At 31.6% G+C, this 57,671-nt stretch carries 44 protein-coding genes (2 of these 44 running past the window's edge); 16 read left to right on the forward strand and 28 right to left on the reverse strand.

All coding sequences use genetic code 11. The features are described 5' to 3' along the window. The 3 genes from Q4512_RS01745 to sufD form a co-directional block, all read left to right on the forward strand. Positions 1-204: the 3' end of a hypothetical protein gene (locus Q4512_RS01745; RefSeq protein ID WP_303420971.1), read on the forward strand. 216 nt of this gene lie to the left of the window's left edge; 204 of the gene's 420 nt are visible here — the last part of the coding sequence; its start codon lies off the left edge, out of view; it ends in the stop codon at positions 202-204. Positions 205-206: 2 nt separating this feature from the next. Further along, entirely contained in the window at positions 207-959 is a 753-nt protein-coding gene (sufC, locus tag Q4512_RS01750) for a Fe-S cluster assembly ATPase SufC (RefSeq protein ID WP_303420973.1), read from the forward strand. 124 nt (positions 960-1,083) lie between these two features. Beyond that, positions 1,084-2,397, forward strand: coding sequence for a Fe-S cluster assembly protein SufD (sufD, locus tag Q4512_RS01755; RefSeq protein WP_303420975.1), 1,314 nt, complete (start codon positions 1,084-1,086; stop codon positions 2,395-2,397). A gap of 328 nt (positions 2,398-2,725) precedes the next feature. Here sufD and Q4512_RS01760 read toward each other — a convergent pair whose 3' ends face one another. Further along, positions 2,726-3,154: a hypothetical protein gene (locus tag Q4512_RS01760; protein WP_303420977.1), complete on the reverse strand. Its 429-nt coding sequence runs from the start codon at positions 3,152-3,154 to the stop codon at positions 2,726-2,728. Beyond that, the gene (locus Q4512_RS01765; RefSeq protein ID WP_303421820.1) at positions 3,154-3,489 is read right to left on the reverse strand and encodes a PadR family transcriptional regulator; all 336 of its coding nucleotides are present in this window, start codon (positions 3,487-3,489) and stop codon (positions 3,154-3,156) included. Before Q4512_RS01765 ends, Q4512_RS01760 begins: the two co-directional genes overlap by 1 nt. Positions 3,490-3,597: 108 nt before the next feature. Between Q4512_RS01765 and Q4512_RS01770 the strand changes: the two genes are divergently transcribed. The 7 genes from Q4512_RS01770 to Q4512_RS01800 all read left to right on the forward strand — a co-directional run bounded on the left by Q4512_RS01770 (position 3,598) and on the right by Q4512_RS01800 (position 10,028). Further along, on the forward strand, positions 3,598-4,812 hold the full coding sequence (locus Q4512_RS01770; RefSeq protein ID WP_303420979.1) for an aminotransferase class V-fold PLP-dependent enzyme: 1,215 nt from the start codon (positions 3,598-3,600) through the stop codon (positions 4,810-4,812). A 42-nt stretch (positions 4,813-4,854) separates the two neighbouring features. Next, positions 4,855-5,664 carry an META domain-containing protein gene (locus Q4512_RS01775; RefSeq protein WP_303420981.1) on the forward strand — a complete coding sequence of 270 codons (810 nt, stop codon included), beginning with the start codon at positions 4,855-4,857 and terminating at the stop codon, positions 5,662-5,664. Between the two features lie 52 nt (positions 5,665-5,716). Continuing rightward, the gene (locus Q4512_RS01780) at positions 5,717-6,139 is read left to right on the forward strand and encodes a SufE family protein (RefSeq protein WP_303420983.1); all 423 of its coding nucleotides are present in this window, start codon (positions 5,717-5,719) and stop codon (positions 6,137-6,139) included. A 73-nt stretch (positions 6,140-6,212) separates the two neighbouring features. Continuing rightward, positions 6,213-6,536, forward strand: a complete 324-nt coding sequence (locus Q4512_RS01785) for a DUF59 domain-containing protein (protein WP_303420985.1) — start codon at positions 6,213-6,215, stop codon at positions 6,534-6,536. Positions 6,537-6,549: 13 nt separating this feature from the next. Further along, positions 6,550-8,385 (forward strand): ABC transporter ATP-binding protein, encoded by a 1,836-nt coding sequence (locus tag Q4512_RS01790; RefSeq protein WP_303420987.1) that lies wholly within the window; start codon positions 6,550-6,552, stop codon positions 8,383-8,385. A gap of 77 nt (positions 8,386-8,462) precedes the next feature. Then, entirely contained in the window at positions 8,463-8,981 is a 519-nt protein-coding gene (locus Q4512_RS01795; RefSeq protein ID WP_303420989.1) for a DUF2480 family protein, read from the forward strand. A gap of 93 nt (positions 8,982-9,074) precedes the next feature. After that, on the forward strand, positions 9,075-10,028 hold the full coding sequence (locus Q4512_RS01800) for a DUF3078 domain-containing protein (protein ID WP_303420991.1): 954 nt from the start codon (positions 9,075-9,077) through the stop codon (positions 10,026-10,028). Positions 10,029-10,417: 389 nt separating this feature from the next. Here Q4512_RS01800 and hflX read toward each other — a convergent pair whose 3' ends face one another. Beyond that, positions 10,418-11,632 carry a GTPase HflX gene (gene hflX / locus Q4512_RS01805; RefSeq protein ID WP_303420993.1) on the reverse strand — a complete coding sequence of 405 codons (1,215 nt, stop codon included), beginning with the start codon at positions 11,630-11,632 and terminating at the stop codon, positions 10,418-10,420. A gap of 134 nt (positions 11,633-11,766) precedes the next feature. On the opposite strand from hflX, the gene Q4512_RS01810 reads away from it, so the two are divergent. Continuing rightward, positions 11,767-12,738, forward strand: a complete 972-nt coding sequence (locus Q4512_RS01810) for an endonuclease (protein ID WP_303420995.1) — start codon at positions 11,767-11,769, stop codon at positions 12,736-12,738. A 77-nt stretch (positions 12,739-12,815) separates the two neighbouring features. On the opposite strand, the gene Q4512_RS01815 is transcribed toward Q4512_RS01810, so the two are convergent. The 3 genes from Q4512_RS01815 to Q4512_RS01825 all read right to left on the reverse strand — a co-directional run bounded on the left by Q4512_RS01815 (position 12,816) and on the right by Q4512_RS01825 (position 17,529). Further along, on the reverse strand, positions 12,816-13,193 hold the full coding sequence (locus Q4512_RS01815) for a hypothetical protein (RefSeq protein ID WP_303420997.1): 378 nt from the start codon (positions 13,191-13,193) through the stop codon (positions 12,816-12,818). A 77-nt stretch (positions 13,194-13,270) separates the two neighbouring features. After that, a complete protein-coding gene (locus Q4512_RS01820) occupies positions 13,271-14,719 on the reverse strand; it encodes a DUF5689 domain-containing protein (RefSeq protein WP_303421002.1) in 1,449 nt (482 codons plus the stop codon). A gap of 35 nt (positions 14,720-14,754) precedes the next feature. Then, a complete protein-coding gene (locus Q4512_RS01825) occupies positions 14,755-17,529 on the reverse strand; it encodes a TonB-dependent receptor (protein WP_303421004.1) in 2,775 nt (924 codons plus the stop codon). Between the two features lie 139 nt (positions 17,530-17,668). Between Q4512_RS01825 and Q4512_RS01830 the strand changes: the two genes are divergently transcribed. Beyond that, a complete protein-coding gene (locus tag Q4512_RS01830) occupies positions 17,669-18,727 on the forward strand; it encodes an endonuclease/exonuclease/phosphatase family protein (RefSeq protein ID WP_303421005.1) in 1,059 nt (352 codons plus the stop codon). Positions 18,728-18,886: 159 nt separating this feature from the next. Here Q4512_RS01830 and Q4512_RS01835 read toward each other — a convergent pair whose 3' ends face one another. From Q4512_RS01835 to uvrC, 10 genes are all read right to left on the reverse strand, one after another. After that, on the reverse strand, positions 18,887-19,324 hold the full coding sequence (locus tag Q4512_RS01835) for a hypothetical protein (protein ID WP_303421007.1): 438 nt from the start codon (positions 19,322-19,324) through the stop codon (positions 18,887-18,889). 107 nt (positions 19,325-19,431) lie between these two features. Next, positions 19,432-22,023: a TonB-dependent receptor gene (locus tag Q4512_RS01840; RefSeq protein WP_303421009.1), complete on the reverse strand. Its 2,592-nt coding sequence runs from the start codon at positions 22,021-22,023 to the stop codon at positions 19,432-19,434. A 156-nt stretch (positions 22,024-22,179) separates the two neighbouring features. Beyond that, positions 22,180-23,802, reverse strand: coding sequence for a glucose-6-phosphate isomerase (pgi, locus tag Q4512_RS01845; RefSeq protein WP_303421011.1), 1,623 nt, complete (start codon positions 23,800-23,802; stop codon positions 22,180-22,182). Positions 23,803-23,805: 3 nt separating this feature from the next. Next, the gene (locus Q4512_RS01850) at positions 23,806-25,137 is read right to left on the reverse strand and encodes a peptidoglycan DD-metalloendopeptidase family protein (RefSeq protein ID WP_303421013.1); all 1,332 of its coding nucleotides are present in this window, start codon (positions 25,135-25,137) and stop codon (positions 23,806-23,808) included. Further along, positions 25,095-26,012: a tryptophan 2,3-dioxygenase family protein gene (locus Q4512_RS01855; RefSeq protein WP_303421015.1), complete on the reverse strand. Its 918-nt coding sequence runs from the start codon at positions 26,010-26,012 to the stop codon at positions 25,095-25,097. Before Q4512_RS01855 ends, Q4512_RS01850 begins: the two co-directional genes overlap by 43 nt. After that, a complete protein-coding gene (locus Q4512_RS01860; protein ID WP_303421017.1) occupies positions 26,012-26,794 on the reverse strand; it encodes a DUF3108 domain-containing protein in 783 nt (260 codons plus the stop codon). Before Q4512_RS01860 ends, Q4512_RS01855 begins: the two co-directional genes overlap by 1 nt. A gap of 147 nt (positions 26,795-26,941) precedes the next feature. Next, positions 26,942-28,102, reverse strand: a complete 1,161-nt coding sequence (gene hppD, locus Q4512_RS01865; RefSeq protein WP_303421019.1) for a 4-hydroxyphenylpyruvate dioxygenase — start codon at positions 28,100-28,102, stop codon at positions 26,942-26,944. Positions 28,103-28,232: 130 nt separating this feature from the next. Next, complete coding sequence (locus Q4512_RS01870) at positions 28,233-29,393, reverse strand: homogentisate 1,2-dioxygenase (protein WP_303421021.1); 1,161 nt, start codon at positions 29,391-29,393, stop codon at positions 28,233-28,235. Between the two features lie 241 nt (positions 29,394-29,634). Then, positions 29,635-31,866 (reverse strand): patatin-like phospholipase family protein, encoded by a 2,232-nt coding sequence (locus Q4512_RS01875; protein WP_303421024.1) that lies wholly within the window; start codon positions 31,864-31,866, stop codon positions 29,635-29,637. Further along, positions 31,863-33,656: an excinuclease ABC subunit UvrC gene (gene uvrC, locus Q4512_RS01880; protein WP_303421026.1), complete on the reverse strand. Its 1,794-nt coding sequence runs from the start codon at positions 33,654-33,656 to the stop codon at positions 31,863-31,865. The genes Q4512_RS01875 and uvrC overlap by 4 nt, the downstream gene beginning before the upstream one ends. A 132-nt stretch (positions 33,657-33,788) precedes the next feature. Between uvrC and Q4512_RS01885 the strand changes: the two genes are divergently transcribed. From Q4512_RS01885 to Q4512_RS01900, 4 genes are read left to right on the forward strand one after another with little or no spacing between them, the layout of a single operon-like run. Beyond that, complete coding sequence (locus Q4512_RS01885; RefSeq protein ID WP_303421028.1) at positions 33,789-34,214, forward strand: RimK/LysX family protein; 426 nt, start codon at positions 33,789-33,791, stop codon at positions 34,212-34,214. Next, the gene (gene rimK / locus Q4512_RS01890; RefSeq protein ID WP_303421031.1) at positions 34,211-35,083 is read left to right on the forward strand and encodes a 30S ribosomal protein S6--L-glutamate ligase; all 873 of its coding nucleotides are present in this window, start codon (positions 34,211-34,213) and stop codon (positions 35,081-35,083) included. Before Q4512_RS01885 ends, rimK begins: the two co-directional genes overlap by 4 nt. Positions 35,084-35,090: 7 nt before the next feature. Continuing rightward, a complete protein-coding gene (locus Q4512_RS01895) occupies positions 35,091-36,059 on the forward strand; it encodes a succinylglutamate desuccinylase/aspartoacylase family protein (protein WP_303421033.1) in 969 nt (322 codons plus the stop codon). Then, complete coding sequence (locus Q4512_RS01900) at positions 36,056-36,619, forward strand: 5-formyltetrahydrofolate cyclo-ligase (protein ID WP_303421035.1); 564 nt, start codon at positions 36,056-36,058, stop codon at positions 36,617-36,619. Before Q4512_RS01895 ends, Q4512_RS01900 begins: the two co-directional genes overlap by 4 nt. Before the next feature lie 371 nt (positions 36,620-36,990). On the opposite strand, the gene Q4512_RS01905 is transcribed toward Q4512_RS01900, so the two are convergent. From Q4512_RS01905 to Q4512_RS01960, 12 genes are all read right to left on the reverse strand, one after another. Continuing rightward, positions 36,991-37,434, reverse strand: a complete 444-nt coding sequence (locus Q4512_RS01905) for a hypothetical protein (RefSeq protein ID WP_303421037.1) — start codon at positions 37,432-37,434, stop codon at positions 36,991-36,993. Position 37,435: 1 nt separating this feature from the next. Beyond that, the gene (locus tag Q4512_RS01910; protein ID WP_303421039.1) at positions 37,436-39,055 is read right to left on the reverse strand and encodes a hypothetical protein; all 1,620 of its coding nucleotides are present in this window, start codon (positions 39,053-39,055) and stop codon (positions 37,436-37,438) included. A gap of 75 nt (positions 39,056-39,130) precedes the next feature. Continuing rightward, positions 39,131-40,270: an AraC family transcriptional regulator gene (locus tag Q4512_RS01915; protein WP_303421041.1), complete on the reverse strand. Its 1,140-nt coding sequence runs from the start codon at positions 40,268-40,270 to the stop codon at positions 39,131-39,133. Positions 40,271-40,353: 83 nt separating this feature from the next. Further along, positions 40,354-40,974 (reverse strand): lipoprotein signal peptidase, encoded by a 621-nt coding sequence (locus Q4512_RS01920; RefSeq protein WP_303421043.1) that lies wholly within the window; start codon positions 40,972-40,974, stop codon positions 40,354-40,356. Between the two features lie 90 nt (positions 40,975-41,064). Further along, positions 41,065-41,685: a hypothetical protein gene (locus tag Q4512_RS01925; RefSeq protein WP_303421045.1), complete on the reverse strand. Its 621-nt coding sequence runs from the start codon at positions 41,683-41,685 to the stop codon at positions 41,065-41,067. Between the two features lie 127 nt (positions 41,686-41,812). Then, positions 41,813-42,193, reverse strand: a complete 381-nt coding sequence (locus Q4512_RS01930; RefSeq protein ID WP_303421047.1) for a TraR/DksA C4-type zinc finger protein — start codon at positions 42,191-42,193, stop codon at positions 41,813-41,815. 4 nt (positions 42,194-42,197) lie between these two features. Beyond that, positions 42,198-45,602, reverse strand: a complete 3,405-nt coding sequence (gene ileS / locus Q4512_RS01935) for an isoleucine--tRNA ligase (RefSeq protein ID WP_303421050.1) — start codon at positions 45,600-45,602, stop codon at positions 42,198-42,200. Between the two features lie 117 nt (positions 45,603-45,719). Next, entirely contained in the window at positions 45,720-46,115 is a 396-nt protein-coding gene (locus Q4512_RS01940; RefSeq protein ID WP_303421052.1) for a T9SS type A sorting domain-containing protein, read from the reverse strand. Between the two features lie 161 nt (positions 46,116-46,276). Continuing rightward, positions 46,277-50,281, reverse strand: a complete 4,005-nt coding sequence (locus tag Q4512_RS01945) for a LamG-like jellyroll fold domain-containing protein (protein ID WP_303421054.1) — start codon at positions 50,279-50,281, stop codon at positions 46,277-46,279. Between the two features lie 378 nt (positions 50,282-50,659). Further along, positions 50,660-55,000: a LamG-like jellyroll fold domain-containing protein gene (locus Q4512_RS01950; protein ID WP_303421056.1), complete on the reverse strand. Its 4,341-nt coding sequence runs from the start codon at positions 54,998-55,000 to the stop codon at positions 50,660-50,662. A gap of 177 nt (positions 55,001-55,177) precedes the next feature. Beyond that, positions 55,178-56,536 carry a DNA repair protein RadA gene (gene radA / locus Q4512_RS01955; RefSeq protein WP_303421058.1) on the reverse strand — a complete coding sequence of 453 codons (1,359 nt, stop codon included), beginning with the start codon at positions 56,534-56,536 and terminating at the stop codon, positions 55,178-55,180. A 72-nt stretch (positions 56,537-56,608) separates the two neighbouring features. Beyond that, positions 56,609-57,671 carry the 3' portion of an alpha/beta hydrolase gene (locus Q4512_RS01960; RefSeq protein WP_303421060.1) on the reverse strand. 86 nt of this gene lie beyond the right edge of the window, so 1,063 of the gene's 1,149 nt are visible here — the last part of the coding sequence; its start codon lies beyond the right edge, outside the window; the stop codon is at positions 56,609-56,611.

Below are 57,671 nucleotides of genomic sequence, written 5' to 3' on the forward strand. Positions count from 1 at the left end.
GATAAGGTTACCGAATTAAACAAACAGGCAAAACCATTTAAAAAGGAAGACACCGATTTTGTAATGGTAGAAGTACGAGCAAAAATCCAACAGAAACCCGAAGGAGAAGAAGGCTGGGATAATCAAATTGAAATTAAAGAAATATTAAATATATCTGCTATTAAATCAGAAGCAGAAAATGTTGTAAAATTAGGCACAAAATAATTATGTTAAAAATAAACAACTTGCACGCAAGTGTAGAAGAAAAGTCTATTTTAAAAGGAATTAATCTAGAAGTAAAAGCAGGCGAAGTACATGCAATCATGGGACCTAATGGTTCTGGTAAAAGTACTTTAGCGTCTGTAATTGCAGGAAAAGAAGAATATGAAGTTACAGCTGGAAACATTTTATTAGAAAATGAAGATATCGAAGAACTTGCTGCAGAAGAACGCGCACACAAAGGTGTGTTTTTATCGTTTCAATATCCTGTAGAAATTCCTGGAGTTTCTGTTACTAACTTTATAAAAACTGCTATTAACGCAAACCGTAAAGCAAAAGGATTAGAAGATATGCCTGCCAACGAAATGTTGAAGCTTATTCGTTCTAAATCGGAAATGTTAGAAATAGATAGAAAGTTTTTATCTCGTTCTTTAAACCAAGGTTTTTCTGGTGGAGAAAAGAAACGTAATGAAATCTTTCAAATGGCAATGCTGGAACCAAAATTAGCGATTCTTGACGAAACAGATTCTGGTTTAGATATCGATGCTCTTCGTATTGTAGCAAATGGTGTTAACAAATTAAAAAGCAAAGACAATGCAGTCATTTTAATTACACACTACCAACGTTTACTAGACTATATCAAACCCGATTTTGTTCACGTTTTATACAATGGAAAAATTGTAAAATCTGGAACTGCTGCTCTAGCACATGAGTTAGAGGAAAAAGGATACGACTGGATTAAAGAAGAAGTAAACGCATAAATAGTAATTAGTTGCTAGTTGTATAAAAACTAGTTAAATAATTACTTAAGTTAAATTAGTTTATAGCTTGATGTCGATAGTGAGAGCTAGCGATCATTAACTAATAACTAACAACGAAACAAAAATGGATTTAAAAGAAAAATTAGTTTCCTCATTTTTAGCTTTCGAAAATCATGTAGACATCGACTGTCAAATACATGATATTCGTACAGAAGCGATAAAAACTTTTGAAACAGAAGGTTTTCCTTCTAAAAAAGATGAAGCTTGGAAATACACATCATTAAACAGTATTTTAAAACAAGACTATAGTGTTTTTCCTAAACAAGAAAACGCCATAGAATATAGCGACGTTAAAAAGTATTTCATTCATGATATAGACACCTATAATATTGTGTTTATTGATGGTAAATTTGCTTCGCATTTATCTCAAACTACGCATGATGGTATCGATGTTTGCTTAATGTCTTCGGCTTTAAATAAACCAAAATATCGTTTAATTATTGAAAACTATTTTAATAAAGTAGCTACAAAAGACAGCTTAACTTCATTAAATACTGCGTTTGCTCAAGAAGGTGCTTACATACATATTCCAAAAAACAAATTGGTAAATAAACCAATTCAAATTTTACATTTTTCTACAGGAAGCGAAGTTGCATTAATGCAACAACCACGGAACTTAATTGTTGTAGACGAAAACTCGCATGTACAAATTATTGAACGCCACCAAAGTTTATCTAACAACCCTGTTTTAACCAATAGTGTTACAGAAATATTTGGAAACAAACGTGCTATAATTGATTACTATAAAATTCAAAACGATAATGTAAATGCATCGTTAATTGATAACACCTTTGTAAATCAAAAACGCGAAAGTCATGTATCTGTACATACCTTTAGTTTTGGAGGAAAGTTAACACGTAACAACCTTAACTTTTACCAAAATGGTGAGCACATGGACTCTACATTAAATGGTGTAACCATTATTGGCGACAAACAACATGTAGACCACAACACTTTAGTACACCATATAGAACCTAATTGCGAAAGCCACCAAGATTATAAAGGTATCTTTAACGACAGTGCTACAGGGGTTTTTAATGGTAAAGTAATTGTAAATAAAGAAGCGCAAAAAACCAATGCGTTTCAATCTAACAATAATATTTTACTAAGTGATAAAGCAACCATAAACTCGAAACCGCAACTAGAAATTTTTGCAGACGATGTAAAATGTTCGCATGGTTGTACGATTGGTCAGTTAGATGATAGTGCCATGTTTTACTTACGCTCTAGAGGTATTCCAGAAAAAGAAGCAAAAGCTTTATTAATGTATGCTTTTGCGAATAATGTACTAGAATCTGTGAAAATTCCAGAACTAAAAAAGCGTATTAACGGACTTATAGCAAACAAGTTAGGTGTGAATATTGGTTTCGATTTATAATTTTTTTTTAAGCTATTTCCAGCTTTTGGCAGTCGCTCTCTTTGAGGAGCTCCAACAATGCCGCAATCTGGGCTAAAAAACAAAAAACGGCAAACATTCATATGTTTGCCGTTTTTTGTTTCAAGTCATAGATAAGACTCAACTTTTGACCTGCTGATACTTCTGATAAAAATACATGGGTATCAATCCAAAGTTTAAAAGTAAGAATCCTATAAACACAACTATTCCTCGATAAGGCCAAGTTAAAAATTCAAACATCGCTCCAATTCCAAGCGCAAAAAAGGTAAAGAAGCCCACTACGTAAAATGATTTTTTCATAATTATTATTTTAAGAAAATTTATAGTTTAATCTTTTATATCTAGCATAAAATAGCACCGGAAGTACTCCTAGAATAAAAGTAATAATTGCTCCTAAAAGCATAGAACTTGCATAAGGCCAGTGCATAATTTTAAACAACATTCCCAACACCAGTAATGCTAGCATAGTAAAACCTAAACCTATTTTTAGTTTATTAAGTAGCACGCTCTCTTTATGAAACTTCTGTAAATTGGTTTCTAATTGTAAATTTTGAAAACTAGCATAGCCTCCAAATTTTTGTAATGCTTCTTGATATAAAGCATCAAAATCTTCACCGTCTCTACTTTCAATATACGTGCAAATATGGTCTATTAAATCCTCCCTTAAGCGATCTTCTTTAACTCCATAAAACTTCAAACTATTTTCTATAAAATCAATATGTTTTTCTTCTATTCGCATTATATAATAGGTTTTGGGTTAAAAATTAAATGCAACGTTTCCATAAAATTATTTATTTCCTGCGTCACTTCTTCTACTGCTTTTGTTCCTTCACTGGTAACTTTGTAATATTTCCTTACTCGTTTACCAATGTATACTTTCTCTGTCTCTAAGATACCTTTAGCTTCCAACTTATGAAGTATAGGATACAAAGCTCCTTCTGATATATCAATCTTACCAAGCGTAAGTTTCTTTACTTCTTGCGTTATCTCATAACCATACATTTTTTCCCTTTGACTAATAAGCTTTAAAATGATAGGTTGTAACGTTCCTTTTGTTAATTCTTTGCTATACATAGTACAAATATACATTTTATTTAAATGCATTTGTATAAAATTTAAATAAAATGTATCATTTATCTTTTTCTTTACACTTCTTTTAGTAACAAACCGTAAATTTGTAGCATGTTAGATTTGAAGAAAATAAGAGCAGATTTCCCAATACTTAAAAGAGAAGTAAACGGAAAACCTTTGGTGTATTTTGATAATGCAGCAACATCACAAACACCACAACAAGTAATCGATGTTATAATAGATTATTACAGTAATTACAACGCAAATATTCATCGTGGTGTACATGCACTAAGTCAAGAGGCTACAGATAAATACGAAGCAGCAAGACATACCATTCAAAAACATTTTAATGCCAAACACGCACACGAAATAATATATACCTCTGGTACTACACATAGTATAAATTTAATTGCAAATGGTTTTGCTTCCTTACTAAAAAAAGGGGATGAAATCATTGTTTCGGCTTTAGAGCACCATAGTAATATTGTGCCTTGGCAAATGTTATGCGAAAAAACAGGCGCAATTTTAAAAGTCATACCAATGAACCAAGATGGGGAATTGGTAATGCATGAATATGACAATTTACTAAATGAAAACACAAAATTAGTATTTACTAATCATATTTCAAATGCCCTAGGAACCATTAACCCTATTGAAGAAATCATTAATAAAGCACATCAAGTTGGCGCGGCAGTATTAATTGATGGCGCACAAGCTTGTCCACATGTAAAACCTGATGTACAAGATTTAGATGTTGATTTTTATGTAGCATCTGCACATAAAATGTGTGGGCCAACAGGAGTAGGTATGTTGTACGGAAAAGAAGAATGGTTAAACAAACTCCCTCCTTATCAAGGTGGTGGAGAAATGATTGCCGAAGTAAGTTTTACAAAAACAACCTATGCAGGATTACCACATAAATTCGAAGCAGGAACACCCAATATTTGTGGTGGCATTGCATTTGGTGCAGCCATAGATTATATGAATACCATTGGTTTTGATGCTATTGCAAAATACGAACACGAACTTTTAGAGTATGCAACCAAAGCACTTATAGAAATTGAAGGTTTAAAAATTTACGGAACCGCTAATAATAAAACCTCGGTAGTATCTTTTAACCTAGAAGGGATTCATCCATACGATGTTGGAACTATTTTAGATAAATTAGGAATTGCTGTTAGAACAGGTCATCACTGCGCACAACCTATTATGGACTTTTTTAAAATTCCAGGTACGGTTCGTGCTTCTTTTGCTTTCTATAACACCAAAGAAGAAATTGATGCTTTAGTTTCTGGTGTAAAAAAAGCTAAAATGATGCTATCTTAAAGTTTGGCGTCTTTTTTGTATATTATATTTAAATTTTAACAAATGAAAATCATGAAATTTATTACCATACTTATAACTGTTTTTGCACTTAAGTCTTGTGGAAACGCTAAAGCAACTACAAATATGCAAGACAATACAGATGCTAAACAAACTATTATTCTATCTGGAAAATATCTTATATCTTCCTTTATGGATAATACAGACCTCCCAAAAGATATGCATATAAATTTTGATGAAGCAACAAACAGAGTTTCTGGATTTGCAGGTTGCAATAGATTTTCTGGTGAATATACTATTACCAATAATACCTTAAAAATAGGCCCATTAGTTTCTACAAAAATGCATTGTAAACGTTTTATGGATGTAGAGAACCAACTATTAAAAGCATTAGAAAAAACGACTTCTTATTCCATAGCTAACAACACACTAACATTAAAAAACGAAAAAGAAAATTTAATTTCGGCAACGAATAACAATATATCTAAAATAGCGCAAATTGATAATTACTCAATAGAATACAGCGCTATTACAAGAGGCAGTTACTTAAACATAAAAATTAAAAAGGATAGTATAATTTCTCAAAACCAAAGAGGTGTACAACCAAAAGCAAGAAAGTTTAGTCAAAAAGAAACGACAGATATATTTAAAAAAGTAGCGGTTTTAAACCTTGAAGAATTAGAAAATCTCGAACCACCATCTACTGCACATCAATATGATGGCGCTGCTGGAGCAACATTTACCATTACTAAAAATGGAAAAACTTATCGTTCTAAAACTTTTGATCATGGCAATCCTAATGCTAAAATTGCAGATTTAGTAAATACAATTTTAAATATTGAGGAAAAGCAATAAATATAATAATGAACATAATACTTAATTGTATTTTTGTAAAAAATAGAAAACCGTGAATATTCAAGAAATTCAAAACGAAATAATAGAAGAGTTTTCCATGTTTGAAGATTGGGAAGAACGCTATCAATACATGATAGATCTAGGAAAAACATTACCACTCATTGAAGCGCAATACAAAACTGAAGATAATATTATTAAAGGTTGCCAAAGTAAAGTTTGGGTGCATGCAGAACTAAAAGAAGACAAAATAGCTTTTACTGCTGATAGCGATGCCATAATTACAAAAGGAATTATTGCTATTTTAATTCGTGTTTTTTCTAACCAACATCCAGCAGCTATTTTAGAAGCAAATACTGATTTTATTGATCAAATTGGACTAAAAGAACATTTGTCTCCTACAAGAGCAAACGGCCTGGTAAGCATGATTAAGCAATTAAAATTATATGCTATTGCATACCAAACGCAACTTAATTAGCACATTTCTGCGTAGGCAGGAATCTTAAAAACAATAGATTACCTTTTTTAAGGAAACTAAAAATAAATTTTTCATGAGCGAAACAATAGACACTGCAGTATTAGGAGAAAAGATTGTAAAAGTTTTAAAAACTATTTTCGATCCAGAAATCCCTGTAGATATATATGAATTAGGATTAATCTACGACGTTTTTGTAAACGAAGATTATGATGTAAAAATCTTAATGACACTAACAACACCAAACTGTCCTGTGGCAGAAACGCTACCACTTGAAGTAGAGGAAAAAGTAAAATCTCTAAACGAGGTTAAAGATGCAGAAGTAGAAATTACATTCGATCCTCCTTGGTCTCAAGATTTAATGAGTGAAGAAGCGAAATTAGAACTTGGCATGCTTTAAATAGAAAACATTAATGCCAAGACAAGCACCTAAATCTCTTAAAGATGGCAAAAAAACTAGCTTAAAAGAATCTTTTAGTGCGCTAGTTTTTATTCCTAGATTTTTTAAAGAAATCTGGAAAACCAATAAAAAACTCTTTTTACTATCTGCTTTTTGTAGGCTTATTGGAGCCGTTTTACCAGTTGTAATTCTTTGGATTGGCAAAATAATAATTGATGAAATTATTCTTCAAACGAAAACAGAGGTTGCCGATTTATCGTTACTTTGGACCTATGTTGCCATAGAGTTTGGTCTTATTATTATTTCCGATTTAGTGAGTAGAGCCATTTCTTTAACAGACGGTTTGCTTGGTGATTCTTATTCTATCGATTCGTCCGTAAGAATCATAAAAAAAACAAATCAAATAAATATCAGCCTTCTTGAAGATTCTGAGTTTTATGACAAACTAGAACGCGCAAGAACCCAAACAACCAGCCGTGTAGGTCTTATGTCTAATGCATTAGGCGAAGTACAAAGTTTAATATCTATACTTACACTAATCGCTGGTTTAATTTATTTTGAACCTTACTTAATCATCCTTTTAGTATTAAGTATTATTCCTTCGTTTATAAACGAAATTTGGTTTAGCCAACAACAATACTCTTTAGCTAGAGGTTGGACTGCAGAACGCAGAGAACTAGACTACTTGCGTTTTATTGGTGCAAATGACAAAACAGCAAAAGAAATAAAACTCTTTGGATTAACAGATTTTGTTGTTGATCGATTTAAAAACCTCTCACAAGAATATTACGATTTAAATAAAAAACTAGCAGTAAAACGTTCTGCTTTAGGATTTGTATTTAATGTTTTAGGCACATTAAGTTATTACGGCGCTTATATATTTATAATTTATAGAGTAATTTCAGGAATGATTACTCTAGGAGAATTAACCTTTTTATCTGGAACATTTAATAGACTTACCAAAAATTTACAGGACTTCTTTTCTAAATTTACTCGTATTACAGAAAGTGCTTTATACTTAAAAGATTACTTTGATTTTTTAGATATCTCTATTGCACCATCGCACAAAGAAGACATGCCTCTTCCGGAAGTTATTAAGGAAGGATTTGAATTCAAAAATGTACATTTTGCATATCCAGGATCTGAAAACGAAATACTAAAAGGAATTAGTTTCACTATGAAAGCGGGTGAAAAATTAGCGTTTGTAGGTCAAAATGGAGCAGGAAAAACGACATTAACCAAATTGGTATTGCGCTTTTACGAACCTACTTCTGGTGAAATATTATTAGACGGAATTAACATAAACAGATTTAATAAAGCTGCATACCAAGCGTATTTTGGTGTTATTTTTCAAGACTTTTTTAAATATGAATTTACCGTAAGAGAAAATATAGCTATTGGAGATATTGATGAAATAGATAACCAATTAAAAATTGAAAATGCTGCAGCACTTAGTTTAGCTAATGAAGTAGTGCAAGATTTAAAATTTGGTTACGACCAACAGCTTGGTAAACGTTTTTCGAAAGGGCAAGAACTTTCTGGAGGACAATGGCAAAAAGTTGCATTAGCTAGAGCATATATGAAAGACGCCAAAGTAATGATTTTAGATGAACCAACTTCGGCATTAGACGCTAAAGCTGAAAGCGAAGTTTTCGATCGTTTTATAGGCTTAACAAAAGATAAAACAAGTGTTATTATTTCACATAGATTTAGCACTGTACGGCAAGCAGATAGAATTTTAGTTTTAGAAGAAGGACGCGTTTTAGAGATTGGCACACATGAAGAACTCATGAAAAACAAATCTCTTTATGCAGATTTATTTACACTACAAGCTGAGGGTTACCAATAGTTACTCTTGTAAATTCTGTTAAGAATTTCACTCGAATTCCCATTTAACAAATAATTTAAAACACCTATCTTCGTATTATGGCAGAAGAAATTATAAATCGCGTTGCAAATAGCAAATTAGAAGTCTTTGATCTTGAAGATTATTATCCACAAGGCAAGCGTATACTTTTTGACATTAAAGACTGGCTTTATGAAGGCTTTGTTTTACGCGAAAAAGACTTTAGAGCATTAGTAAAAGATCATGATTGGTCACAGTATCAAGATACTTTTGTTGCACTTACTTGTACAACAGATGCGATTGTACCAGATTGGGCATATATGCTTTTAAGTATTCACCTAGAACCTTATACAAATACTACCGTTTTAGGAAACTTAGAAACTTTAGAAACTTCACTATACCAAGAAATTATCCAAAATCTAGATATTACTAGTTATAAGGACAAACCAATTATCATTAAAGGTTGCTCGAAAAAACCAGTACCTTCGAGCGCTTACCTAATGATTACCAACAAGTTAAAACCTATTGCTAAATCTATCATGTTTGGCGAGGCGTGTTCTGCTGTCCCACTATTTAAAAACACTTTATCGTCAAAATAGATCACTTTATCTATTTTAAGAAGAATAAACCAATATTAGTATAAAGTATTGTAGTCTTAATACTTATTTTTGCGCGTTCAAAAAACAAAACAAATGAAAAAAATATTTTTATTAGTTGCATTATTTATTGGAGTAGCTTCAGTAAATGCACAGACAGATGAAAACACTTTAACTAAAGAAGAATTAGCAGCTCAAAAAGCAGAAAAGCAAGCTATAGCTGATGCTGCTCAAGCAGAAGCAAATGCGCTACAAGCTCAAATTGATGCTTTACCAGGATGGAGAAAAGGTGGTAATGTTTTAGTAACTTTTAACCAATCTGCATTCAACAATGAATGGACTGGTGGAGGAATAGGTAACTTAGCTGCTAACCTATTAATTAACTACGATGCGAACTTAATTAAAGGAGATTACATTTGGGACAATAAACTTATTGTTGACTATGGTGTGAATAAAACTAAAGGAGCTGACGATTTCACTAAGTCTAATGACAGAATTGAATTTAACTCTATTGGTGGTAAAAAAGCAAGTGGTAACTGGTATTACTCAGCTTATTTTAACTTTAAAACACAAATGGACAAAGGGTTTTTATATGACACTAATGGTAATACTATTGCTACTACGTCACATTTCTTCTCACCTGCTTATTTTCAAGCTGGACCTGGAATGTTATGGAAAAAATCGGATAACTTAAATGTTATGATTTCTCCTGCTGCTGCTAAATTAATTATAGTGCATGATGAATTTGCTGGAAGTTTTGGTACTGATCCTGGTGACACTACTCGTTTTGAGTTAGGCGCTGCATTAAGAGGGTATTATAAATTAAACTTAGGTAAAAACATTTCTATGGAAAACATCTTAGCTTTATATACTAACTATTTAGAAGATCCTCAAAATGTAGATATCGATTACACTATGAATCTTTCTATGGCTGTAAACAAATACATTTCTGCGAACTTAGTATTTCAAGCGATTTACGATGACAACGCAAACCCAAATGGTTTTCAAATTAGAGAAGCTTTTGGTGTAGGTTTTAACTATGGTTTCTAATTATTAGAAAATAAAAATTATATTTTTAAAAACGCGCTTCTATGAAGCGCGTTTTTTGTTTGTAAATATGTTGTTCATGTACTGCTTCCTTTATCTAAAAATAGAGAGCACAGATTATCTTACTGCTATTCTTTGCTAGAACCATAATAGTCAGCCCGCAATAACGATTGCAACGGCATCCTTTATGCAAAGAATAATTATGCTATGGTTTTTTTAAAATATTTTTTGTCTATGAATAAGGACTTGATACAAATGCTATACTACTTTGCAGAAAGATATAGTGTAAAGCGTGGTTGCTTTTGGCTATTTCTACCAAAAGCAAATTGCCAAACTTTTTAAAACAAATACTTATACTTCGAAAGTACTTGAAGTGACGTTGTAATAGAATTCTACTCTTCTTCGGTATAATCTGGATATAAAAAATGATTATAAGGAAAACGGGTTACATGAATTTCACGAACTTCATCATACACACGTTTTTTAAAGTCTACCAAATTTTGTTTGTTTAAAGCAGAAATAAATAAGGCATTGTTTTTACCAACCCTGTGCATCCAAGTTTTTTTCCATTCTTCTAAAGAATAGTGCTCTTCGGTACGTTCTGCTATTAAATCGGTTTCATCGTAAGGTTCTGCTTCATAAGCATCAATTTTATTAAAAACCATGATCATTGGTTTGTCGGAACTGTCTATTTCTCCTAAAATTTTGTTTACAGATTCTATATGTTCTTCAAAATTAGGATGCGAAATATCTACCACATGTAATAGTAAATCTGCTTCTCGAACCTCGTCTAAGGTACTTTTAAAACTCTCTACTAATTGGGTTGGTAGCTTACGTATAAAACCAACTGTATCGCTCAATAAAAAAGGCAAATTTTGAATAACAACTTTTCGAACAGTAGTATCTAAAGTTGCAAAGAGTTTGTTTTCGGCAAATACTTTACTTTTACTAATTACATTCATTAAGGTAGATTTACCAACATTGGTGTAACCTACAAGCGCTACTCTTACCATTTTACCTCGATTACCTCGTTGTACAGACATTTGTTTGTCTATGGTCTTTATTTTGTTTTTTAGTAGTGTAATTCTATCTCTTACAATACGTCTATCGGTTTCAATTTCTGTTTCTCCAGGTCCACGCATTCCAATACCACCTTTTTGTCGTTCTAGATGCGTCCACATACCTTTTAATCTTGGTAGTAAATATTCGCATTGTGCCAATTCTACTTGCGTTCTTGCATAACTGGTTTGTGCTCTTTGCGCAAAAATATCGAGAATAAGATTGGTTCTATCTAGTACTTTACATTCTAGAATTTTACTTATGTTACGTTCTTGAGCTGCAGAAAGTTCGTCGTCAAAAATCGCTGTACCGATATTATTTTTTTCAATAAACTTACGTACATCTTCCATCTTCCCAGTTCCAATAAATGTTTTAGGGTTTGGTGTATCTAGTTTTTGGGTAAATCGCTTTAATACTTCTCCTCCAGCTGTAAATGTTAAAAACTCTAACTCATCTAAATACTCTTGAGATTTATCTTCGTCTTGATTTTTAGTAATTACTCCTATTAAAACTGCTCTTTCAAGGGCTATATCTTTCTTTTCTATCATAAATTCAATTAAAGTACAAAGTTAATCAATTGTTAGCAGTTTAATTTTTATATTTTTGAAGAATAACAAAAGGCTGTTTTGTTGTTAGAATCTTTATTCTAAACTAGCGAACTTATTATAAATAAACGATATTAATGATTGATTATTCTGACATTCCTGAAGATGTAAATGTACATACCATAGCTTTTTATAATACCGAAAACTTGTTCGATATTTTTGATGATGAAAAAAAGCATGATAATGATTTTTTACCAAGAGCAGATAAACGTTGGACTGCAAAGCGTTACAAGAATAAGTTACGCAAGTTAGGATATACCATCTCTAATATAGGAAGAAAAGAAAACGGAAAACATCCAGCAATTATTGGTTTAGCAGAAGTGGAAAACGCTAAGGTTTTACAAGATTTAATTACATCTAAACATTTAGAAAATTGTAATTATAATTATGTGCATTACAATTCTAAAGACGAACGCGGTATTGATGTAGCTTTGCTTTATGATGCTACTGTTTTTACTGTAGAAACTTCAGAAAAATTCGCTTTAGAGCTTTATAACGATGCAGGCTTGCCAGATTACACTAGAGATATTTTACTAGTTTCTGGTGAATTAGCTGGCAATAAAATACATGTTATTGTTAATCATTGGTCTTCAAGACGTGAAGGAGAACGAGAAACAGAACACAAAAGAATGGCTGGATCTAATAAAGTTGGAGAAATAATTTCGAACTTAAAACTTAATGATCCTGATGCTAAAATTTTAATTATTGGTGATTTTAATGATGATCCTTCTAGTACTAGTATTAAGCGTCTAGTAAGTGGTTTTGATTTGTTTAACCCTATGGGAAACTTACGCTCTTTTACTAGAGGAACTAGTAAACATAAAAGACAGTGGTTTTTATTTGATCAAATATTTGTTACTAAGAATTTTTTAGAAACCTCCGAAAAATCATTACACCTGGAAAAAATCAATATTTTTGATGCCGATTTTTTAAAAGTCGCTAACGGAAAATATAAAGGTTCTCCTTTTAGAACCTATGTTGGTAAAAGATATCAAGGTGGTTATAGTGATCATTTTCCTGTATATGCGGTTTTAAGAAATAGGGATTAGAGGAAATGGCGGATGACTGTAACTCATGTCATTTCGAGCTTGTCGATAAATCTTTCTGGTTTAATTACACAAACCTTTTAAACCGCTTGATAAATAACGACTGCTAAACCAATACAAGCAATTGGGAGTAACCAAAGCATAAAAATACTATAGCCAACCGATTTTTTTTTAAGCATTTTAGCATTTAGTACTTTTCTTTTTCTTCCTGCGTATTGCATCCAGTTTTTAAAAAATATAAATATACCTGCTAGAATGAATAATACTATGGCTTTATCTTGCGACATGGTTGTCATATTCATTTGTTTAAAAAATCCAGCAAAAAACACACCAAAAAGCAATAATAAAGCACATTGTAATACAGAAATGTAGATTGTAGCAAGTTGGTTTGCTTTTTTATTTTTAGCATCTTTATAATGCTTAAAAACGCTGAAGAATAAAGTATCGAAAAGTGTCATTTATTAGGAAGTCTAGTTAAAAAATAAAACCTGCTAAAGGGAATTAGCAGGTTTTAAAAGATATTATATTATGAAGATTAGTTTTCTGCTAATACTTTATAGTTATCAATTTCGAAAGTACCATCAATATTGTCGGAACCATCATCTCCTCCAATGTATTTAAAAGCAACATAAGCAGTTCCAGAATAAGAACTTAAATCTACTAAACCAGAATCTATCCAGTCTTGGTAATACTCACTAGCATCAACTACAGTAGCATCCGAAAGTGTAGTCCAAGTTGCAGTTGTAATATTTGCTTCAGTACCATCCCAATCTGTAGAAATTAGTACTTGTAATTCACTAGCATCCGAAAAACTATTTGAAGATTGAAAGTTAACAAATTCGTATTCTTGTGCATCTAAATCTATAGATGGGCTAATTAACCAAGCAATATTACTAGGAGAATTAGAATTATAAGCTCCCATAGAAGCAATTACATTTCCAGGTCCAGGATTACCACTATCTGTAGTAGTTAATGCTCTCCAGTTGTATGATCCTTCTTCTGCATAAGCTGTCCATCCATTTCCAGAAACCGTTGAAAAAGTACTCATAGATTCAAAATCTTCAAAAAAGATTTCGCTAAAATCGCTTTCATCTAATGTAGAACAACGAGCTCCATCTAAAGCTACATCCTCTACAGTATTTAAAGCTAAAATACGTGTACTACCATCAAAAGTTTTATTAACAATTGCTTTAATTGATCCATTTCCTGTTGGTAATAAATGTTCTTTAAAAGTAGCAAAAGAACTTGTTTCTAAAGACATGTTAGAATAAGTGAATCCGCTACAAGCTTGTAAAGTTCTTTGTGTATCGTAAACTTGAACTGCATCAAAATAACGTTCACCATCTAAATTATCAGCAAACTCTACGCCATCAATTTCAACAAATACTCCTACATGAGCATCTGTAAGTTCAGAAAAAGTTACTGCTAAAGGAATAATTTCTTCAGTTACATCAGAACGTAAAATGTTATCTCTAATTTGGTTTTCGTTTACTCTAGTAACCACACCACCGTATTGGTCGAACTCTGTTCCTCCACCAATAGTAACGATTCCATTTCCAACTCTTTCTTCTCCAATTTGAAGTCCTTTTAAGCTAATATATACTTCACGACCTTTATTGTATTGGTTGTATGTATCTACTTGGTCTATAATAATTTTTAAAGCTCCTGTTGGATTAGAAGGTGCATCTTGAAGATAAAATTCTTTAAAGAAGTTTCCATCTTTATCACTTGAAGATACATATCCTTTTACATAAATATCGTTTTCAACATAAAAAGGCACAGTTTCTGCTCCATCTTCAATATATAATGCTTTTACATAAGCAAGATCTACTTCAGTTGCAGATGCTAACATGGCAGTTAAAGCTTCATTTTCATCATCACCTAAACTACTAGGGATTGTGTAATCGTCATCTTGTACACAAGACGTTATTGCTATACAAGCAACAAAAGCTAATATTAGGGTTAAAAATTTACTAGTTTTCATAATTCGTAATGTTTTTATTAATTTTTCTTTTTTTTTTAAAATCTAAAGTACACATTTACAAAGTAATTAGCACCACGACCGTACCAATATTTTGGTCCAAATACACGAGATGGATTGGCATTATCGTCTCTTAATTCTCTATAGTTTGCATTTCTACCTTGTTCAAAACCACCAGTTTTGTACTCTTTATCTAGTACATTACCTACACTAGCAAAAAAGCCAATATAGTACTGATCTATTTTCCAAGACTTACCACCAACAAGATTTACAACCATATAATCGTCAAATTCTTCTTGTTTTAATAATTCTGTAGCTATTTCTTCATCATAATCATTAAATGGTAAACCATCTGCATCTAAATAAAAGTTTTCGGTTCTAGTTAATGCATTAACATCTACATAAGCGTTAGAGAAAAAGTTAGCTGTTGCACCAAACCACCAGTATTTAGGATCTCTATATTCAAAACCTATAGAAGCTGCACGTTGTGGCCCTCCTGCGACTTTATAATCTTTAAGATTTGCTTGTCCGTAAGATATAGAACCATCTTCCGATTCGAAACTTGCTGAAGTTAGATATAAGTCTGGGTTGTTATCATAAACATAGTCACCAAAGGAACCTGCCGCTTTTAACTTAATCGTAGGAGTTACTTGAGCTTCAATACCAAACTCTACACCAATATTTCTTTTATCTATTCCTGTTAAAACTTCTTGTACAAATGCAGAAGTTTCGTTTTCTGCAATAGCATCACCACTTAATCCGTCTGCGTAGTAAAAACCAACTTCGTTAGCATCTTTAATAGTAGAATAGAATCCTGTTAATCTTGCTTTAACGATAGGAGATCTAAAAATATAACTAGCATCGAAAGAAGTTACTTTTTCTTCTTCAATACCTCTTACTATATTATGATTTTCTCTAGAGTTAGAAAATGTATTACGTAAAGAAGGAGCTCTTTCAATATAACCAGCATTTGCATCGAATAAATGTTTACCCGTTATTTTATAGGTAAATCCAGCTTTAGCTCCAAGGCCATTAAAGCTAAGTTCTTTTCCTTTTCCGTAAGAATCATCTCCTGAAAACTTACTATGCTCCCATAAACCTTCTCTTTGGTATGTAGTGTTTGATAAGCTTCCAGAAACAAAAAAGTCTATTTTATTATATTTAAATTGTGCTTGCGCATACCCAGAAAGTACATCTGCATATAAGTTATAGTTATATCTAAACTTATCGCCTTCTCCAACTAATCTATCTGGGTTTTGGGCATCGTATTGAAAATTATCAAAAGAATCTACATTTAAAGCTCCTACTGTAGAACCTAATAAATCAATAACTTCTCCAAAGTTTTCCGATTTTAATGTCTTATAGTTAAGAGAAGCATTAATTAAAATGTTTTCATTAATTTCAGAACTTAATATAGAGTTTAGAGTAAGTTGCTTATCGTCTGCACGATCTTCGTATAACACATAAGCTGCTGGCTCACTACCATTAGTATCTATATTATTATTTTGGTTTGCTGTAAGAATGTATTCCCAATCTATTTGGCCACCATTTAAAAAGTTTTGTTCTGCTATATATGCTCCTGCATTATCAGGACCATCATCATCTGCTGTATAATAACTAGGTAAATCTTGGTAGTATGCTGGACTTGGGTTTGAACCTCCAGAATAATCTAAACGACTGTTTCCTAATTTACCAAATTGGTAACCAACATTAGTATTTAAAGTTGTTTTAGGTGAAATATCCCAATAATGATTTAACATTACAATTGGTTCTTCTACCTCTTTAATACGTGAATTTCTTTTTTCACCATCTAACCAACCCCAATATTCGTTATACTGAATACCTTTTAGATCGTATACTTCTTGTGTATTTGGTGAAGATTTACCTCTTCTATTTGGTGCGTATATAGATGTGAAATTTAAGCTATGCTTATCTCCAAATTGTTTTTCAACAGATGCAAAAAACGAATTAGAATCATATAATGAAGCATCTTGATATCCTTCATTTCCCCAACGTCTACCTGCCATAACCGTATAAGCCCAACCTCCTTTTAAAGCTCCAGAAGCGTAACTAGCCATTAAACGGTTTGTATAACTTCTATTAGAAGACGAATACGTTACACGACCTCCTTCTCTATAAGAAGAAGCTCTTGTATTGATATTAGTTGTTCCTAAAATACCACCAAAATTGTACGCTGAAGGTGTTAAACCTGTAGTAAGTTCTTGGTTACGAACAACATCATTAAGTCCACCCCAATTGTTCCATTGTGGTCTACCATTATATAGCTTGTTCATTTCAATTCCATTAATTAAAACAGAACCATTATCGGAATCTAAACCTCTTACTTTAAAGAAAGAAGAGCTAAACTCGAAAGCAGCTGTACGTTGAAATATGTCTTGTGAAGAAGATAATAAACCAGAAATATTATCTGCTCCAGTAGTATCATCATTTAACTCATCATCAGAAAGTGTAATGGTAAATAAGTCATTACCTGATAAGTCTTTTTCCATAACCATATCATTTATGGTTAATGTTTCACCTTCATTAACTACAATTGGGTAACGTTGTATTACGAAACCATCTTTAGTTAATCTTAAAACTTGTTCGCCTAAAGGCAAATCACTGCTAAACGTAAACACTCCTAACTCATTGGTGAGTGTAGACTGGTTTGTTTCTTCAATAGTAACAGTAACATCTGAAATAGGCTCGAGAGAAATTGGTTGTTTCACACTTCCTGTTACCATGGTTTGCTGTGCAAGCGTGGTAAAGCCTGATAAAATTCCGAAGAAAAGAATTAGAAATCTTTTTTGCATACTTAAATTTATAGTTAGTAAACTCTTTTTACATTAAATAATTATTATTTAAAGCACGCAAATTTACATTTTTTATAATAAATATTTACATTTGGCAGGAGTTTTGTATTAACATAACTATAACATAACATTCACATTCATGAAAAATTTAAAATTCTGGCTTGCAGCACTGTGTTTAACAGTAGTTTTCACTGTAGAAGCTCAAGAAAAAAAGAAATTCAAAGTCCATACTGTTGGGTTTTACAATCTTGAAAATTTATTTGACACTATTAATGACACAAGTAAGTTCGATGAAAGAAGTCCTATAATGGAAATGAAAACCAAACAGTTTGAAGTGTACCAGAAAAAAGTTAAAAATATGGCTCGTGTTATTTCTGAAATAGGAAAAGACGTTACCAATAATTCGCCAGTACTTTTAGGTGTTTGTGAGGTTGAAAACAGAGAAGTACTAGAAGACGTAGTAAATGATCCTGCTTTAATAGAACACGATTATGGAATTGTACATTATAATTCGCCAGATGTAAGAAGTATTGATGTTGCTCTTTTATACCAAAAGAAATTTTTTACTCCTTTATCTACCAGTAGTCATACCTTAAAAATTTATGATGACAAAACCAAAGAGCGTAAACACACTAGAGATCAATTATTAGTAAGTGGTAAATTAGACGGTGAAATGATTCATCTTATTGTAAATCACTGGCCTTCTCGTAGTGGTGGAGAAGCTCGTAGTAGACCGAAACGTGTTGCTGCAGCCAAACTATCTAAGAAAATTTTAGATTCTTTACAATCTATAGATCCATATGCTAAAGTTTTTATCATGGGAGATTTAAATGATGACCCAACCAATGAAAGCGTTAAAGATGTATTAAAAGCGCAAAGCAACAAAGACAAAGTTGGTTTTAAAGGACTTTATAATCCATACACTAACATGTTTAAAAAAGAAGGTTTAGGTACAACTGCTTATAGAGATGCTTGGAGTTTATTTGATCAAATTATGGTAACAAAACCATTACTAGAAAAAGATTATTCTACTTTTTCATTATATAAAGCTGGGATTTTCAATAAAAACTACTTAGTAAATAAAAAAGGAAGATATAAAGGCTATCCAAAACGTAGTTTTGCTGATGGTGGTTTTACAGATGGCTTTAGTGATCACTTTCCTGTTTACACGTATCTTATTAAAGAGGTCACAGAATAAAACTGAACTACTTATAACAATAAAAAAGGCTTCCTAAATTTAGGAAGCCTTTTTTATTGTTATATCACTAGGAATACAATTAGAATACTAGTTAATTTCTCGAATTTAACCTAATTAACCATCTTGTTTTTAAGGTAGTTTTCGTTTGTTAAACTCTTTTTAGCCTAACCAAACACTCCACGGAATTCTAGATAACACTAACAGTAAAGCTATCGTATAAAATATAGCAATCGTTTTGTGCTTTGGCTTAGAGGTTAGCTTCTTTTTATGTTTAGAATACCCTATAGTAATAAAAGTGACTGCAAGAATACCAACAAAAGGGTGCTCTACAGCTAAAAGTCTAGCAAAAGGAGATAAGCCTCCCATTCCATTTGTAGTTATATTGCTTAATCCGTTTGGAGAAGTAAAGTATAACACCAAGCCAATTAATAATTGAATATGAGAAACAATAAGCGTAAACAAAGCAATTCTAAAATCTTTTGGTTCATATTCTTTACTTGCAAAAGTTTTAATTAAGCTATTTACTACTGCTAATATTAAAATAATAAGAACTAAATAAGCCCAATAGGAATGAAGGTTTTTTACTATACTGTACATGAAATTTAAGTTTGAATTAGTATGACAACAAATGTAGTAATTATTAGGCATAAAAAAACCTCTTCAAATAAATGAAGAGGTTTTTTATATTTTAAACTTTTAGATAATTAGAAATTATATTTAAGAGAACCGTTAAATGTCATTCCATTTGTGTTGTAATATCCAAAGTTGTCAGATTGTTGAATTCTTACTTCATCAAACACGTTAAATACGTTTCCAACAAAAGTTAATTTATTATCACCGATATTAAAGTCATAACTTAACCCTAAATCTGTTAATGAATAAGGCTTAATTCTACCAACATTTTCTGTTTGAACAGAATTACCATCATTTTCAAATAATCTATCGTAATAGTTAATGTTTCCATAAATAGTTAATCCGTCGATTAGACTTGCTCTAGCACCAAAACCAGCTGTAAATTGAGGAGCATTAGTAATTTTAACACCATCTCTATCTGTTCCTGCAGATTCTGAAACTAAAGCTCCAGTTTCATCATTGTAAATAGACACATCTGATGTACCTTCATATTCCCAACTACCACCAGAAATATAACCAGTTAAACTTACACGATTAGTTACATTATATTGCATATCTAACTCAACACCTTTATGAATTTGACGAACACCTCTATCAAAAATATTTAATTCAATATCATCAGAGTCATCACTAGGAGTTCCATTTTCATCAATATCCGTTCCTAAAATCACACGATTATCCCAATCTGTATGATAGAAGTTAAAGTTAGCTCTAAATTTATTAACTTGAAATTTATATCCTAATTCAAAACTTGTAATATCTTCATTGTCTACTTCTGGATTTTCAAATATATCATTAGAACTTCTAATATCTTTAAATATATTATCTAAGAAAGGCTGTCTAGAATATTTACCTGCATTGAAGTATATTTTACTCGTTTCGTCCATTGCATAAGCAACACCACCTTTTAAGTTATAACCTACTTTATTTATTTTATCTGATTTCCCTAAACCTTCATTTTCAAAACGACCTTCTCTTTGGTAAGATTGGTTAGATATTGCTCCTTGAAAAAAGATTGAAAAAGCATCTTTAGCATATTCAGCTTGACCAAAAACACCTTGATAATTAATATTTTCAGAATAGTCATAATCAATACGTTGCCCTTCATCTGCAAAGTTAAATAATGCAGCCCAAGGATTTGGTGCAAAGTTATCTGTAACTACTTCACCATCTGGTCTGTCATTAGCCCAACCTGTAAGACCATAAAAATCGGATACCTGTCTAAAGTGATCCCCTCTATAAAAACGAACATCTGCACCAACATTAAGGTTTATGTTTTCGTTTAAATCAAATCCAAGGTTAGATACTAAACCATACCATGAGTGGTTATTTACAGAAGATCTTCTTATGTACCCAGCTCCTAAAGGAGCTCCATAATCACCTCCAACACCAATAAGTTCGTTTTGAGCTTCAATAGCAAAGTAATCTATTTGTCCGTCATCAGTTCTAATTCTTCCGTTTCCTCTATCACCAGTTCCTCCACCACGTCCCCATGATGCATAAGCTACTGTTGATAAATCTGTTTTTTCTGAAATATTCCAATCCCAGTTAAAGTTAAATACTGGCTTGTGGTAATAGTTTGTTCTTTCTGATTCTATTTCTGAATTATAATATCCAGTTCCTCCACCTGAAGTATATCCCCAATGTTGGTTAAATTTCGGGTCATCTCTAAGAGTTTCTTTACTTTGAGACCAACGTTGTCCATGTTGTTGTGGTGCTCCAGTTAACAATAAATTGAATGCATGCTTATCGTTTGGCTTATATCCTGCAGAGAAAAAATACGTTTGACCAGAACCAAAAGTACCTTCTGCCCATTTTCTATGTGCTTGCCAATGGTCTAATAATACTGAAAAAGACCATCCTTTTTCGTTTAAGCCAGTATCATAAGATGCTGTAGCTTTCATATAACTATCGTTACCACTTAAAAATCTAACAAATCCTCCTTTTGTTCTATCAGTAGATTTCATTACTAAGTTCATAGTACCACCAACAGATGAGATAGCTAATTTAGAAGAACCTAAACCACGTTGTAATTGCACTCCATTTGCAACGTCTGCAATACCAGCCCAGTTAGACCAATAAACTCGACCATCTTCCATTCCATTAACAGGTTGCCCGTTTAATAAAACTGCAATGTTAGTTTGGTCAAATCCACGCAAAAACATTTGAGAATCACCAAAACCTGTTTGACCAGATACATAAACAGAAGGTGTGTTTTTAATAATTTCTGAAACCTCTACGTTACCAATAGCACGTTGTTGAATTTCTACTTTTTTAACCGTAGATACTGCAATTGGCGTAGCTCTGTCTTCTGCTAAATCAATAACTCCAGATCCAATAATAACTACTTCTTCTAAAGAATTATCACTAGCTAAAGTAATGTTTCCTAAGTCTGTGTTACCATTAAAGGCTAGCGTTATAGGAGTATAACCCACATAAGAAACAACAACTTCTCCTGAGTTTGCTTGTGTTGTAATTGTGAAATTACCATCAAAGTCTGAAGACACACCGTTTGCTGTACCTTTTTCTATAACGTTCGCTGCCGGAAGTGGCGCGTTCATTTCGGCATCAATAATAGTACCTGTAACTGTACTTTGTGCCATAGTTCCTGTAGTAAACACAAGTGCTACTACTAAAAATAAAAATCTTGTAATTTTTTTCATTTTATTAAAATTGGTTTAAATTTTTTTGCAAAATTACATCTAATTAATGGTTAAACATTAACTTAACGTTAACAATTCATTCTGTCTCGAATTTAATAAAAATTAACAGAGTATGTTTTACTCTGTTTTAAAAACTATAAACAGACTTTTCAACAATTAATCTGTTAATTTTTTAAAATGCTTCAATAAATTTAAGGTAGATGCATCATGATTAGCAAAAGTGTTATTTTCAAATTCTTTTAAAATTTTTCCCGCCAATTGTTTACCAAGCTCTACTCCAAATTGATCATAGCTAAAAATATTCCATACTATTCCTTGAACAAATATTTTATGTTCGTACATAGCGATAAGTTTTCCTAAGCTTTCTGGAGTAAGGCTATCTATAAAAATAGTATTGGTTGGTTTATTACCTTGAAATACTTTAAAAGGTATTAATGTTTCTTCTGTTCCTTCTGCAATAACTTCATCCTTATCTTTTCCGTTTAAAAGCGCTTCCGTTTGTGCGAAAAAATTAGACATTAATTTGTCTTGATGGTCTTTATTACCATGTAAAGATTTAGCAAACCCAATAAAATCTGCTGGTATAAGTTTTGTTCCTTGGTGTATTAGCTGAAAAAAGGCGTGTTGCGAATTCGTTCCTGGTTCTCCCCAAATGATTGTTCCTGTTTGGTACTTTACCAATTCTCCATTTCTATCTACACTTTTACCATTACTTTCCATAATACCTTGCTGTAAATAAGTAGCAAATTGATTTAGGTATTGTGAATATGGAATTATCGCTTCGCTTTCTGCTTTAAAAAAATTATTATACCAAATGCTAATTAAAGCTAGTACAACTGGAATATTGGTTTTAAAATCTTGAGTCTTAAAATGATTATCCATTTTATTTGCTCCTAGAAGTAGCTTTTCAAAATTTTGATTTCCTACTGCCAAGCTAATGGTTAATCCCACTGCGCTCCAAAGAGAAAAACGGCCACCAACCCAATTCCACATGGGGAAGATATTATTTTCATCTACACCAAAATCTTTAACTTTTTCAATATTAGTAGAAACCGCTACAAAATGTTTTGCGATATCTTCTTGTTTTGCACTTTTTAAAAACCAGTTTTTTAATGTTGTTGCATTAGATAAGGTTTCTTGTGTTGTAAATGTTTTAGAAACAATAACGAATAGTGTCGTTTCTGGATCTAGCTTTTTTATCACTTCATTTACATGGTCTCCATCTACATTGCTTACAAATTGTGTAGTTAAATGATTTTTATAGTACTGAAGAGAATCTACAACCATTGCTGGTCCTAGATCTGAGCCACCAATACCAATATTTACAACATGTGTAAAAGCTTTGTTTGTATATCCTTTTTGATTTCCTGAGATTATAGCTTCAGAAAATTGTTTTATTTTTTGTTTTACCGAAAATATTTCTGGCATTACATTAACACCTTCCACTTTTATATTGGCATCTTTAGAAGCTCTTAAAGCAGTATGTAATACTTCTCTTTTTTCAGTTTCATTAATTACTTCACCAGAAAAATACGCTTGCATTGCCTCCTTTAACTTCACCTCTTCTGCTAATTGTAAAAGCAGTGAAAAAGTTTCATCAGTGATTCGATTTTTGGAAAAGTCTACGTAAAAATCTTCCCAAGAAATGGTGAATTTTTCTGCTCTTTTGTCTTCTTGAGCAAATAATTTTTTCATTTCAACATCTTGTATTTTGTTGAAATGTGTTTCAAGGTTTTTCCAAGCTTTTGTTGTAGTTGGGTTAATTTTTGGTATTGCCATTTTTTAGTGGTTTACATGTGTAATTAGGTTCGCATCTAATAACTCTTCTTCGATTAGCTCTTCTTCTAGTTCTTGGCTTTGATATTGAATATTATCTAATTGAAGCTTTAGTGGTTTAATAAAGTCTAAATATTTTATTTTTAAACTATCTGAAATAGGTTCTGCTTCTGGAAGTTTTTGTTTGAATGGATCTACTTCTTTTCCATTTTTCCAGAAACGATAGCATACATGAGGCCCTCCTGTATTTCCAGTCATGCCAATCCATCCAATAACATCTCCTTGTTTAACAAACTGTCCTTTTTTAACGTTTTGCGCTTTCATATGAAGGTATTGCGTTTCGTAAGTTGCGTTATGTCTTATTTTAACAAATTTACCGTTACCACCTCTTCTGGTAGATTCTATTACAGTACCGTTAGCAGTTGCAAGAATTGGTGTTCCTTTTGGCGCTGCAAAATCGGTACCTCTATGCGGACGTATTTTGTTACCATAATAAGCAATACGTCTTTTTAAATTATAGCGAGATGAAATTCGGCTAAACTTAACAGGTGCTTTTAAGAAAGCCCGACGAAGATTTTTGGCTTCTTCATTAAAATAATCGGAAATCCCTTTGATGCTATCTGTTTCAAATTCGAAAGCATAAAAAGGTTCGTTATTATGTTCAAAAAAAGCAGCTTTTACATCTGCAACTCCAGCATAAATACTATCATCTATATATTTATCGGTGTAGATTACTTTAAAACGATCTCCTTTTTGCAAGCGTCTAAAATCTATAGTCCAAGGATAAATTTCGTCTGCTAATTTATACGCTAAACGCACACTTACATTTTGATTATCTAATGCTTCTGAAATATTAGAAGTAATGATACCTGCCACTTCTTTTTCTACATATTTTATAGGTTTTCTACTGGTATATGCATGAATAGAATCTTGAAAATTAATTACTACATATTCTTCTTTATTTGGTTGGTATATGAAGCAATTTGGTTTTTCTAGTGAATCCCCTTTAGTACATAACAGGGTGTATGGCTTACCTACTTGTAGTTTTCTGATATCGAAAGTATCTTTTGATTTTTCGGCAATTTTAAAAATATTAGCAAAACTGATACTGTTACGTTGTAATATTTCGCCAAAGCTATCCCCTTTTTGAATAGTATCTCTTTTTACTATATAATCATTGAGGTTAAAGCCAAACTCTAAAACCTCTTCTGGTTCTACAATTGCTATTTCTTCGGAAATAATTTCTTTTGGTTCTTGTTTACAGCTATAAAACAAACATATAGTCGCTATTGCAATTACACATCTGTTCCCCAATCTTTTAATTCTTGCTCGCTCCATAGTTCTGGAAAAAATATTCTTTTTTGGTATTTAGGATGCATGTATTTTACCCATTCACTTCCTCCTGTAGCTTCAGCAGTTTTACCTCCAATATTTAAGTAATGGTTTGCTGTATTATAATGGGCCATAACCCATTTAATATTAACAGTATGGTCATAATGACGCATCGCATTTATTAATTCTTTATTTTCTCTAACACCTTGTGGTAATGCTTTAAATTTAGTATAAAGATTATGCGTGTTATAAAATTTTGTAAATCTAATAAATTCGTCTTTATATCTATCCTCAAAAACTGTTAATAAATAGCTTTTCTCACCTGTTTTGTAGTCTTTTCCTGCAGCTTGCCAATATAAATGATCGAAAGCATGCTCATAAGGTGTGTTTCTATCGATAGTATCTCTAAATCTATTATCAATTAAATTGATGAGTTCTGTGGAAGCAAACTCTATTTTTCTGTATTGTGCACTTTGAAAACCACTCGCTGGCGTTAAGGTATTTCTAAACTTGTTGTATTGTTCTACATCCATGCCATCTTTCATAATGGTGAATGAAGAGGTAAGCATATCGAAATAGCGACTAATACGCATTATTTTTTCAGTAAAAAAAGGAGCTTCAATTTCTTCTTTTTTAGCTACTTGATCGATTTCCCAAAGTATCATTTTAAACAACAATTCGTTAATTTGATGATACATGATAAAGACCATTTCGTCTGGTAAAACAGTGCGTTGTGTTTGAAGATCTAACAATGCGTCTGTTTGTATATAATCCCAATAATTTATTGGTTTACTATATAATAAGCCTTGTAAATGTACATCTAAATCTTGGCCTATATTATCGAATTTTTCTTTGAGTTGATTGGTTATATCTTTATCCATTAATTATCTGCAATAATTTTAAAAGGGTGTTTTAAGCCTTTAAAAGCATCTAAATCTGCTCTAAGAGAACCTACAGCTAAATCTGCCTTTATACGTAAAGGTAATTTATTTTTGTCTTTTGAAACCCAAAGCGTCAAACTTTCTTCTTCTTTAAAGACGCGTCCTGCTAAAACATATGGTCTAAATTTTAGTGTTCTTACATCTCCAAATTCTGTTTCTATAATTTCTTCACCTAAGTACTTAATTTTAAAACCATAATTTTCTTCATCAAAAAACATGTCTGTTTTAATTTCATCACCTATTTTAAGAGTAGAAATATTTATTTTGTTTCTTAAGTAATAATACATAGAAACCATGTCTTGTACATTTGGTTTGGTATCTACAACAAGTTTTTTCTTTTTCTTTTTATTGTTGATATGTGCTTTTCTATTTTCTTGATCAAAGTCTATTTCTATATCTTTGGTATGACCACCTTCATCAATGTTTCTAATGAATCTATATGGCAATAGCGTAGTTTTATCAAAATAGCTTTCGTATCTATCTTTTACTTTAAAGAACCACTTAATTGCACCTGTTGTCCAGCCTTTACCTACAACATGATATACTGGTTTTCCATCTATTTCATCATCTTTTACAGTTAAGGTTGCATTTCCTGCTTTTAAGAAGCCACTGTAGCTCATTTCGAAACGAAACCATTCTCCAGCTTGAAAAGCTTCTGCCTCTTGTGCTTGTGTAGAACTCATCGTAGCTAATGCTAGTAATAATATTAATAATTTGCTCATATTGCTATAGGTTGTAAATGTAACTCACTATCTTACATTATATTGTTATTATGTAATAATTACAATTACTATTCCAAAAGTAAAAAACAAAAAAACTCTAACCTTATAATTGTTAGAGTTTTTAAGTAGTAAGGTGTTAAATATTTGTTATAAGGTTCCTCTTTTAGCTTGTTCTCTTTCAATAGATTCAAAAAGTGCTTTAAAATTACCTGCTCCAAATCCTTTTGCTCCCATTCTTTGAATGATTTCAAAAAACAAAGTTGGCCTATCTTCTACTGGTTTGGTAAAAATTTGCAGAAGATACCCTTCTTCATCTGCATCAATCATGATACCTAAGCCTTTTAATTTTTCAATATCTTCTCGTAATTCATGGCTAAACTCTTCTAATCTTCCAGGAACAGCTCTATAATATTCTTCTGGAGGTGTAGAAAGAAACTCTACTCCATTGGCTCTTAATTGCGAAACAGTTTTAATAATATCATCTGTTGCTACAGCAATATGCTGGACACCAGCTCCTTCGTAAAAATCTAAATATTCTTCAATTTGTGAGCGTTTCTTTCCTTCTGCTGGTTCGTTAATTGGGAATTTTATTCTTCCGTTTCCATTAGACATTACTTTACTCATTAGTGCGGAATACTCTGTGTGAATTTGTTTATCATCAAACGATAAGAAATTTTCGAATCCCATTACATCTTCATACCATTTCACCCAAACATCCATTTGGTTCCAACCTACATTTCCAACCATATGATCGATGTATTTTAATCCTGCGGTTGGTGGGTTATAATCGGATTCCCATTTCTGAAATCCTGGTAAAAATGCGCCATTGTAATTTTTACGTTCTACAAACATGTGCACCGTTTCCCCGTAGGTATAGATTCCTGCTCGAACCACTTCTCCATGTTCGTCTGTTTCTACTGTTGGCTCCATGTATGATTTTGCGCCTCTTGCAGTGGTTTCTTTATAAGCCTGTCTTGCATCTTCTACCCAAAGCGCCACTACTTTTACACCATCTCCATGTTTTACAATATGGTTGTTTATTGGTGATTTGCTATTTAAGGGCGTGGTTAGCATCAACTTAATCTTGTCTTGTGTTAACACATAACTTACGGAGTCTTTAGATCCTGTTTCTAAACCCTTGTATGCATGTGATTGAAACCCAAATGCTGTTTTATAAAAGTGGGCTGCTTGTTTTGCGTTACCAACATAAAACTCTACATAATCTGTTCCTAAAAGTGGAAGAAAGTCTTGCGCTCCTTCGAATATTTTTTCTAAACCGTAGTTTACTGATTTAATTTCTTTTGCCATCTTTAGATGATTTTAATGTTTGTTAAAGCTATTTGTTTGCAAAAATACCTAGCCCTGATTGAGGCTTTGTTGGAGCTCCTTGAAAAGAGCGACTGCCGAAAGCAGGAAATAGCTTCTAATAATTAATAATTTAATGTTCTAACCAAGATTTAAGGTACTCTTCGTCTGCAATTTTCATTGCTTCCTCGGTAACCATTAATGGTTTAAAGGTATCTACCATAACAGCTAACTCATCGGTTTTTGTTTGCCCAATACTACGTTCTGTAGCTCCTGGGTGTGGACCATGTGGTATTCCTGCTGGGTGTAAACTTATGTGTCCTGCCGCTATGTCGTTTCTACTCATAAAATCGCCATCTACATAATAGAGCACCTCATCACTATCAATATTACTATGGTTGTAAGGTGCTGGTATGGAGTCTGGGTGGTAATCGTATAATCTTGGTACAAAACTACAAACTACAAATGCATCGGTTTCGAAAGTTTGGTGCACTGGAGGTGGTTGATGAATGCGCCCTGTTATTGGTTCGAAATCGTGAATAGAAAATGCATAAGGATAATTGTAACCATCGTATCCTACCACATCGAAAGGGTGTGATGCGTAGACCATTTCGAAAATATCGTCTTGTTTTTTTACTTTAATGGTAAAGTCGCCTTTTTCGTTATTAGTTTCTAACTCATATGGCTGACGAATATCGCGTTCGCAAAAAGGGGAATGTTCTAGTAATTGCCCAAACCAGTTTCTGTATCTTTTTGGCGTATATATGGGTCTTTTAGATTCTACAATAAAGAGTCTATTATCTTCGGTATCGAAGTCTATTTTGTAAATAACGCCTCTAGGTACTAAAAGATAGTCACCATATTTAAAGTCTAGGTTGCCAAGATGTGTACGAAGTTTTCCTGTTCCTTTATGGATAAAAATTAATTCGTCTGCATCTGTATTTTTATAAAAATAATCTTGTGTTGCTTGTTTTGGAGCTGCAAGAATTATAGTACAATCACTATTAGTAAGTACTGCTTTTCTGCTTTCTAAATAATCGTTTTCTGGTTTGACTTGAAAACCTCTAAAACGATACGATTGTATATGGTTTGCTTTAGCAATTTTTGGTGCTACACTATATTGTTTTTTTATTTCTTTTACTTGTGTTGGTCTTTGCTCGTGATAAGAATTTGTAGACATTCCATCGAAGCCTATGGTACCAAATAATTGTTCGGCATACAGAGAACCATCCGGTTTTCTAAATTGTGTGTGTCTTTTGGGTGGAATTTTCCCGAGTTTATGATAAAATGGCATTCTTTTAAATTTAAAGTTAATAGGTACTTTTTTAAATGGTATAATGCATTATCATTCAGGGTTTCTTTTAATAAGAAACTTTAAAAAGATTAATATGTCTTGCCAAAATGGTTTCATCTGGATACTTTAAATTATTAAACTAATCCGATGTTAATAGTTAATAAACAAGTTATTAGCTACAACTTAATTCGTACACCTTATTTGATGTCTTACAAATATCGTGAAAATTTTTGAGACTATTTTAAAACCAAAAACCTACATTAAAAAACCACATTCCTTCTTTAGTTTCTGGCGACCAAGAGTATTTTGCTTCTATTGGACCAAAAAAGGTGTCTAGAGAGTAACCAACTGCATAACCAGAATAATCTGGAGCAGAAAACCAGTCGCCAGAATCGAAGATATTATCATCTATATTGGCATAGTTTGCAGCGAAGTTGACATGATTCTTTTTAAAAATTTCGTAGTCAAAATTTATGGTTCCTTTTACAAAACTATTTCCAACTAAAGATAAAAAGTCATAACCATAAAACGATTTATAATTATTTATAAAATTATTACCATACCCCCCTATTACGAAATCTAAAGATCTATTAGAGTTTTCGCCAATTTTAAAGCCTCCATCTGCGGTAATGTTTGCGGTAAAATTTTTATTAAAACTCTTTGTATAACCGATGGTTGCCTTAGCAATTGAAAATTCTGAAAAATCTTTATTAAAGTCTGATGAATAGAGATACAAATGAAAATCGCCATCAAAATAAACACCTTCATTTGGAAAATATTTATTATCGAAAGTATCTAGTTTTAATTTTCCGAAAAGACTGAAATAACTACTATTATCGAAAGTAGTTTCCTCTTGATTTGCATTGGTAAGTATGGTTTCGGTTTTTATTTTTAAGTGTTTATGTTCTGCTCCTAATGTTAATGAAAAATCTTTTCGAAATAAGGATTGCAGGTAAAATTGATTGGTAAAGTCTATAAGTTTCACATCTAATTTATTCACATTTACTGCTAGCAATTGATCTGGAGTTAAAATCGTTTGTGCTTCTACATTTTGTTTAAATTGATTGTATCTAGAATGCACACCAATACTCCAATAAAAACCTTTATCTATATAGTAGTCTAGATTATACCTAATATTATCTCCTACTATAAAATCTAAGGAAGCTACATCACTATTAAATAGTATTTTTTTTTGTGTTACATTTACTAAAACACCACTCTTATACAAATCATCATAATGAATACCTAACTTAAGCAAAGTATTTTGCCTACTTTCTTTAAGGTTAATATTCATTACATACGTTATATCATCTACAGAAGGTGTTAATTTATAACTTACATTTTCAAAGTTATTTGTTGCTGCAAGATTGTTTACACCATCTTGAAAAGTATTATAACTTATTTTTTCGTCGGATTTAAATTTTAATTTACCAAGTACATAAGCTCTGGTATATTTATCTAATCCATTAACACTAATACCTTTAATTGTAAGACTATCTATAGGTTTTATTTTTGTAATTTTAGGTTTCTTTTTTATTTGATTAGCTACAATGTCTTTAAGTTCTTTTAAGTGCTTATTGGTTTCTAATACACCATTATCTATTATAGTTCGGCCTTCACTAAAAGACACTACATTAAAGTTCGTGATATCTGGTTTAATATAAATATCGGTCTTTTTAGACTTGATTTTCATATCGTTTATCGTTCTATAATTATTTATTTGTAGCAGAATTTTAGTTGCTGATTGTAGTCGATCTCTCGTTTCTAAATCGTCCTGTACATCTACACCAATAATGATATCTACACCTTTTGCTCTAAGCTCATCTATTGGATAGTTATTTACAACACCTCCATCTATTAAAACCTGATTCTTTATTCTAACGGGCTGAAACAACGAAGGAAAAGCACCACTAGCCAAAATAGATTGTGGCAAACTTCCAGACTCTAAATACACAGCCTCTCCATTTTCAATATTGGTTGCCACACAAAAAAACGGAATTGGGAGTTTACTAAAATCGTCTATATCACTTACATGCAATGTTAATTTAGTTAGTAAACTTAATGTGTTTTGACCTCTAGATAATGCTCGTGGTAGTTTTACTTTAAATTTTTTGAACGGAAGTGTTACTGCATATTTTTCAGAATTATCTCGTTCATAAAAAGTTTTTGCTTTTCGAGGTAAGTTGTCACTAATAATATCATCGAAATTTACATCTTTAAAAATAGAATCTATTTCTTTACCCGAATAACCTGATGCATATAAAGAACCTATAATAGCACCCATACTTGTACCAGCAATATAATCTACGCGAATCCCCAAACTATCAATAACCTTAAGCGTACCAATATGCGCAAGCCCTTTTGCTCCACCACCGCTCAAGACCAAACCTACTTTTAAGTCCTCTTGTTCTAGCTCTTGAGAGAAACTTAAAAGACTAAAAAGAAGCAATATTAACGTTAGTAATTTATTCATTTATTGTGATAGTAATTATATATTTTATTTGCTCTAGATACACCAACTACAGCTTCCAGTTCGTCTAGTTTTGCATTGCTAATTCGTTTTACAGATTTAAAAGTTTTTAGTAATTCTATAATGGTTTTATCACCAATTCCAGGAATACTTTCCAGTTCTGTATTTAATGCTGTTTTGCTTCTTTTATTTCTATGATGCTCGATACCAAAACGATGCGCCTCGTTACGTAATTGTTGTATTATTTTAAGGGTTTCACTTTTTTTATCTAAATATAGTGGAATTGGATCATTTGGATAAAATAATTCTTCCAAACGTTTCGCAATTCCGATAATCGCAATTTTCCCTCTTAATTCTAATGCATCTAAACTTTTTAAAGCAGAAGAAAGCTGTCCTTTCCCTCCATCAATGATAATTAATTGTGGTAAAGGTTGTTTTTCATCTAACAAACGCTTGTATCTTCTATATACAACTTCTTCCATAGAAGCAAAATCGTCTGGACCAACTACTGTTTTAATATTAAAATGCCTATAATCTTTTTTGCTAGGTTTTCCATTTTTAAAAACTACACAAGCAGCAACAGGATGTGTACCTTGAATGTTAGAGTTGTCGAAACACTCAATATGTCTTGGGGCTTCCCCTAAACGTAAATCGGCTTTCATTTGCGCCATGATTCGTTTAACATGCCTATCTGGATCTGTAATTTTTATTTGCTTAAAGCGATCCATTCTAAAATACTTTGCATTTCGAATAGAAAGGTCTAAGATATGTTTTTTATCACCTAACTGTGGTATTGTTATTTTAAGATTTTCACCAACGTTTACCTTAAAAGGAACATAAATTTCTTTAGAATTAGAATTGAAACGCTGTCTAATTTCTGTAATAGCAAGCTCAAGAAGTTCTTGGTCGGTTTCGTCTAATTTTTTTTTAATCTCTAATGTATGCGAACGAATGATAGAACCATAAGAAATTTGCAAGAAATTTACATAACCAAAACTTTCATCGCTAACAATGCTAAACACATCTACATTACTAATTTTAGGGTTTATAATGGTAGATTTTGCTTGGTAATTTTCAAGCACTTGGATTTTTTCTTTTATTTTTTGCGCTTCTTCAAATTGCATTTCTTCTGCAAATTGCTTCATTTGTTGTTTAAATTGCGATAACGAATCTTTAAAGTTTCCTTTTAAAATTTCTCTAATCGCAATTATATTTTCTTCGTAAGCCTGCGCTGTTTGCAACCCTTCGCAGGCTCCTTTACAGTTCCCTAAATGATATTCTAAACAAACTTTATATTTTCCTGCTGCAATTTTTTCTGGGGACAAATCGTAATTACATGTGCGTAATTGGTATAAACCTTTAATTAAATCTAAAAGCGTAGAAACCGTTTTCATACTTGTGTATGGTCCAAAATATTCGCTTCCATCTTTAAAAACTCTTCTGGTAGAAAACACTCTAGGAAAACGTTCTTTTTTTAAACAAATCCAAGGATAGGATTTATCGTCTTTAAGTAGCACATTATACCTTGGCTTGTTTTTTTTAATCAGGTTGTTTTCTAGTAATAAAGCATCTGTTTCTGTTTCTACAACAATATGTTTTACACTAGCAATTTTTCTCACTAATACTCTTGTTTTACCATTTTCATGTGTTTTGGTAAAATAAGAGCTCACACGTTTTTTTATATTTTTAGCTTTACCTACATAAATAAGCGTACCTTCTTCGTCAAAGTACTGGTATACTCCGGGAGCACTCGGTAAGGTTTTAAGTTGTATTTTTAAAGCAGGTTCACTCATCTTGTAAATGTACTTATTTTAATTTTTTTTAAAGAAAAAACACACTGCTTTTAACGTTTAATTTTTTAATAAAAAAGAAGCTTTTTACAAATACTTAATTATTACATTGCGCCACTTTTTGAAATATAGTAAATGACTAAAAAAACAATAGGAAGAGTAGATAAAATAGACTTCCCGAAACTAGATTTGTACACCATAGATGTTAAAATAGATACAGGTGCGTATACCTCTGCTATACACTGTTCTCAGATACAAGTAGATGGTGAAAATTTAATATGCACTTTTTATAGTAAGGGCCACCCTAATTTTAGTGGCAAAGAAGTAATTTTTGAAAACTTTACTAAAACAAATATTAAAAGTAGCAATGGTTTTAAAGAAAATAGGTTTAAAGTAAAATCTGAAGTCATTATTTTTGGAAAAACATATAAGATTAACTTAACTTTAAGCACCAGAGAAGACATGAAATTTCCTGTACTTATTGGCAGGCAATTTTTAAAACGAAAATTCTTGGTTGATGTAGACCAAGAAAACATATCACACAACTTCAAAACATTATGAACATAGTTATTTTATCGCGTAACGCTAATTTATATTCCACTAGTAGACTAGTTAAAGAAGGCGAAAGGCGTGGTCACCAAATAGAGGTAATAGATCCTTTAAAGTGTGATATTATTATTGAACAACAAAAACCAACTATTTATTATAAAGATAGATATCTAAATTATGTAGATGCAATCATACCTCGTATTGGTGCATCGATAACTTTTTACGGTTGTGCTGTGGTACGTCAATTTGAAGAAATGGGTGTTTTTACTATTGTTACTAGTGATGCCATTCAAAGATCTAGAGACAAACTTCGAAGTTTACAGCGTTTAAGTAAAGCAGGAATTGGTATGCCAAAAACCGTTTTCACTAATTACAGTAGAGATGTTGAAGAGGTTATAGAACACGTTGGAGGAGTTCCTGTAATTATAAAACTATTGGAAGGAACCCAAGGTTTAGGAGTTGTTTTAGCCGAAACCAAAAATGCAGCAGAATCTGTATTAGAGGCTTTTAATGGTTTAGAAGCAAGAGTAATTGTACAAGAATTTATTGGCGAAGCAAAAGGGGCCGATTTACGTGCTTTAATTGTAAATGGACAAGTAGTTGGCGCTATGAAACGCCAAGGTAAAGAGGGTGAATTTCGTTCTAATTTACACAGAGGAGGAAGTGCAAATGTTATAAAACTAAGCGAACCAGAGTTAAAATTAGCCATTCAATCTGCAAAAGCACTAAAACTTCCTGTTTGTGGTGTAGATATGTTGCAATCTAGCAGAGGACCATTAATTTTAGAGGTTAATTCTACTCCTGGTTTAGAAGGCATTGAACATGCTACTGGAAAAAATATAGCTAAAAGCATTATTACTTATATTGAAAAAAATCGATAATTAATGTATGACAGACCATAAAGAAGCAATTACCATTCTTGGGGAAACCATTAAACTAGGAGAGAGCAAAGAAATCTCTTTTGAAGTTGCAAAACTACACACCTCAAACTCTGTTGAAGTCCCTGTATTTATTGAGCGCGCTAAAAAACCAGGGCCAACGGTTTTATTAACCGCAGGAATTCATGGTGACGAAGTAAATGGTGTTGAAATTATTCGTCAAATAATAGCCAAAGGGATCTTCAAACCTAAAAAAGGAACCATTATTTGTATTCCAGTAATTAACGTATTTGGATTTATAAATCTATCCAGGGATTTTCCGGATGGTAGAGATTTAAATCGTGTTTTTCCTGGAACTTTAAAAGGTTCTTTAGCAAGTAGAGTTGCCTATAAATTAATACATGAAATTGTAACAGAAGTAGATTTTATTATGGATTTCCATACTGGTGGCGCTGGACGTTTTAATGCACCTCAAATTAGAATTATTAAAGGCAGTAAAACTTTAGATCAATTGGCTCAAGAATTTGGAGCTCCCTTTATACTCTATTCCAAAAACCTCAATAAATCCTTTAGAAACACTTGTCATAAATTAGGAAAACCAATGCTTCTTTTTGAAGGTGGAAAATCTTTTCATATAGACAATAATGTTACTAACCATGGTGTAAATGGTATTAAACGTGTACTACATAGTTTGGGTATGCTATCTAGTAAATTTAAAGTTTCTACACCTAAAACAGATTGTGTTTTTATAAACGATAGCAAATGGATTAGAGCAAAATACTCCGGCATGTTTAAAGCCACTATAGAAATAAGTAGCTTTGTTGAAAAGGGGGATGTTATTGGAAACATTACAGATCCCTATGGTAAGTTTAACCATTTTGTAAAAGCAGACAACTCGGGATACCTTATTAATATTAACGAATTACCAATTGTATATCAAGGAGATGCTTTGTTTCATATTTCTAAAGAATTATTATGACAAAAGCCGAATTACGAATTGCATACCTATTAAAACGTAAAGAGTTAACCGAAACGCAATTAGACGATTTTAGTTTACAAATTGCCAACCAACTTTTGCAATTAGATATTTGGAACTTTTCTTTTTACCATATTTTTTTAAGTATTACCGAACAACACGAAGTAAATACAGACTATATTTTAAATATACTATCTGGAAAAGATAAAAACATTGTGCTCTCTAAAAGTGATTTTAAAACCGGTTTGTTGAATAATTTTCTGCTTACAGATAATACCACCATTAAAAAAAACAAATATAACATTCCAGAACCAGTGGATGGAATACCAATTCCTGCAGAAAATATAGAGCTTGTTTTTGTGCCTCTTTTAGCTTTTGATACCAACGGAAACCGAGTAGGTTATGGTAAAGGCTTTTACGATAAATTTCTAGCTTCTTGCAAACCTGAAACTATAAAAATTGGACTTTCTTTTTTTGAAGCAGAAAACAAAATTAAAGATGTTTTTGAAAGTGATATTGCTCTTGATTATTGTATTACTCCAGAGCAGGTTTATAGGTTTTAATTTTTTAATGTCTTGTAAATAATATATCCTGAAATTATTAAGTAAATACTTGTTGTAATAACAAAAAAATTGTCTTGATTAATTCTATTACAAAAATCTTCATTGATATACATCTTATAAAGTAAAATATAAGTCAACAAATAACCTAGTACTACATAAAGTGACTTTTTTTTTGCCCTAGAAAACAAAATTAGAATTATACAAATAATAGTTAAATAAGGTATTATCAAATTAACAATTTCTGCAGAAAAAATATATAAAAAGTTCATTACTGCAGTTAAAAGCATTAAGCCAATAGGAACACATAATTTATCAGTACAAGATGTAATTATTAAAATATAATTACTGATGCTATTTTTAGAGATTCTATTTTATTCTGTTTCACAAATAGTTTTTGATTTTTTATAAGTTGAATAAATTAATATCAACCACAGAGTTGAGTATGGAATCATAGAATAAAAAACGTGACTACTTTTTAGTATTCTATCAATATTATTATTTATTAAACAATAAGTGAAAAACAAAAAAATGAAAATAAATGGAATAAATATACTTAATGCTTTAGGTGTTCTTTTTTTTATTAAAAAAAGAATGGAAAAATGTGATATTAATAATAATAAATAAAATAAATAATTGTTAAATTCACCAATAAAACCATGCATTATTGTTTCTATAGGTAGTCCAATTTCAATTAAAATATATGGAATTGGTAAATATTTTTCATTTGTTGAACACAATAAATAAGCGCTAAAAAATAATAATAAAATTAATAGATTTCTTTTATCACTAAAGTTAAATAATTTATGTTTTTTCATGTTAATTGCAATTAGATGTAGATGTTTTGGGTTTATCTCCATCATTATTAATAATTGTTGTATATGAAGGAACATTAGCTGTATGATTTTCGCTAAACAAATCTTGACCATATTGTCCAGGACTAATACCTACTACAGGAGTTAAAATTACAAACCATTTATAAAATGAAAGATTTGGTTCTAATGTAAAACCTAGATTATCAACTGCCAAATCGTGACCTACTGTTGTACAGTTATAATCATTTAAATCATAATTTGAATTTTCAATAATAATCAGATCATTAATTATGTTATTAAATTGACTATTTGTTAAATCATTAAATGTGACACTAACATCGTAATCATGTTCATCATTTTCGATTCCGTTATCTTGAAAAATACCAGGACCATCTAAATCACTATTATTAAGGTATTCACTACCAGAAGGATAAAACCCTAAAGTTTTAGTAACATTAGTTCCATCTGTATTATTCTTTATTAAAGAGAAAAATGTGTGACCTACACTCATAGTAATTGCATTTGCTACAGCGTCACTACCTTTAACAGGTTGATCAACATAAAGTATAAATTTATAATTATCAGCGACTTTGCCATCATTGAAACAATCTAAATACACTGCCATATCTTCAATTGGGTAATCTTCATTTCCTCCATCATATTGAAACATTTCCATAAAAACTTCTGGGTTTTCATCAAAGTATTGTTCTAAAGCTTCTAGGAATGTTAAAGTATCATCTTCCATCATATTAGCAAGAAGTGAGTCACCAATATTTTGAGTAGTTTCACTACAACCATTAGTTTCTAGAAACATACTTAAATTTCTCATGTTAAAAAAGTTTTCTGAATCTTGTAACCATAATTGTGTGTCAAAGTTTAAGTTTCCTAAACAATCTGTTATTTCTTGGGTGTAGTTTCTTGTTTTAACTGGTGCAGAATATCCTCCAGGATTATTGAAATTAACTCCATTTCCTCCAGAACCATCATTACTTGGGTTGTCATTACCTGGACCATCTGATGATGTATCTCCAGAAGTGCTACTTCCTCCAGAATTACATGTTATGGTTATTATTACATCGACAGAACCATCCATCCAGACCCATGTATGTACATCCCAAGTACAAGCATCTTCTACTTCAGTTCTTAAATTTATATTATCATATTCAATTGGAAAATAATTTATTGTTCTAGTTAAATTTGATGTGTTTTCTAAATTTTCATATTCTTCTTTTGATATATTATAATCTACAATAAAAGCATTATAATCGTTATTTGAATTTGAGACTAATAATAGATTTTCTACTGTATTTGTTTGATAAGGTCTATTTATTGAAAATGAATAAGAATGATTTCCATTTTCGTATTCTACATAGTTTGCTACTTCATTATTTATTGTAAAATCTAATAATGAATCATTATCTTCTCTTGCATAAAGAGATTTATTTTCTTTTAATGTTTCTAATTTTTGTGCTAATTTGTTGTTTTGATTTAGTTCATCAAAATATACTTTTTTAAATATTAATTCTTGTTTTGGTTCTTCAAAACTGTCATCCTCTTTCTGGCAATTTACCATTGCTAAAGCTAGAATAAATAATACTAATAATTTAAAAACTTGTTGTTTCATGTTTGTTGGATTATATGGTTTATGAAACAATAGTACTATAGATTAAAAGTTTGAATGTGTTGTATTTATAGAAAGTTACAGATTTCGGACATCTTTTTTAAATTCGCTTGGTGTTTTATTTGTAAACTTTTTAAATGCTGTGTAAAAACTTGTTTTAGAGTTAAAACCACATTCTAAACCAATTGTAACAATAGTATAGTTGTCAAATTCTGAATTGACTAACATTTGTTTTGCGTCTTTTATACGCAAAGTATTTACATAGTCATTAAAATTTAATTTAGAATTTGCATTTAATGTTTGTGAAATATATCCTTCACTTAAATTTAAAGTGTTAGAAAGATATTTTAAATTTAGTTTAGGGTTTAAGTATAATCTATCTTGCTTTATTAGTTTTTCAATTTTATTAAATGATTTTGAATCACTTTTATTTATACTTTTCTCTTCTTTAACTCTAAACTCTAGTATTCTTTTTTGGCGTAATTCTATCCTGTTTCGTAATTGAGTAGATTTGTTTAAACCTGAATAACCTATCCAATATACTAAAACGGAAATACAAATCCACATTGGATAAAAGAACATTGTTTTATTTAAATTAAAAACTACAACAATTATAATTGCTATTAGCCAACAAATACAAACTAGCAATCCTGAAAAAATTAATTTTTTTAGCCAATTGGTTTCAGAAGTAATCCATTTAATATTATAGGTTTTATCTTTTTCATAATCTGTTATCATTTTATACGTAAAATACATAACTAGCACATTAAATATAAAAGAAGCAAACTCTAAATAAACAAATATTCCTCTTTTAAAATGAGAAGGTATTATATATTCATTATTTATAAAAAATTTATAGAGTAATTGTAATAGATGAATACTTAAAACAATAAAAAAAGGGCTTAATAATAATCTCCTTTTTAAACCAATAGTTTTATTTCCTAAAAATTTATACACATACAAATAGAACATTGGCAACACCAACCAATGCCAAGGAATGTAGATGTATTTAAAAACAGCATGACTATTAATTAAGGATGTATCTAATAACCAATATTGTAAATTACTAAACGAAAGAAAAAGTACTACAAGACCAAGATATAAAGTGTTATTTGTAATATACTTTTTTTGAGAAAATACTATGATGCTAAATATAACACCATGTAGAACACCTAGAATTATTAAAAGATTAAAAATGTTGAAGTTTAATTCGTTCACTAAAAAAATGTAATATATTTAACTCAAAACTACAATTTTATAAAACATTGTAAAAACTTTAGTGTTACGGTTTTTCCGTAAATTTAATCCTTAGAAAAAGCTCTTTTATTAAAAACAATTAGCATAATAAAACCAGCACTTATGGCCATATCTGCAACATTAAAAACGGGCTCGAAAAAAGTAAAGTATTTACCACCATAAAACGGTAACCATTCTGGTAAATAGCCTTTCCACAAAGGAAAATAAAGCATATCTACCACTTTACCTTCTAAAATATGTCCATTAATACCACTTTCTGGTAAAAAGGAAGCAACTTGGTGATAACTATCACTAAACAAAATGCCATAAAATGTGGAATCAATAATATTACCTAAAGCGCCAGCAAAAATTAAAGTAATGGCAAGAATAAGTACCTTTGGGTTATGTTTTTTAATTGCAGTTACTAACCAATACCCAATACCTATTATAGCTACAATTCTAAAAATCGTTAAAGATATCTTAGCTGTTCTATCACTAATAAAAGTAACAAAATCGCTTATTTTAGTTCCCCAAGCCATACCATCATTTTCTATAAAATAAATTTTAAACCAATCGAAAACCTCTACGCTTTCACCAAGTAAAAAATGTGTTTTTATGTATATTTTACTAACCTGATCTATTAGTAATATAATAAGGATGAGTACTATTGATTTTTTTAATGACATAAATTTGTCTTCTAGTTTCTAAATAAACACACTTCGACAAACGGAATGTGACAAAATCTTAACAGGCGATTTTTAGCAAAAATAGGAATATTATTGACTTTTAGTTATACTTACGTTTCCGTTTATGGTTTTAATTTCTATTTGGTGGAAACCAGTATTTATTTCCTCGGTTTTAATTAAACCATTTTTAGAAGTTGCAACAATATTTGCATCCTTTGTTTGCAATGCAATATTTCCGTTTCTAGTATAAATTTTTGCATTACCGAGAAAAGTATTTAAAAAGCAATTCCCATAATTAGAATTCACTACAACATTTCTATATCGTCCTTTCACGATAAAATCACTATTATAAATATTTGCCAATACTTTTAAGTTTTCTGGAATAACTAAACGAATGGCAACAGAAATCACTTTGTGTGCACTTAATTTATCGTTAGCATCTTTAAATAAAGGCTGTTGTTTTACAGAAACATGTAGATTATTGTTTTTAGTTTCTGTAACCAAAATAAAGTCTTGGTTATTTTCGCCTTCTACTCTTGAATAAATTGTAATAGCATCTACTGGTTTGGTTTCTACAGTAATTTGAAATATATTTTCGCCATTAATATTTATACTTGTAACTGTAGTTGCAGGAAAAGTTTTTTCTGTGATATTTTGCGCTTCTACCAAGCCTGTAAAACAAAAAAATAGTATGTAAATAATGATTTTCATTTTATTCAAATTGCGCTACTATTCTGGGAATGACAAAAGGTTAAAAAGCAAACGCCTCAATAAAATTGAAGCGTTTGTGTTGTAGTTATAAAGTCTCTTAATTCTAAGGAGATTCTATTTTTAAATTTTATTGCAAGTTTTTAGCTTCAATACTTAAAGTAGCATGTGGCACTAATTTTAAACGCTCTTTAGCGATAAGCTTTTTAGTAACACGACAAATACCATAGGTTTTATTTTCGATACGAATAAGTGCATTTTTTAAATCACGAATAAACTTTTCTTGTCTAATTGCTAATTGCGAATTCGCTTCCTTACTCATGGTTTCACTACCTTCTTCAAAAGCTTTAAACGTTGGTGATGTATCATCTGTACCATTATTATGGTCATTCATATACGCACTTTTAATAAGCTCTAAATCGTGTTGTGCTTTTTGAATTTTTTCTTGTATTAACTCTTTAAATTCGGCTAAATCTTTATCTGCATATCTTACATTTATATCTGTTGCCATAGTTTTAATGTTTTGTAATAAATAATTTGGTATTTATAGCATCAAAAGCAATTTCTATACCATTATCTATTTGTTCTACAATTTCTAACGTTTCGGTTAAGGTTTCGGTTTTAATATACTCTATATTAGTCTCTACTGCCTTTACAATTTGGTCTTCTTTTTGAAGCTTCACATCTATTCTATCTGTAACTTCAAATCCAGAATCTTTACGTAAATTTTGAATACGGTTTACGAGCTCACGAGCAATCCCTTCTTTACGTAATTCTTCGGTTATAGTAACATCTAGAGCAACGGTTAAATTACCTTCATTTGCTACCAACCAACCTTCAATGTCTTGTGATGTAATTTCTACATCACTGAGTTCCAAAGTAATACTTTTTCCGTTAACTTCCACATCTAAAACACCATTTTGCTCGATTTTTTTTATGTCTTCAGCGGTAAATTTCTGAATTTCTCCAGCAATCGCTTTCATATCCTTTCCAAAACGAGGTCCTAAAGCTTTAAAATTAGGTTTTATTTGTTTCACTAATATATCGGAAGCATCATCTAAAAGCTCTACTTCTTTAATATTTACTTCGTGTTTTATTAAATTAGCAACTGCTAAAATCTCTTCCTTTTGTTGGGTTGAATCTACAGGAATCATAATTTTTTGCAATGGCTGACGCACTTTAATTTTTTCTTTAGCACGTAACGATAAGACTAAAGAAGAGATTGTTTGTGCTGCTTCCATTTTACGCTCTAAAGATTTATCGATATAAGCAGTATCACTTTTTGGAAACTCCGCCAAATGTACACTTTCAAAACTCTCTGTGTGTGTAGTTTTTGTTAAGTCTAAGTAAAGTCTATCCATAAAAAATGGTGCAATTGGCGCTCCAAGTTTCGCTATGGTTAACATACAAGTATATAAGGTTTGATATGCCGAAATTTTATCGGTTTGGTAATCGCCTTTCCAGAAACGTCTTCTACTTAAACGCACATACCAATTACTTAAATACTCTTGTGTAAATTCTGAAATTGCTCTTGCTGCCTTTGTTGGTTCATATGCTGCATAGTAATCGTCTACTTTTTGAATTAATGTATGCAATTCGGAAAGAATCCAACGATCAATCTCTGGTCTTTCTTCTAAAGGAATATCTGTTTCTGCATAACTAAACTTATCAATATTGGTATATAATGTGAAGAATGAATAGGTGTTATATAGTGTTCCGAAGAATTTACGCTTCACTTCTTCAATACCATCGACATCAAATTTTAGATTATCCCAAGGGTTTGCATTAGCAATCATGTACCAACGTGTTGCATCTGCTCCATAGGTCGATAAGGTTTCAAAAGGATCTGTAGCGTTACCTAAACGCTTCGACATTTTTTGTCCGTTTTTATCTAAAACCAATCCGTTGGAAACTACATTTTTATACGCTACCGAATCGAAAACCATTGTTCCAATAGCATGTAAAGTATAAAACCATCCACGTGTTTGATCTACTCCTTCTGCTATAAAATCTGCTGGAAAGGATTTATTTTCGTCAATTAATTCTTTATTTTCAAAAGGATAATGCCATTGTGCATAAGGCATAGAACCAGAATCGAACCAAACATCTATTAGATCGCTTTCGCGTTTCATAGGTTGTCCGCTTTCAGAAACTAATACAATTTCATCTACTATATTTTTATGTAAATCTATTTTCGCATAGTTTTCTTCGGAATTGTTTCCTACTTCAAAATCTGCATAGATATCTTTTGCTAAAACTCCTGCGGAAACTGCTTTTGCCATTTCTGCTTTTAGTTCTTCTACAGAACCAATACAAATTTCCTCTTTACCATCTTCTGTTCTCCAGATTGGTAGTGGAATTCCCCAATAACGAGAACGAGATAAATTCCAATCGTTTGCATTCGCTATCCAATTACCAAAACGACCTTCTCCTGTCGATTTTGGTTTCCAGTTAATACTTGTATTAAGCTCATGCATACGACCTTTAACATCTGTAATTTTTATAAACCAAGAGTCTAATGGATAGTATAATATCGGCTTATCTGTACGCCAGCAATGTGGATAACTGTGTTTGTATTTCTCAACCTTAAAGGCTTTATTTTCTTCTTTTAACTTAATAGCAATTTCTACATCTATAGAACGCTCTGGAGCTTCACCATCTTTATAGTACTCGTTTTTAACGTACTTACCTCCAAACTCTTTCATTTCTGGTCTAAAACGACCTTGTAAATCTACAAGAGGCACTAAGTTATCATTATCGTCTTTTACCAATAATGGTGGTATTTCTGGTGTGGCTTGCTTAGCAACTAATGCATCATCTGCTCCAAAGGTTGGTGCTGTATGTACGATACCTGTACCATCTTCTGTAGTTACAAAATCTCCAGAGATTACACGAAAAGCATCTTGGGGATTATCATTTGGCAAAGCGTACGGTAGAAGTTGTTCGTATTTAATACCAACAAGATCCTTTCCTTTAAAATCTTTTACTACGTAATAAGGTATTTTTTTATCGCCATTTTTATATTCTAAAAGCGCTGCTTTTTCTTCAACTCTTTTAAACTTACCATCAAACTGTTTGTTTACTAGAGCTTTTGCCAAAATCACATTCATAGGTTGAAATGTGTATTGGTTATAGGTTTCCACTAAAACATAATCTATTTTTGGTCCAACCGTTAATGCGGTATTACTTGGAAGTGTCCAAGGTGTTGTAGTCCAAGCTATAAAATGAATATCTCCTTCGTTTTGTAAAAAGTCGGGCAAGGTATTTTCTATGGCTTTAAATTGCGCAACAATAGTGGTATCTGTAACATCTTGATATGCTCCCGGTTGGTTTACCTCATGCGAGCTTAAACCTGTTCCTGCTTTAGGTGAATATGGCTGAATGGTATAGCCTTTATACATTAAATTTTTAGAATAAATCTCTTTTAGTAACCACCAAACCGTTTCCATGTATTTAGGTTCGTAGGTAATATAGGGATCGTCCATATTTACCCAGTATCCCATTTTATTGGTAAGATCATGCCAGATATCGGTATAACGCATTACTGCTTTACGGCAAGCAGCGTTGTAATCTTCGACAGAAATAGTTTTACCAATATCTTCTTTCGTAATACCTAGTTCTTTTTCTACACCAAGTTCTATAGGTAAACCATGTGTATCCCAACCAGCTTTACGCTTTACTTGGTAGCCTTTCATGGTTTTATATCGCGGAAAAATATCTTTAATAGCACGAGCTAATACGTGGTGTACACCAGGTAATCCGTTTGCTGAAGGAGGTCCTTCGAAAAACACATACGGTTTTGCACCTTCTCTAGTGGTTACACTTTTTTCGAAGATGTTATTCTCTTCCCAATAGTTTAAGATTTCGTCTGCAACATTTGGTAAGTTAAGTCCTTTATATTCAGGAAAAGTCGTGCTCATTTTATCATTTTCTTTTAAGAGTTGCGAAATTAATGAATTTGTATGAATTTGTTAAGTTTATAAAAAAGAAAAGCCTCTGAAATTTCAGAGGCTTTTCTTTTTATTATATAAAACGACTTATATTTTAATAAGTTTTTTTGAAATTAAAGTCTTATTTCCTTCTGTAATTCGCATAAAATAAGCACCATTACTTAGCTTTTCTAATCCATTAAAATGTATTTCACTTTGGGAATTAGTAACCGATTTGTTACGAATAATTCTACCTTGTAAATCAAGTAACGTGATGTTTAATTCTTGATAATTAAATGCGGAAGGCAATTTAACTACTACATTCTCTTTCATTGGATTTGGATAAACAGAAACAGCAGATAAAGTAATATCTGAAGTAGATAATGTATTATTGATAATATTTACGGTATAATCTTCTACTTCACCATCGGAAGCGTTATTAATCCTATTTCCACAAGATTCATGACCATTACAATAAATTAATATAAAAAAATAATTTGTCAATTAAACGCAAAAAATTCGTTAAAATGTAAAAATGAATTTACTAAATAAAATAGGATTTTTTCTTTAATCCCATGTAACTTCTAAAATCACTACCTGATTTATAGGCATAAAAAAAGCCAAAACTTACGTTTAGGCTTTTTCAACTAAAAACTAATAGCTAATTATTCGATAATTATCTTTTTATCTAAGATTTGATTATCCTTCGTTTTAATACTTACAACATAAATTCCAGTTGCTAATTGACTAATTGGCATTCCATTTTCTAGCACATTGTTAGATAGGTTTGTTTTTTTATAAACTGTTTGACCTAACATATTCATTAAACTTAGGTTGCTTACTTCTGCATTTAATCCTTTTACATATAATAAGTCACTGTTGTTATTATAATAAATTACGCTATTGTTATTTGCTATCACTTCTTCTGTACTTAATCTTTGATTTTCTTCAAAAACTATTTCGAATCTTTCATTGAATTGTCCAGCTTCTGATGTGAAAGTATATGCAACATCTTGGCGTAAATTAAAATATATATCTGTAAGATTATCTTTTAAGTAAATTTCTTGACTTTCTTCTATATTATCTAATGCAGTTAACTTAATACTATAACTATTATTTCCAGATGTTTTTAATGCTAATGGCACTACTTTATCCGCTGTTATTTCAGCATAAGATTGTATAGTCATATATTCACCATCTAATAACAGATTTAAATCGTCATGATTACTATCTGTATTTCTTGCTTCGTATCCATAATCGTAAGCATCTGTAGTGATATTACTAAATCCTAATAACAATTCTCTTCTTGTAGCCTGACCGTCTAATGCTTTAAATTCTAATCTTAGTTTTCGCATGGTTGGCCCATAAGAAATTACATCTGCACTATTCGTTTCATTGGTTTCTCTAAAAAACACAGAACCGTTATTTAAAGATCCATCTGCATCTGCTTCTTTAATAAAAACACGCTGTCCATTATTAAACTCTACGGATCCTGTGTTTTTTATTTCTGCCATAAAACTCTGTCCTACTGGTACATATTTTGTTGGCGTTTTAGTACCATCTTGTGATCCATTATTTAAGCCTTCTGCACCAACAAATTGATATGCTCTTACTGCTCCCGTTTTATTTACTTGTGCATAACCACCTTCGTATTCTGTAGTAACATGTGAAATTCCTGACCACTGTTGCCATAGTTGAATACTACCATCTAAAACAGCTTCATTATCATCTAAAAACTTATGTATATCTATTGCTGATGCATAAGGGTTACCTAGAAGATATTCCGTTTTAGATACTGCAGGTACAGACCCAGATCCTCCAGCATCAGCTACGCTTATTTTTATAGTTCCATTGTTTGGTTTACCTTCAAAAATATATTGTTGCTCTACACCTGTTCCTTTATGAATATAACCAACACCCGGGTTAATATTTGTACTTGGTGTTACGGTTCCCCAATCATAATAAGTCACACCATTTTCGTAAGTATACATCCATCTAGTACTTAATTTGTTTATTTGATGGTTTGCACTTGTAAAAGTCATATTATCCCCATCACTATCTTTTAACATACTAAGACTAAAGGCTGTATTATTACCATTATGTTCAGAATTATTATCTATAAAGGCCGAAACACCCGTTACACCTACTGGAGAACTCCAATAGTTATACCAGTAATAGCTTGATGCACCTTCTTGTCGTCTTAATATTTTTCCTTCGGAAGAAGTTACTAAATCACTATTTTCTGTTTGTATTAATTGCGAATCATTTTGTAAATCAATAATTCCGTCTAGCTCTAAATACCAACTATTCGCTACTTGGTTATTATTTTTTATTTCTAAAGTTTTATTGGCATCTACAAACAATCCAATATTCTTTAATTCATGCGTTGCGTTTACATTATTTTTAACATGAACAATACTCCAATCTTTATTACTTGCAACATCTTCTATATCCCAAACATCTCCATGTAACCATGTACTTTCTTCTGTCCAAGCTCCATTAGCATTAGAAACATAAGGCATAGGTGCTGTTTGCTCCTGAAGAGAAGTTATATTATGAAGCTTCAGATTATTTTCATTTGATGAATAATCTGAAGTTGCGCTATTATTAATATTAGACATTGGGTAATATCCTTTTAAATTATTCCAAGATACTTTTGATGAGGTATTTAAATCTTCGATATCTTTTGGTATGATAGTACCTCTTAAAACTCCTGAGTTATTTTTAATTTCCTGATATACCATTTGTTGGATTTGCTCGTCTGATAATGCAGCATCAAAAATTCTTACTTCATCAATATCTCCATTAAAATGCCCAAAACCAGCGACACTTGTGTTTGTAGGATATCTTCCAATAGTAAATTCTCTTTGAGAATAAATATGTGGAGTACCATTATAATTTTCTGTTAATAATTCGGAGTCTAATTTTGTATCTGTTGTTGTACCTACTAATTCTCCATTTAAATATAATTTAACTGTTTTATCTTCAGAATTAAACACACCAGCTATATGGTACCATAAATGATTTTCTAGTTTAACATCTAATAATGGATCTGGTTGTACTTGAATATTATTTGAAGGATAATTACTAGAAGCTGTAATTTGGTCTTGAGTTAAAACATAAAAGGATGGTGTTCTACCTCTAGTTATGTACAATCTCATGTTTTCTTGTCCAGCAATACTATATAGATTTGGAAGACTACCCTCTGAATTGTATTCGATTTTAACCCAGCTCATTATTGTACCATTTGTCCAATTAGTAATAAAAGGGTTTGTATCTAAATAATCATCTACTCCATCAAAATCTAAAGTAGCATTTTCTAAATAAACATCTACATTATCTCTATAATCTAAATCACCACCATTAAATAAATCGCCATCGGTATCCGGTAAAACAGATAAGTCTGTAGGTTCATTTATTTCATCGTTAACATCATAGTAGTCATTTGTATTACTACCTTCAAATGTATTATCTAAACCATCAGTATCTGTATCATTGTTTGATATAGTATTTGCCATACCATTTTCTTGAATATCTGGAATACCATCATTGTCTGAATCTAAATCTAAATAATCAGGTAAATCTGTACCATCTGTATTAACTGGAATTATACCTGTCCCGTAATTATTCCATAAACCAGGATATGCCCCAGTAGTATTTACTGTCCCGCTTGGTGCGATATAACCAATAGTTGTTTGCGCTTCAATATTATCTGGAATACCATCATTATCATCGTCTAAATCTATTTGACTACCACATAAAAAACTATAAGCAAAGGTGTCAAATCCATGAGGATCATGAGTAGACGTTGCTAAACCTCCTGCAATAACAATATGTCTTACCGAAACTTTACTTACTAAGTTTTCTGTTACAAATCCTATTGTATTCTCAATATTCTGCCCTGCTCTTAAAGATCCTTTTAAAACACCATCTGCATCAAAAATATCTATATTTCCAGTTGCATCATTTCCAAAATAAGTATCACTAAAATAAGCAACTAACTCATCGTCGGCATATACTTCATAATTAACTGTAGCAGAATCGGAATTCGTGTCATAAATATCTACCATATCAAAACTAAAAGAAGCTACGGGTTCTGAGAAATTTATATTTACGGTATAATAATCTCCTGTTTGATTTCCAACTTCAGGATAAATATAAACTCCTGTTCCTACATTACCAGAAACAAAACCTCCCGATGTAGTTGTTCTAAATTGATCAATATCCCAAGATCTGTGTGCGTAATTATCTTCAAAAGACAATACACCGTTAGCAAAAGTACCAACACTAGCTCCCCCAGAACCAGGTGTAGAAGAAGTTAAAGGAAAAGAATATTCACTTAAACCGTTTAACACCGTTAACGCTTGTCCTTTATCATAAACCTCTTGCTGAAAACCAGATTCTTGGTAACCTAAACCATTCGTATTATTCCCTATAACGAACATATCATATTCGTTTTTAGACCAGGTTATTGCGTCTGATTTTGGCGAAGCTGCTCCAGAAACTGCAGGACACTCAATGATATCTAGAATACCATCATTATCATCATCAACATCGATACTGTTTAAGACACCATCATTATCGATATCTTTTATGTTTTGAGAATATGAAAGGAAACTAAACGCAAAAAGGCTTAAAAAAAGCACGCAGAATTGTAATTGTTTAATCATAACTTGTAGGTTTCATTTTAAATACAACAGCATAAAATCAATTTATATGCCAAGTATTTAATTTGGGTTTATAGTTTGTAATAGTTTGGGACTATTTAATTTTAAATATTAAAATCTTGAGGGAAGATTGCTAATCAACACATGCTAAATAGTTTTAAACTAGTAGCAAAATTATTGTAACAGGAGTCAAATTTGATCTTTTAGTTTCTACTAAATAAATTTAATCGTTGATCTGTAGAAATAACCTACAAACGGTTGATTTACAATTAAATCATTACAATTAAACCACTTAAAAACAGAAAATGAATATTTTTAATAGAACAAAAAAAGCTTCATTTTATTGATAATGAAGCTTTTAATTTGAAAATTAAATTCGTATTACTCAATAACTATCTTTTTATCAATAGCTTTATTTTCTTTTGTTTTAATACTTACTATATATATTCCGGTTGCTAATTTGTTTATTGACATTCCGTTTTCTAAGCTTTGGTTAGATACGTTTGTTTTTCTATAAACGTTTTGTCCTAACATATTTGTTAAACTAACATTGCTTGCTGTATTTTGTAATCCTTTTGCATATAATAATCCATTTGTATTGTTATAATAGATCACTGTATTATTTAGTGCTGTTACTTCTTCTATACTTAATCTTTCTTCTTGTTGAAATACAATCTCAAATCTTTCATTAAACACACCTGCTTCTGATGTAAATGTATATGCTAATTCTTGACGTAAATCAAAATAGGTTCCTGTAAGATTATCTTTTAAGTACACCTCTTGATCTTCGTCTAGGTTTTCTATTTGTGTTAATTGTATGGTATAACTATTATTTCCTGTTGTTTTTAATGCTAGTGGCACTACTTTTTCATTGGTAATTGCTGCATAAGATTGAATCGTCATATACTCTCCATCTAACATTAGGTTTAAATCATCATGATTATCATCTGTATTGATGGCTTCGTATCCATAATCATAGCCATCTGTTGTGAATGTACTAAATCCTAATAACAATTCTCTTCTTGTTGCTTGTCCATCTAATGCTTGAAATTCTAATCGTAATTTTTGAAGCAAATGTTCTTCTCTCTCGTTATTGGAAGCTGATGTTCTAAAAAATACAGAACCATTAGTTTCTGATCCATCTGCATCTGCTTCTTTTACAAAAACACGTTGGCTATTTTTAAATACTACAGAACCTGTGTTTTTTATTTCTGCTATAAAACTTTGTCCTACTGGTAGGTATTGTGTTGGCATTTTTGTTCCATCTTGTGAACCATTATTTGCGCCTAAGCCTCCCACAAACTGGTAAGCGCGTACACTTCCTGTTTTGTTTACTTGTGCATAACCACCTTCATACTCGGTTGTGGTATGTGAGGTACCTGACCATTGTTGCCACAGTTGAATACTTCCTCCTAATACGGATGCATTATCGTCTAAGAATTTATGAATATCTAATGCGGATGCATATGGATTTCCTAATAGGTATTCTGTTTTTGAAACCCCTGGTACAGACCCAGATCCTCCTGCGTCGGAAACACTATGCGTTATGGTTCCATTATTTGGCTTCCCTTCAAAAATATATTGTTGCGCTGCTCCTGTTCCTTTATGAATATAACCAATTCCTGGATTTATTTCTGTGCTTGGCGTTACTGTACCCCAATCATAATAGGTTACGCCATTCTCATAAGTGTACATCCACCGAGTACTCAACCTATTCATTTGATGGTTGGCACTAGTAAACCTTACTAAATCTCCGTTTCCTTCTTTTAGCATGTTTAATTGAAACGATGTATTATTGGTGTTGTTTGATGTTGTATTGTTATTTGTAAATACTGTGGAATTAGTACTTCCTACTGGAGAACTCCAGTAATTATACCAATAAAAACTAGATGCTCCTTCTTGACGTCTTAATATTTTTCCATTTGCTGAGGTTACCAAATCGCTATACATCCCTTGAACTAATTGTGAATCGGCTTGTAAATCTAGTGTACCATTTAATTCTAAATACCAACTATTAGAAACTAAGTTGTCACCATTCATTGTTAACGTTTTATTTGCATCAATAAATAAACCTAAACTTTTTGCTTCATGTGCTGCGGTAATGTTGTGTTTTACTTCAACAACACTCCAATCTTTATTCTTGTCTGTGTCTGTAATATCCCAAACGTCACCATGCAACCAAGTGTTTTCATCTCCCCATGCACCATTGCTTGAAGAAACATAAGGCATTGGTGCTGTTTGCTCTTGAATAGTATTAATATTATGAAGTTTTAAATCATTAGAATTTGAAGAAAAATCTGAAGTAGTACTATTTACAATATTTGTCATTGGGTAGTACCCTTTTAAATTACTCCAAGAAACTTTTTGAGACGTATTTAAATCTTCAATGTCTTTAGGAATAATAGTACCTCTTAAAACACCTCCGTTATTTTCAATTTCTTGATAAACCATTTGTTGAATTTGTTCATCCGTTAAAGCGGCATCAAAAACTCTTACTTCATCAATATCTCCATGAAAGTGACCAAAACCAGCTGTACTTGTGTTTGTTGGATATCTTCCAATAGTAAATTCTCTTTGGGAGTAAATATGAGCTGTGCCGTTATAGTTTTGGGTTAATAATTCAGAATTTAAATTTGGGTCAGAGGTTTCTCCAACTAATTTTCCGTTTAAGTATAATTTTACCGTTTGATCTGATGAGTTAAAAACACCTGCTAAATGATACCATAAGTGATTTTCTAATTTAATATTTAGTAATGGATCTGGTTGTACTTGAATGTTGTTAGAAGGATAATTACTAGATGCCGTTACTTGATTTTGAGTGATTACATAAAATGAAGGTGTTCTACCATTAGTAATATATAACCTCATGTTCTCTTGACCAGCAATACTGTATAAGTTTGGAAGGTTTCCATCGGATGTATGTTCAATTTTTACCCAACTCATAATAGTACCACTGGTCCAATTTGTAATGTATGGATTGGTATCTAAATAATCATCTACACCATCAAAATCTAATGTCGCTTTAGGGATACGAACATCTATTAAGTCTCTATAATCTAAATCACCACCATCACTTAAATCTCCATCGGTATCTGGCAAAACAGATAAATCTGTTGGGTCTTCAATTGCTTCATTTACATCCCAAATTAAATCAAGTATTGTTGTTGTTTCAAAAGCATTATCTAAACCATCATTATCTGCATCCATATTAAGAACAACATCAGCCATACCATTTTCTTCAACATCCGGTATTTCATCATTATCTGAATCGGTATCTATATAATCTGGAACACCATCTAGATCTGTATCTTCTGGTATGATACCATTTGGATAAGCCGAGTTGACTCCATTAAAAGAATCTATAGTACCACTAGGGCTAACATAACCTACAGTAGGTTGCGCTTCTATATTATCTGGAATACCATCATTATCTGCATCAATATCTAAAAAATCAAAACCATTAGAATACTCTGTGTTTATCGGTGTATTCCCTGAACCAGCAGAACTAGGAACACCTATAGTATTTGGCGCTAATCCAACAGATCCATCTGCTTTCCCATCATAATTAGTATCTAGACCTTCAGACTCAACAACATCAAAAATCCCATCATTATCACTATCCGCATCAAAATGATTAGGAACACCATCGGTATCAAAATCTAGATTTTCACAAATTCCAAAACTATTTAAAGTACAAAAATCTGGATCTTGATAATTTGGAATTCCGTCGGTATCATGATCTGCTGAAGGGTCAATACCGTTAGATTCTGTAGAATCTAAAATCCCATCGTTTTCATCATCCAAATCATCAACATCACTAAGTCCATCTTTATCGTGATCTGGAAGCGTTAAAATAAACAACTTTCCATCTCCATGATCTGAAGATGCTGCTGTTAAAACAGCTTTAGTAATTGTAGAACCTGTTGGAGCAATATCATTAAGATAAAACAAAGCAATACCAATTGTACCGCCAGTTTCAACAACACGATCACTTAACCAATAATCTGAAGATGCACTAGGCGCATTTATAGTACCTATAGTACCAAAGTTATTAACACCTCCTGTTCCACCATGCCCGTAACTTGTCACGCCATCTGTATTAACAAATGTTTCCCCTAGGCTTTGTTCTGTCCCGCCATTAACTGGAATTCCAAAAAACTCAATATGATAGCAATTATTTGCGTTACGTTCTGTAATTGCAATTACACCACTTGAACTTGCTGCTATACCAGATCCGTAAGATAAAGTTTGTCTTTGTGCAACAGTTGTTTGTTCTGCAGTATAATCATCACAAATATTTTGTCCATTACCATTATTTTCAAAATAATGGTTCAAGTTTAAAGATTGATACGCAGCTAAAGCGGAAGAATTCCAAGTAGCACTAGCACTTGTATTTTCTATTTTTGGTCCATTTAATCGAATCCCATTACTAGCATGACCATTTGGTCCAACTTGTGTTAACTCATAAGCATTAGGAACTCCAAATTGAAAATACACATTACCATTTACGGCAATTGCCTGAATTGTAGCAGGATCTGTTTTTGTCGTTTGAGAATCATTCCATTGAAAAGTTACTCCAGATGTTATGCTTGTTGCATTCGTTTGAGAGAACACATATATATGCGTAAAAAATAATACGCAAAAGAATAAGCCTTTAGAATAAACTTTAGATAAACTGTTTAAAGTGCACAAGTGTGCCTTTAAGTAGGTGATTATTTTCATGATGTCTATAGATTTGGGATCTAACAGTCCAAAAATAAATAGACACGAAGTAAAAGCTTCATTTTTCAATCAAATATTCGTTGAAAAAACCTACTTTATCGGTCATCTGTTTTTTTTTCAAAAAAAACAGATGAAATACAAAGAGCTATTAATCAACACAATACCAAAATGCTTTTTTTATAAAATAAAGTCTACCAAATCTTCAATTTTAGAGATACATTGAATTTTTATAGATGTATTTTTAAGTGTTATAGTGTTATACTTAGAAACAAATATTGTAGAAAACCCTAATTTTTCTGCTTCTAAAATTCGCTGTTCTACCCGTTGCACAGGCCTAATTTCGCCAGACAAACCAACTTCTGCGGCAAAGCAATAATCTTTTGGTAGTGCTTCGTCTTCATTTGAAGATAAAATTGCAGCAACAACAGCTAAATCTATTGCTGGATCATCTACAGATATACCTCCTGTTATGTTTAAGAATACATCTTTTGCGCCAAGACGAAAACCTGCTCTTTTTTCTAAAACTGCCAAAAGCATATTTAATCTTTTTGCATTAAACCCTGTAGCGCTTCGTTGTGGCGTACCGTAAACAGCTGTACTTACTAATGCTTGAACTTCAATCATTAGCGGTCTTAAACCTTCAATAGTAGAAGCTACCGCATTACCCGATAATTCTTCGTCTTTTTTAGAGATTAAAATAGCACTTGGGTTAGACACTTCTTTTAAGCCAGAACCTTGCATTTCATAAATACCTATCTCATTGGTAGATCCAAAACGATTTTTATTAGCTCGTAAAATTCTAAAGATATGATTTCTGTCACCTTCAAATTGCAAAACAGTATCTACCATGTGTTCTAAAATTTTTGGCCCTGCTATATTTCCATCTTTTGTAATATGACCAATTAAGATAACTGGTGTTGCTGTTTCTTTAGCAAATTTAATAAGCTCTGTAGTACACTCTTTAATTTGTGAAATACTACCAGAGGAAGATTCTATATAATCACTATGCAGTGTTTGAATAGAGTCTACAACCACAATATCGGGCTCTAGTGCTTCTATTTGCTTAAAGATGTTTTGCGTTTTTGTTTCGGTAAGAATAAAACAAGTATCGTTGTTTGCATGAATACGTTCTGCTCGCATTTTTATTTGTTTCTGACTTTCTTCACCAGAAACATACAAAGTTTTAAATGGTAGTTTTAATGCTATTTGAAGTAATAACGTACTCTTACCAATTCCTGGTTCTCCTCCTAATAAAATTAATGAACCTGGAACAATACCACCACCAAGCACGCGATTAAACTCATTATCAAAAGTATTTAATCGTGCATCTTCGGAGGCATCAATTGCATTGATGGTTAAAGGTTTTGAAATACGATTTTTAGTAGATGTAGGTGTTTTCCAATCGTTTTTTTCTGGTTTTTGAATTACTTCTTCTACAATAGTATTCCATTCTTTACAAGAAGTACATTGTCCTTGCCATTTAGCGTATTGTGATCCGCAATTTTGACAAAAAAAAGTTGTTTTTACTTTAGCCATGTTTACTTTCCTAGAAAACGGAAACTTTATTAATTACTTATAAATTATTATTACTAAAAACGCTCCCTATTTTTAATACCCAAAATCTGCTTTTATCTCGTCGGATTTCTCAAGCATAAAATCTTTTGTAAGACCCGCTATTTCTTCTAACATAAATGCAGACTGATACGTTTTCATAGCTTTTTTAGGCTCATTTGTTTCTTCGTAAAAACGTGCTAAATAATAATTCCCTAGCATAGTTTCAGGGTACTGCTTACGTGCAATTTTTCCTAATTCTTCGTAGTATTCATACTTTTCGTTTTTATTAATTGCTGCAGATATTGCTTTAAAGTCATTCACTAATATTTGTTTTTTTATTCCGAATAAATCTTCAATAGTTTGATATTTATCTAACAAATATCCTACTGGTGAGCTCTCTAACTTCAGTATGGTTTCTTTATATTCTTTTTTACTTATTGGCTGAAACACTAAGAAAATACTTTCTAATGCTTTTGGTATTGCATGCGCTGGTAATGCGTAATGAGAAGGTCCTTCAAAAGTATTAAAATTGTAAAGCACATTTTTATTATCTACTGCTGCTATGCTTGTGTTTAATGTTTCGGTTTTAGCTTTAATAGATTTGACATCATTGGTAGATGTCGCTAAATAGTAAAACAATTTAGTTTCAAAACTTTTTAATCTTTCTGGGATGTAGGTAGACATGTCTGGTGCTAAATCTGGACTTATACTAATATAAGCTTGAAATAACGGCAGTGGCTTTAGCATAAAATAATTAATAAAGTTAGCTGTTTCTCCATGACCTATTGCTACTTTAAAGTTTTCTGTTCTATAGTTTTTTTCTATATGAGGAACAAGTTCCATACCTACAAATTCAAAAAAATCTGCACCAGAATCTAATGGTAATGAACTTTGCTCCGAATAATTGGAGTCGTCTCTACGGGTATCTATTTGATTAACACCAACTACTATTGCTTCTGGCATATCTTCCCAATAGGAATAATAATCAACGTTTCCTGCAACTATTTCAAACATATAATCGCCATCAAAAACAACAATTAATGGATAATTTTTGCTTGTATTATCATCATAACCTCTTGGTAGTTGAATTTTTATTTCGCGAGTATCGTTCAATTTT

It is taken from the genome of Oceanihabitans sp. 2_MG-2023 (genome assembly GCF_030547245.1).
Lineage (GTDB): Bacteria > Bacteroidota > Bacteroidia > Flavobacteriales > Flavobacteriaceae > Oceanihabitans.

Excerpts from the sequence above, each read along its gene's own strand:
- Q4512_RS01875 (WP_303421024.1), bottom strand. The coding sequence starts at position 31,866 with ATGAATAAATTACTAACGTTAATATTGCTTCTTTTTAGTCTTTTAAGT.
- sufD (WP_303420975.1), top strand. The coding sequence starts at position 1,084 with ATGGATTTAAAAGAAAAATTAGTTTCCTCATTTTTAGCTTTCGAAAAT.
- radA (WP_303421058.1), bottom strand. The coding sequence starts at position 56,536 with ATGGCTAAAGTAAAAACAACTTTTTTTTGTCAAAATTGCGGATCACAA.
- Q4512_RS01820 (WP_303421002.1), bottom strand. The coding sequence starts at position 14,719 with ATGAAAACTAGTAAATTTTTAACCCTAATATTAGCTTTTGTTGCTTGT.
- Q4512_RS01810 (WP_303420995.1), top strand. The coding sequence starts at position 11,767 with ATGATTGATTATTCTGACATTCCTGAAGATGTAAATGTACATACCATA.
- Q4512_RS01765 (WP_303421820.1), bottom strand. The coding sequence starts at position 3,489 with ATGTATAGCAAAGAATTAACAAAAGGAACGTTACAACCTATCATTTTA.
- uvrC (WP_303421026.1), bottom strand. The coding sequence starts at position 33,656 with ATGAGTGAACCTGCTTTAAAAATACAACTTAAAACCTTACCGAGTGCT.
- Q4512_RS01850 (WP_303421013.1), bottom strand. The coding sequence starts at position 25,137 with ATGGAGCGAGCAAGAATTAAAAGATTGGGGAACAGATGTGTAATTGCA.
- Q4512_RS01840 (WP_303421009.1), bottom strand. The coding sequence starts at position 22,023 with ATGAAAAAAATTACAAGATTTTTATTTTTAGTAGTAGCACTTGTGTTT.
- Q4512_RS01900 (WP_303421035.1), top strand. The coding sequence starts at position 36,056 with ATGACAAAAGCCGAATTACGAATTGCATACCTATTAAAACGTAAAGAG.
- Q4512_RS01930 (WP_303421047.1), bottom strand. The coding sequence starts at position 42,193 with ATGGCAACAGATATAAATGTAAGATATGCAGATAAAGATTTAGCCGAA.
- Q4512_RS01835 (WP_303421007.1), bottom strand. The coding sequence starts at position 19,324 with ATGTACAGTATAGTAAAAAACCTTCATTCCTATTGGGCTTATTTAGTT.
- Q4512_RS01920 (WP_303421043.1), bottom strand. The coding sequence starts at position 40,974 with ATGTCATTAAAAAAATCAATAGTACTCATCCTTATTATATTACTAATA.
- Q4512_RS01945 (WP_303421054.1), bottom strand. The coding sequence starts at position 50,281 with ATGATTAAACAATTACAATTCTGCGTGCTTTTTTTAAGCCTTTTTGCG.
- Q4512_RS01815 (WP_303420997.1), bottom strand. The coding sequence starts at position 13,193 with ATGACACTTTTCGATACTTTATTCTTCAGCGTTTTTAAGCATTATAAA.
- hppD (WP_303421019.1), bottom strand. The coding sequence starts at position 28,102 with ATGGCAAAAGAAATTAAATCAGTAAACTACGGTTTAGAAAAAATATTC.
- Q4512_RS01905 (WP_303421037.1), bottom strand. The coding sequence starts at position 37,434 with ATGAAAAAACATAAATTATTTAACTTTAGTGATAAAAGAAATCTATTA.
- Q4512_RS01795 (WP_303420989.1), top strand. The coding sequence starts at position 8,463 with ATGGCAGAAGAAATTATAAATCGCGTTGCAAATAGCAAATTAGAAGTC.
- Q4512_RS01770 (WP_303420979.1), top strand. The coding sequence starts at position 3,598 with ATGTTAGATTTGAAGAAAATAAGAGCAGATTTCCCAATACTTAAAAGA.
- Q4512_RS01775 (WP_303420981.1), top strand. The coding sequence starts at position 4,855 with ATGAAAATCATGAAATTTATTACCATACTTATAACTGTTTTTGCACTT.
- Q4512_RS01925 (WP_303421045.1), bottom strand. The coding sequence starts at position 41,685 with ATGAAAATCATTATTTACATACTATTTTTTTGTTTTACAGGCTTGGTA.
- Q4512_RS01830 (WP_303421005.1), top strand. The coding sequence starts at position 17,669 with ATGAAAAATTTAAAATTCTGGCTTGCAGCACTGTGTTTAACAGTAGTT.
- Q4512_RS01885 (WP_303421028.1), top strand. The coding sequence starts at position 33,789 with ATGACTAAAAAAACAATAGGAAGAGTAGATAAAATAGACTTCCCGAAA.
- Q4512_RS01860 (WP_303421017.1), bottom strand. The coding sequence starts at position 26,794 with ATGAGCAAATTATTAATATTATTACTAGCATTAGCTACGATGAGTTCT.
- Q4512_RS01855 (WP_303421015.1), bottom strand. The coding sequence starts at position 26,012 with ATGGATAAAGATATAACCAATCAACTCAAAGAAAAATTCGATAATATA.
- hflX (WP_303420993.1), bottom strand. The coding sequence starts at position 11,632 with ATGATAGAAAAGAAAGATATAGCCCTTGAAAGAGCAGTTTTAATAGGA.
- Q4512_RS01825 (WP_303421004.1), bottom strand. The coding sequence starts at position 17,529 with ATGCAAAAAAGATTTCTAATTCTTTTCTTCGGAATTTTATCAGGCTTT.
- Q4512_RS01800 (WP_303420991.1), top strand. The coding sequence starts at position 9,075 with ATGAAAAAAATATTTTTATTAGTTGCATTATTTATTGGAGTAGCTTCA.
- Q4512_RS01760 (WP_303420977.1), bottom strand. The coding sequence starts at position 3,154 with ATGCGAATAGAAGAAAAACATATTGATTTTATAGAAAATAGTTTGAAG.
- Q4512_RS01870 (WP_303421021.1), bottom strand. The coding sequence starts at position 29,393 with ATGCCATTTTATCATAAACTCGGGAAAATTCCACCCAAAAGACACACA.
- Q4512_RS01895 (WP_303421033.1), top strand. The coding sequence starts at position 35,091 with ATGACAGACCATAAAGAAGCAATTACCATTCTTGGGGAAACCATTAAA.
- Q4512_RS01785 (WP_303420985.1), top strand. The coding sequence starts at position 6,213 with ATGAGCGAAACAATAGACACTGCAGTATTAGGAGAAAAGATTGTAAAA.
- rimK (WP_303421031.1), top strand. The coding sequence starts at position 34,211 with ATGAACATAGTTATTTTATCGCGTAACGCTAATTTATATTCCACTAGT.
- Q4512_RS01950 (WP_303421056.1), bottom strand. The coding sequence starts at position 55,000 with ATGAAAATAATCACCTACTTAAAGGCACACTTGTGCACTTTAAACAGT.
- ileS (WP_303421050.1), bottom strand. The coding sequence starts at position 45,602 with ATGAGCACGACTTTTCCTGAATATAAAGGACTTAACTTACCAAATGTT.
- Q4512_RS01790 (WP_303420987.1), top strand. The coding sequence starts at position 6,550 with ATGCCAAGACAAGCACCTAAATCTCTTAAAGATGGCAAAAAAACTAGC.
- sufC (WP_303420973.1), top strand. The coding sequence starts at position 207 with ATGTTAAAAATAAACAACTTGCACGCAAGTGTAGAAGAAAAGTCTATT.
- pgi (WP_303421011.1), bottom strand. The coding sequence starts at position 23,802 with ATGGCAATACCAAAAATTAACCCAACTACAACAAAAGCTTGGAAAAAC.
- Q4512_RS01910 (WP_303421039.1), bottom strand. The coding sequence starts at position 39,055 with ATGAAACAACAAGTTTTTAAATTATTAGTATTATTTATTCTAGCTTTA.